Source organism: Brevibacillus aydinogluensis, from assembly GCF_961514395.1.
GTDB classification, from domain to species: Bacteria; Bacillota; Bacilli; order Brevibacillales; family Brevibacillaceae; genus Brevibacillus; species Brevibacillus aydinogluensis.
Window position 1 is genome coordinate 172697 of the sequence record NZ_OY569118.1, and the last position, 57671, is coordinate 230367.

Sequence of the window (57671 nt, forward strand, 5' to 3'; positions counted from 1 at the left end):
TATCTGGCCGTTGCTGAGAAAGACCTGCAAAACGCGCAGCAGGCGTACTCGTTGGTCACGCAGGGGGCGCGCGCGGAGGATCGGGAGCTCACCCGGGCCAGTTACAACCAGGCGGTGGTTTCCAAGGAGCTCGCCGCCAGCACGTTGGCCAAGACGCAGCTGCGCGCGCCCATCAGCGGGACGGTGATCGCCAAGCTGTCCTCCACCGGTTCGCTGGTCAGCGTGGGCACGCCTGTCTACCGTGTGGGCAACATTGACACGCTGAAAGTGGTGCTGCCTGTCCCCGACCGGGAGATTTTTGCCTGGAAGGAGGGAGAGATCGTCACCATGGAGCTGTATGGCCAAACGCGCAACGGCAAGGTGGTGAAAATCTATCCGGCGACCAACCAGGGAACGGGGACGATCGGGGTGGAGGTTCATATCGGCAATCCCAGACATGACTGGTTTGCCGGCCAAGTGGTGAAAGCAAGAAAAACGATCCAGGGCAAGGAAGGCATCTATGTGCCGGTCGAAGCCGTCATCAGCCGCGGCCAGGGAGATGCGCACGTCTTTCTCAATGTCGGCGGAAAGGCAGTAAAAACGGCCGTGTCCATCGGCGAGATCAACGGCAACCGACTGGAGATCGTGAGCGGTCTGAAAGAGGGCGACAAGCTGATCGTCAAAGGCGTGGACCGGTTGTTTGACGGCGATCCAATCGAAGCGGCAGGGGGTCAGCCACAGTGATCGAATACATCGTCCGCAAACGGAAAATCACGCTGATGTTTTTCGTGATGGTCGTGGTTGTTGGCTTTCTCAGTTTTCTTCAGCTCCCCAAGCAGGAGTCGCCGGACATCATCGTCAATATTGCGACCGTGACAACCATCTACCCGGGTGCTTCACCGGAAAAAGTGGAGCAGACCGTCACGAAAAAGCTGGAAGAAAAAATCAACGAACTGCAGGGACTCAGCTACATTTCGTCCCATTCCAGACTGGGTGTGTCGACGATCATCGTGGAGACGAAGAGCGACGTCGACCCCAAGCAGAAATGGGATGAACTGCGCAAGAAAGTGAAAGACGCGGAAGCAGATCTGCCCGCCGACGCACAACAGCCCATCATCAACGACGATCTGAACCGCACGTTTGTGCAGACGATGGCGATTACCGCCGACACGCGGGAACAGCTCTACAGTCTGCGCTCGCTGTTGAAGTCGTGGAAGGATCAGCTGCGTACCATTCCCAATGTGGCCGATGTTACCATCGAAGGACTGCCCGAAGAGGAAGTACGCATTGAGGTGGATACGCAGAAGCTGAGCCAGTACGGCCTTACCTGGGGTCAGGTCATGATGGCCGTGAAAAAGGAGAACGAACGCGTCCCGCTGGGGGATTTGACCACCGACAGCCGGACGTACCAGCTCAAGTTGGCAGAGAATTACGATGTGAATGCGCTGAACAAGGTGATCATCTCGCGCACGCCGGAAGGCTACCCCGTATATCTGAAAGATATCGGTACGGTGAAGCTGACCACAGAAACGGTCAAATCGTATTCGTACTACAACGGGAAACCGTCCGTCTCCCTGAGCATCAACGCCGAGACGGGCAGCGACGTCCCCTCGTTGCAGCGGCGGGTGGACGAGATGATGGCGACGCTGGAAAAATCGCTGCCGGCGTGGGCAAAAAAACACTCCATCTACTCGCAGAACGAACGCGTGGATGAGCTGTTTGGCGACCTGTCGCGGGAGATGTGGATTGCCATCGCCGCCGTTTTGCTCGTATGTACGCTGGGGCTGAACCTGATCACCTCGGTAGTCGTCGCCCTGGCCATTCCCATCTCGCTGGCCGTGGGCTTGCTGTTTTTGCCCTCGCTGGGCATCACGTTAAACATGATCTCCATCGTCTCGCTGATCATCGTGTTGGGCATTTTGGTGGATGACGCCGTGGTCGTCAACGACAACATCGAACGGCGCCTATCGGTTCTGGGCGAAAGGCCGTTGCAGGCAGCCATCAACGGCGCCAACGAAGTGTCCATCTCCATCGTCACGGCCACGTTGGCGACAATTGCCTCATTTGGTCCGCTCATGTTTTTGAACGGCAATGCAGGCCAATTCATCCGTCCCGTGCCGGTGATCATATCGCTGACCATGCTGGCGTCGATGATCATGTCGCTGACGATCATTCCGATTTTCCGCCAATGGTATGAGCAGCGCCGCCGCTCGGGAGTGGAAGACTACCGCAAGCCGGCGGGCTTGTTGGGCAAACAGTTGCAGCAGTTGACCAAATGGTACGCCAAGCGGCTGATGCCGAGGATTTTGAAGCGCCCGCTGTTGGCCGGAATGGTCGGCGTGCTGATCGGCACACTCGCCTACGGATTGATTCCATTCACCCCGGTTCAACTGTTCCCCAACGATGATCGCCAGCAGTTTTTGGTGGACATCCGCCTGCCGGTTGGCAGCAGCATCGACGAGACGGATCGCGTCGTCAGAGGGGTGTCCGACTGGATCATGAAGCAGCCGGGCATCGAATCTGTCGCTTCATACGCCGGCGGCAGCGCACCGAAAATGTTCGGCGGCGACACCAGTGCCGGCGAAGGCATCACGGTCGGGCAGTTGGTCGTCCGTTTTGACAAAGCGAAAGTAAAAATCGACGATATGATGGAACCGTGGCAGGAGAAGTTCAAGAAGCTGTACCCGGAAGCAACCATCCTGCCCAAGCAGTTGGAAGCAGGTCCGCCTGTCGGCAAACCGGTGGTGATCCGGCTGTACGGGGAGGATGTGGCGACGCTGCGCACCCTGTCCGAGCAGGTCAAGAGCAAGGTGGCGAAAATTCCGGGAACGTACGATGTGCAGGACGACTTCGGCATCGACAGCTACACGCTGGAGTTTGTCGTCAACAAGGAACTGATGGAACAAAAGCTGGTCAACTACAACGATCTTTCCCAGACGCTGCGCCTCGTCAGCGAAGGGATTACGGTCAGTCAGTTTGACAACGGGACTGATCTGCTCGACATCAAACTGTTCCTGCAAAAAGGAGAGGAGGACCCGTCCCTGCTTTTCCAACGGCTGACCGTGGCCAACGCCCGGGGCGAACAGATACCGCTGACCCAGTTGGCGGAAGTAAAGCCCACTTTCAGCACGCAGGCGATTCCGCACCGCGACCTGTCCCGCTGCGTCACCGTCTCCAGTGACGTCAGAGGACGCACGGCAACGGAGGTCATGCAGGAGATAAAGCCGATGCTGCAGACATTGCCCCTGCCGGACGGCTATCGCTGGGAGATCGGCGGAGAGACGTCGGAGCAGACGGAAATATTCATCGACATGGGCAAACTGTCTGTCGTGGTGGTGTTCCTCATCCTGATCATGATCGCGATGCAGTTCTATTCGCTCAGCATTCCGGTGCTGGTGTTAAGCACGGTTTACCTCGCGTTTGCGGGCAGCCTGATCGGGCTGTTTGTCACCCAGACCCCGCTCGGCTTCATGACGATGATGGGCGTGATTTCGCTCTCTGGGATCGTCGTCCGCAACGGGATCGTCCTGATCGAATTTATCGAGGAGGCGCGGCGTGACGGCGTGGAACTGAAGCAGGCGGTGATCCAGGCGGGAGAAGCGCGCTTGAGGCCGATTTTGCTGACCTCGTTTACGGCCGTGGCCGGCTTGATGCCGCTTGCCCTCTCCGGAGACGTGCTGTTCCAGCCGCTGGCGGTCACGATTATATTCGGGCTGCTCTTTTCCACCATGCTGACGCTGATCGTCGTACCGTCCTTCTACACGGTGCTGGCGGAGGGCAAACGGAAGCGGCAGGCGAAAAAGGCAGCCAAGCGCCCCGACCTGTTTGGTCCGGAGGCGGAGATGAAGGCGTAACGCACTGACATAACGCGAACACTGCAACAATAGGCAGGTCCCCTCCGTGCCGAGCCGGAAAGCCGGGTGTTTTTAAGCGTGCGCGGAGGGGGTTTTTGCTTCATGCCGTCGTTTTCCAGCTGGTTGCCGTTATGGTATGATGGACCCAAAAGCCCGATCGGGACATGACGACGGGACGCAATCCAGGAAAGGAGTGTCCAGGATGCAACAGCCCCAGCTTCTTCATGAAGAAAAGGTGTTTAAGGACCCCGTGCACCGTTATGTACACGTCCGGGAGAAACTGATCTGGGACTTGATCAACTCGCCGGAATTTCAGCGGTTGCGACGGATCAGGCAACTGGGCACCAGCTTTTTTACCTTCCACGGCGGGGAACACAGCCGGTTTAACCACTCGCTTGGCGTATACGAGATCATGCGGCGCATTCTGGAGACGTTTGAAGGGCGGATTCAACTGTCGTACGAGGAAAAACTGCTCTGCCTGTGCGCTGCGCTGCTGCACGACGTGGGCCACGGACCGTTTTCCCATTCGTTTGAAAAGGTGTTTCGTTACCATCATGAAGATTGGACGCGCGCGATTTTGCTCGGCGACACGCAGATTAACCGGATTCTGCGCCGGATGGGCGACGATTTCCCCAAACGGGTGGCAGAGGTAATCGCCAAAACGTACGACAACAAACTGATCGTCAGCCTCATCTCCAGCCAGATCGACGCAGACCGGATGGATTATTTGCTGCGCGACGCCTACTATACCGGCGTCAATTACGGTAACTTTGAAATTGAACGGATTCTGCGGGTGATGCGCCCCCATGATGAGGGCATCGTGTTTAAATTCAGCGGGATGCACGCCGTCGAGGACTACATCATGTCCCGCTACCAGATGTACTGGCAGGTGTATTTCCACCCGGTAACGCGCAGTGCGGAAGTGGTGCTCCGCAAGATTTTCCAGCGGGCCAAGGAGCTGTTTGCCAAAGGCTACTCGTTCGCGCAGGAGCCGGTGCTGCTGCTGCCGTTCTTGACGGACAAGGTGAACCTGTCCGATTACCTGTCCCTGGACGAATCGGTAATTCTCTTTTACATGCAGATGTGGCGCAAGGAGAGCGATCCCATTTTGAAAGATTTGTGCTCCCGTTTTCTGGACAGGAATCTCTTTAAATACGTCGAATACAATCCGAGAGATTACCGCTTGCTGCAAGAGTTGAAACAGGAGTTTCAAGCGGCGGGAATCGACCCGATGTATTATTTGGAAGTAGACACCACCTCCGATCTTCCGTATGATTTTTATCGTGCCGGCGAGGAAGAGGAACGAATTCCCATCATGCTTCTGATGCCATCCGGAGAACTGGTGGAGCTGTCGCAGAAATCGGAAATTGTGGAGGCGATCAGCGGCAAGCGCCGGTTTGACTACAAGCTGTACTTTCCAATGGATAAGGTGCTGGCTTTGCCGGAGGACGTCTCCGGAAAGTTACGAGAACGTCTGGGAGTGATGGAAGATGCTTAATCGTCACGCCAAAATCATACGCTTGATCGAAATTGCCGGCGAAGTGAGCGGACGAAAAAAGTTGCAAAAGATGGTATACATAGCGAAACAACTGAACATGGACTTCGACGAGCGGTTCGAATTTCACATGTACGGCCCCTATTCCGAGGAACTGACGTTGCGAGTGGACGAGCTGTGCAACATGGGCTTGTTGGACGAGCAGATGGAGAGCAAAGGGGCCATTCAGCTGTATCGGTACACCCTGAACGAAGCGGGCCGCGATTTTCTGCGTTTCCACGAGGTGGATTTTGGCCTTGGCGAGCGGCTGATCCAACGGATGAACGAGGAAAACTCCCGCTTTCTCGAATTGGTCTCCACCATCCTGTATTTCAACAATCTTCCCTATGATGAAATGAAGGCCAAAATTTTTACCTTTAAAAGCAAACAGCGTTATACAGAAGCGGAGATTCAAAAGGGCATGACGTTTATCGAGGAGCTGCGTGCGCTGATGAATGCCGACAGCGACGCACTCGCGCACTGATTTGTAATGGTATTGTCATCATAAAAAATGATAGAGCGGGCATGCAAGTAAAGACCGGCAATGGTGCCGGTCCTTTTTTTGTCTCAAGAGGGAGCGGCATAATGAAGCCACCGTTCCTTGACAACTCCATAAAGGATACACCTGATCTGCCTACATACGCGTCGGGGAAGGACATAAGGAGGTACGGAAATGCAGGATGGCTTCAAACGCCGTTGGAAGTGGATTGTGTCGCTGATTAGCTGCGCGGTCGCGGCGATCGTATTCTGGGCCGGTGCCAGTGCCAATCAGACGAAAGTGGTGTACGTGTTTAGCGAAAGCTGCGGGTACTGCACCACGTTTACGCCTACGTTTGAGCAGGTGATCAGGGAGTTTCCGCAATGGCAGGTGGAGCGGTTGGACGTACACGACAAACGGGACCTGGCCGAAGCGGAACGGCTGGGAGCAGAAGTGACACCTACTGTCTTTGTTGTGCAAGGCGGGGAGGTAGCAGGCAAGCTGGAAGGAGCTGTGTCGGCAACGGCTTTTCGCAGATTTTTGCAGAAACATCTAACAAAACCTCTTTCTGGAAAAAGTAACGGTGAGTAAAATGGTCGTAGGAGAATAGAAGGGACAAAAGGGCGGAAGTGTCAATGGACGACCAGACACACGTGATTGCGCAGATGCGGCGGTATCAGTTCCATGCAAATGGCAATAGAAAAAATGATGATGTTGGAGGAGGCAGCCACTTGAAACGAATGCATGTTTTTCTCGCCAGTCTATTGGGAACCGTGCTTTCATTAAGCGGTCTTTTCACTGCACCCCATCCCTCTGTTGCGCAAGCACAAACGGTGCAGAAAGACTATGAAAACCACCCGAACCGTGCAGCGATCGAATATGTGGTGAAACATAAACTTATGTGGCTTTTCCCGGATGGGAATTTCCGTCCCGAGCAGCCGATTACGCAAGCTGATCTGGTGGCTGGATTGGTGAACGTAAAGGGGTTGACCCAAGGTGTTTCCGTTCCCGGTTTTCCGCAGAATCACTGGGCGAAGGTGTACTATGAGCGGGCGATGAAGGATGGGATTCTCAATAATGTCCCTATTACCCCCAACAAGGTATTAAACAGGGAAGAGGCTGCATATTTGTTGATTAATGCCTTTGAGAGTGTGCGTAGTACACGGAGTCAAAAGGACTCGGAGTATTTTAAGTCGATCCCGCAAGTTCAATTCGCTGTCAACTACGGATTGCTCCCCGAAAAGGCGGGGAAGTTCCCCAACGGAGTATCGACTTCGATGTACGACGGAATATCTAATGTCACTCGTGCGGAACAGGCATACTCATTGGCGTTTTGGCACAGGGATTTTGTTGGTATTCAGGAAGCTGAAGTAATCGCCAATAAGATCCACAGTTCGTTGAAACTCTCTAACGGGATTCTTAGTGGGACTGTATATACATCTCCGAAATATGATGTTCGTCTCTTTATTGGTTATAAAACAGGGGGAGGCAAGGAATACAAAACTGCTGGGAGTTTCTCAGTGGATGTTTCACAAGCAAAAGGAATGCAACTCACCGTAAAGTACAAAGGCGAAGCAGCTTCTTTGGTTCTCAATACGTATACGAAACTTCCCAGAAGTTTAGAGTACGTGAATAGTCGGCGGTGATGGTAGTGAAGAGAAGTAAAAAGACATCTCTGATTTTCATTACCATCCTGTCACTCTTTTTTAATTCTTTTGGTATCTTACCAGAAAACGCCCAGGCAAGCCCCGGAAATCCTGAAAAATACGGGAGATCGCCTGGGTATTTGAACCAAAATAAAGAGGTTCGAGAAAGTTGGGATCATTATGTGAAAGGCTTAGGAGGCCTCACGGGAAACGAAAATATGTACTTAACCGTTGCCGACGTACAAGTCACGGGGGCTGTCAGCGGCAGTGGAAAGGTTTTAAATTACTCCAAAGCCTCTGAATCAGTAAACAACGGCTATCCAATTGTGGATATAGAGGAGGCCAGAGCTTGGGCTGCTATCTTTAATGGCAACCCCGCGTTTATGACAAACGAGAACGGTCTTTATGGGGGATTATTGACCAGTGGTGAGCCTGGTGCCGAACCATACACCGGCTATCTCCTTGCAAAAGTCGCCGAAATGTCCGGGGGAAAGGGCTTGCCATTCACTTTCAGACCCGCCAAAAGTGGAGAACAAGGCTCTTGGGTGGGTGTCGTAAAATTCTTGACCACCCAGCGACCGGATGGTTCGATTCGCACCGATAAAAGCCAGTATCAAGTCGGAGACACCGTCAAGATTGATGCTTACGGGAAGGACTACAGTATTTACAATCGCGGATTAAAAGTCCTCAACTATTATATCTACAATGTCGATACCGGAAAGACGGAATATACGTTTACTTCGTTAATCAAAGAATACCCGATCAGCGGCGAGGGGGACGGAAGCGGTGCAACGATAAACTTCCCGCAACAAACGTGGGTGCCCGCGAAAGCCGGAAACTACGAAGCAAGAATCCTGTTCACCGATACACATGCCCGAAATACCAAAAATGCCCCTGCAGTGGGAGGTCAAGGTGTTGCGTATGCAGCACCTTTTGTTGTTGGCAACCCTCCTTCGCCGGAGCCTCCGGATGATGATGACGATGATGAACCGCCAGCACCCGAGAAGTGCAGCATTTCTTCCACGCAAACCAAGATGGAGATTCGCATTGAGGAAGAAAAAAGCGACCGGGAATTAAAGAACGTTCCCAGCGGCGGGGAAACCATCTATGTCGAACCAGGCAGCCGGATTATCATTACGGCAGCCAAGTCGGGAAGATTCACGGCCAACGGCATTCCCATGCAGAAAGGGGCCGGCAACAACGCCAAGGTTGGTGTGCTGGATGCCCCATTCGATGAAGGACCAATCCAGATCAAGTACGAAAGCGACGATGGGGCTGACTGTTGGGTAAAAACGATGTATGTGCGAAAGAAAGGTGACCGCCTCGATAATTGTCCCATTGTAAAACTGTCGGGAAGTACGGTTAGAAACGGCGAAACCATCGAAGTGATGCCGGGAGAGGAGCTGCACTTCCGTGTCCAGTACACGGATCGGTATGGGGATGTACAACCCTTGGACGTGTATTGGGAAGTAACGCTGCCGGATGGCAAAATTGAGAAAGTGCCGAAGATGACGGATGACAATGGAAAGCTAAAACCGACCAGATCAGACGATCTTACATTGCCCTACACATACGGCAAGAAAGAGATCGTCCCTCTGGAACCAGGAAAGACATACCAACTGAGGCTCGACCTGGAGAGTACAAACTTTGATCCTGCCAGCCGACCGGAATGCGCCTGGTCCATTACGATCAAAGTCCGGGATGTGAGCTGCACAATCTACGAGCAGCACCGGATCAAGTTTTACGCGTACGGGGAACCGCCTGTCGGTTATTCGCCTGGCGGCCAACTGCTGGACGACACACTGCTTGATGACGGGCTGTACTTCCGCCACTTAACGAATACCGGCAGTGAATACGATACCCACTTGGGATTGGCTGCAGACGTGCCGGGCACGTGGTACTTGAAATTCAACGGCCAGCAAACCCCATTGACGGGCAAATTGGCAGCAAAAGAAAAGTTTCACCTGTACTTGCCGCTCGATGTAGAAGCAGGGGATACTGTTACGCTGGTCTTTATTTCCGAGACGGGCTGCATTCGGGAGTTGGAACTGCCCATCTGGTCGGATCGTGTGTGCTACTCACTAACCGCCTCCATCGAACGCACGACGGGACAAGTGGTGTGGAGAAAGGATGTCGAACGCGGTGAAATCCTTGAGTTTAAGCCGGAAGATTGGATCGACGAGTATCACGGCTTCCGCCTCTTTACCAGCGACGAGACACATTTTTCGCTGAGATGGCTTGACCCTGCAACGAACACCTGGGAAAAGGAACGTGACGGCGAATGGCTGTCCTCATCCAAACAAGCGCAGAATCATCATAGAATTGGGTTCCCTCGTGATGACGCAACGGGGTTACCGTTACCCGGATTCTACAGGGTTCAGTTTTATAACCCAAAAAGTGGTACCACCCAATGTGACGGCGAATTCTTTGTTCGCATTGGAGACGCTGGCATTCCCAACGATGGGGAGAACCTGCTGATCATCAAGAGCAGCTTCACGATCACGCCAAACGATCCGCAGGCTCCGGGGACGACCGCAACCATTACGTTTGACGTGAAGAACGCCGGGAAACTGGAACACGATACCAAACTGGCGGTGCGCTGGGAAAGCTCCCCGACGGCCACCATGCTGGACGTGAACAACTTCAAGCCGGGGGAAGTCCGCAAAATTACCGTGCCGACGCAGTATCCGCAGCAGTCGGAGGATTTTATTGCCAACATCAACCCGCATAAAGACAGGCCGGCTGACGAAACGATTTGGCCGGACAACCGCGCTGAGTGGCCGGTCAAGGTGATCGGCGGCGGGGGAGGAACCATTCCCAATCCGCCAGGTGGCGGAGGAAACTTTGACGGCGGCGAGATCGGCCTCAAGATATTCGACAGCGACGGCCGCGAGCTGCAGAAGCTGCAGGCGAATGCGGACGGTGTATGGGAACGGGAGCCGGCCAAGATCCGCGTTGAGATCGACCAAACGAAAATCAACGATGGCTTTGCTCGCGTAAAGCAGGAGATCAACCAAAACATCACCTCGTACAAGTCACAGCTGGAGCAGGCTATCAAGGGTGACGGGATCAAAGGCGTGTCTGTGACGGCGACTCCGGGATGGATCGCGGACGCGAAAAGCATGGCCGTGTACAGCCCGGCCATGCTGGACTTGAAGGTAACCGGTCCCGGCACGCCCCAACAGTGGCAGGTGAGCAGCGCGGGAACCGGCGGCGATTATGTTTACACCGGAACGGTTGTCCCGACGCAAACAACGTGGCGGCAGGTGCTAAACGCGCAGGAATACAAGGTCGAGATCAACGGGTTTGTGATCACGATGGATTACAACATCCGGTTTGACGTGTCGTATGAAAGCTGCACAGAGGACGACGACGGCAACGAAACGTGCGTTCCGCACAGCCTGACCCGAAACATGACGGGGCGTTACACGATCACGGTAAAAGGCGGGGAGCGCGAGTTTGAAGTATTTGAACCAAACGCCAAAGGGCTGCTGCGCCACACCGCAGAATGGACGGAATACCACGGGCGCGACCGATATCCGGACAGTCGTCCCAATGATTTTTACGCTGGTGAGCGCATACTGACCAGTCTTGTCCTGGAAACGCGTCACCGCCATCCGGTCAGCGGCAAATATCCGGAGATTACGGCGGCACAGGCATGGATTTCCGAAACCGGGAGGCGAAACACGCCGCTTCAGTCCACTCTGGAGTTACAGCGGTCGTCACAGACGGCATGGCAGGGGGCGTCCTATATGGTGCCCAAACTGGGCTTGAGGGAAATGGGCGTCGATACGCCCCTGATGGGAGACAAACAGCGCGGCTTTCAAAAGGATGCCAGCTACGCCGTATACTTTCACGTGCATTTTCGGTTTGGAGCGGTGAAGGGCTTTGCCTTTCCGAACAAACAGCAGTTCACCGGGCATGATCAGGCGGATTATCGGGCGCCGTTCCGCATTATCGCCAACGCCTGGGAACGCCAGGGCATTCGCAACCATACCACTCGGTAAATTTACTTGCTCCCCCTTGCTGTCTTTTTCTACCGTATAGGAAGAAACAGGCAAGGGGGTATTTTTATGGGTGGCATGTTGCGCCGGATGGCACATTTGCTGCTGCTGGCTGTTCTGATGTTGAGCAGCGTGGTTCCGTCCGGTTGGGCCAAACAGAGCACTGCGCTTTCCCATGAGGCGGGGGACAAGCCTCGCGGGAGCGAATGGATCACGCTTGCACACCAGGAGGGCGAAGGTGGAGAAGAGACTACAGCGGAGGAAGCAAAGGAAGCGGACCACTCCGATTCAGTGACGGGAGAGGAGGAGTTGGGCGCGGGTGACGTGGGAGAAGAGGGCGAAGAGGCAGAAGAAGTCGAAGACGGGATTCATGAGTCGGACGAGCAGGCGGACCGCAACCTGCAGGAACAGGAAGAGGAGTTTACCCGGCGCTTTTCCGGCAGGAAGAAGCCGTCGGAAGTGGAACTGCGGGCGCTGCCCGCGACGTACGAACTGGAGCCCAATGACACCTTTTCCAAAGCGGATTGGATGTTTGCCGGAAAGGACGCGTATGGCCGGATTGGAAAAAGCGGTGACGTGGATGTGTGGAAAATGAAAGCTCCCACAAACGGGACGATCACGTTTACGCTTTTTGATATTCCCAGCAAGACAGATTATTTTCTGTACGTGTTCGACAGCGAAGGGCGTGAGCTGGGGCGTTCTGACCAACCGCGAAGTGACAGGCAGCGGGTGGAAGACGTCGCTGTCGAAAAAAACAATTGGTACTACGTGAAAGTGGAGGGCAGCCAGGGGGCCTTTAACAAGAAAGTGTACTATCGCCTGAGGGCGGATGCCGTGGCGCAAAATGAAGGCAAGCAGGATGAGTACGAACCAAATGACACGATCAAAAACGCTCGCGAACCGGAGGACCGCGAAAACATCGTGGCCAATTTGCATCACCTTGACGATGTCGATTTCTACCGCGTGACGGTCAACCTGTCTTCCACGATCCGGGCAACGCTCAGCAATATTCCCGAGGGGATGGACCTTGACTTGTACCTGTACAACAAGGAAAACAAGCTGGTTGCCAGATCGGAAAAGGCCAAGAATGCCGACGAGCTGATTGTGTACAACGGCGACCCCGGCACCTATTTCGTAAAAGTATCGGCCAGCCGCAGCTCTGCGCTCAAGCCGCATGCCTACAAGCTGTCGATTACGACTGCGACGATTCCGGTCATTCTGATTCCGGGTATCGGCGGTTCCCGGCTGGAGGTTGAAGAGAACGGGAAAACATCGGAAATATGGCTGGGCCTGTGGGAGATGAGCGTGGGTATCAAAGATCCGCGGCACCGCAAAATCTTGTCGCTGGAACCCGTCAAGAATGGAAGCATAAACGTACAGCCCCGCCAACCAGGGATCAAAGTGTTTCCGGAGCGGGCGGATGGCGGGTTTCGCGCCATCGAATATCTGTCGTATGCTTCACTGGATGTCATCAAGAAAAAAGCGGAGCAGTATGCAAGCATGGTCAAGCATCTGGAGAAAATGGGGTACGAGAAAAACCGGACGCTTTTTGCCATGCCTTACGATTGGCGGTACAGCAACGCCGATAACGCCACTTTTTTAAAACAGAAAATAGACGAGGCTCTAAAGCGATCTGGAGCCAGTCAGGTACAGTTGGTGGCCCACAGCATGGGCGGATTGCTGGTGCGGGAGACGCTTCTGTCCAACGTGTCCTACCAGCAGAAAACAAAGCGTATCATTTACATGGGCACCCCGTTTTTGGGATCGCCCCGTGCATACCAGGCGATCAAATACGGCTACAACTTCGACATCCCTGCACTGCACGAGGAAACGGGGAAAGTCATCTCTGCATACGCTCCGGCTGTATACGAACTGCTTCCTTCCCGAAAGTACTTCGACACGGAAGCGTTTCTCAAAAAAGATGCCGTGCATTCGTACTCCTATAAAGAGTTCTTGCAAGATCGGCAGATCCGCCTGGACTATGACCCGTTGGTCAAACAAGCGGGGGAATTGCATGAAAAGTGGGACAACAAGATCATCTATGTGCCGCAGTATTCGATCATCGGAATAGGGCAAACGACGCTGTTGGGATATGTCATGAACCCGGTATCCCGTCAGTTAGAACCGTTTTTTGACAAAGGTTTTGGAGATGGGACAGTACCCTATGTGAGTGCCACCTATGCCCAAAAAGACATCAAGAAACAGTATTTCATCCTCGAGGAGCATGCCAAGCTGCCGGTTAATCCGTACGTCATCCAGCAGGTGGGCCATCTGCTGATTGGTATCGAGGATGTGCAGAAAGGAATGCGGCGGACTCCCAAGCAAACATCCTCTTACCTGTATTACATCCTGTCCCGCGAAGACGGTGAATTTCCCGAAGTGATCGTCTCCAAGTCCGGCAGGTCCATGCGGATTGATCCTGAGAAAAAAGAGGTGTGGGACGATGTGCGCGTCGAATACCACGGCAATATCGTGGTGATTCACGTGCTGGACGGCCAGCCGCTTCACTTTCAGGAAATGCCGCGTTCCAAGCACAGTTCCTCGGCCAAGTTGCTGATCCGGCGGTTTTCATCAGATGATCAGCAGGAATCGGGACGACTGTTCCGGCTTGTAGAAAACCGAATGGAACACGTGAAAGGAATAGAAATTGATGAGCGCTGACGTCATCCTCTACATCATCATGTGGATCGTTCCCGCCTGGGAATTCGGCGGACCTTTGATCGGTCTGGTAATTTCCGGATACTTGAGCCTTATTTTCGGCATCCGCATCTGGCTGATCATGGCGGTTACCTTTCTTGTGACCTTTTGTTATTTCGAATTGCGTCTCGCCGAGTATACCATGTTCAATTCCTGGGAATTTAACGCACTCATGGCGTTTCACAGTGCCTGGAACGTGGCTCTGCTGATCTGGCTGATTGGTAAAGCGGTGCGAGCAATAAGAGGAAAGCGACCGAGGAACTGACGAGTGGCTGGGCGTCAGGCACACTGTCCTCAGGATGATTCTGCTGAGCGTTGAGCGTAGCTGCAAATGGCCAGACACGCCGAAAAATTGCGCCTCACACTGTTTCCAGGTAGAATATGCTGTAAGAAACAACGGGTCAAAAGAGGGTGGATCACGTGGACATTTTTGACAGCAAATCTGGCGGTTTTACGATCGTGAGCGGAAAAACGAACGTGCACGGCGGTTATGGGCAGGGGGTGCTTGACCTGAGCGCTGTCTCCTCCGTTATCATTGACGGGGACAAGGCTTACATCGACATGGGTGCTATGCATGCAAAAAGCGCCGTGGAAAAAGGCGTCAAGTGGACGACCAACAAGGAAGAGGTGCCCAACGGCAAGCCGTATTGGGTGGTTTGGGTAACGGTTGACCGCAACGATTCGGGGCCGTATTACGCCGGGGTAACCGCCTGCTACATGGAGATTGACCGGGAGGCTCGGCGCGGATACAAAATTTTGGCCGACCATGTCAACCGAATGGACTACTCGATGAAACGGCGCATCATGGTGTCAGAGCTAAACGACACGGAAAAAGCGGCGCTGAAAAAGCTGTTGATGGAACACAACCCGGCGATGTGGGAGAATTCCAGCGAGGAACTGAAGCAGGCGTTGGCGTAAAGTTGGCGTTATAAAGCAGGACGTGCACGTGCACGGTTGAGCCTTTCGTTCGGTCCATCCTGTTGTCTGGTTGGGCGAAGCTCAGCGTGTAGACAAAGTCCGCGGCGCATGGGAGATCGGGCCCGCTCGCTCGCTTGACGCCCAGCACAGAAGCGGATGAAGTCCGCTCCAAAACGAGACGCGGGCAGGGGACAAACATCTGGGTATTTCGAGGAAGTGAGACTTGTGTCCTTGTTGATTCCCGCGTCTTCGTTTTTCCGCTGAGTCGGTCGTCAAAGGAGCTCGCTTGGCCCAACCCTTCATGCGACGCACATTGTCTTCCGCTTCGGTTGATGAACAGGCAGGCCTTTCGGCCTGGAAATCATTTTTTGTGGACGCTAACTCAATGAACCGTTTGTCTTCAGTATGGAAGCTGTAAATCTTGAACGGAATGTGAACAAATTGTGAAATCAATTGTTAGTCGTATTGAAGTCAGGTAAACTTATTTCCATAGCTGTATACATGTACACTAGGTCAGCAAACAGGAAAAGAGCCCGTCTCTCTTTTCCTGTTTGTCTTTTTTTACGAAAACGTTTGCTTCGCTGTGTTTGCTGCTGATCCGTGATGTTGTTGGAGCATTTTTCAGCGCATGTCCTGTCCGCAGATGCGTGAAACTAGGAAAGCACGGCCACACTGTTGACGGAAGGGGCGTTGAAGATGACCGACCGTATACAAGGGGGAGAGCTGCCGGGGAACGACGCTCAGGCAGGTCACGACCATTTCGTGCGGCACGGCGGCGTCCATTTTCGCACGCACGTGTCTCCCCAGGAAATCAACAACTTTGTCCGCAAGTTGCCGGCCGGAAAACGGGAGAGCCTGTTTGAAGTGCTGGATGAGCTTGACCGCGCCGGGCTGATCACCATTTGCAATGACCACGTGTTTGCCGATGGCAACGGCGTCGTGGGGGGCGGCGAAGAAGTGGCCCGCTGACGACAAAGAAGAATCAGCCCCCTGACGGCAAAGAAGGCTGTCCCCGGCAGTTTCGTTCTGCCGTGCAGGACAGCCTTTTTTTGTGCCTACTCGGTCGGTTTCCACCAACTGCCCATGCGCTGCCAGAACGAGGGGGTGTCCGGAGGCGGGAGCGGCGTGGGCGTTTCATGGTTGGGGAGGTGATCGGTGCAGTACTCCTGCGGCTCGGTACCTTTGGCAAAGTAGAACAACTGCGGGTTGGGGCAGTGCTCCGTCGCCAGCTTGCCCGATGCCGGATCGATGTACACCGACACCACCCCTGCCGGCATGTCAAACAAGGCGGGAGGCTGGTCTTTCAGCGCACTTTCCATGAACTGCGCCCAGATTTTTTTGGAGAGGTAGCCTTCGGTGACATCGTCCACTTTTTGGTTTTTGTCGTATCCCACCCAGACGGTGGTGACCAACTGCGGCGTAAATCCGCTGAGCCAGGCGTCGTAATCGGTGGAGCCGGTTTTGCCTGCGACGGGCCTGTTCAATTCGCCCGCCACCCGGTGGCCTGTGCCGCCCGGTTCAAACACGCTCTGCATCAGATTGATCAGCAGTGCCGAGGCCACCGGATCGGCCACTCTGGTTTTCTCCGGTTTTTCCTCGACGAGCACGTTTCCCTGGCTGTCCTCAATCCGGGTGATGGCAATGGGCTTCACCCGCTCCCCTTTGTTGGCGATGGTGACGTAGGCGGTGTTCAATTCAAGCGGGGAGACGAGCGACGTGCCCAGGGCCAGCGAGGGTACAGCCTGCAGCTTGCTGGTGATCCCCAGCTCGCGGGCCTGATCCACCACTTTTTGCGGGGTGAGATGGTCGATTGTCTTGACCGCGTAGATGTTGTCCGAAGTCTTGATCGCCTCCCGCATGTTGATATAGGCATGGGCGTAGCGCTCCCCAAAGTTTTTCGGGATGTAGGTCTTGCCGTTGTCGTAGGTGAACACGGTCGGTTCGCTTTTCATCTGCGTCAGCGGCGTAAAGCCGTTTTGCAGGGCGGCCAGGTACAAGATCGGCTTGAACGCAGAGCCCGGCTGCCGCATGCTCAATGCCCGGTTGTACTGGCTTTTGGTGTAGTCACGTCCGCCCACCATCGCCTTGATGTGGCCGGTGGCCGGGTCCATGGCAACCAGCGCCACCTGCAGATCGGGTTTGTCTTTCGGCAGCACTTTGGCGATGATGTCTTCCGCTTTTTTCTGCATCACCGGGTCCAGGGTCGTGTGGATTTTCAGTCCTCCGTGGATAAAGGTCTCTTCGTCGATGCCGTATTTGTTCTTCACCAGGTTGGCAATGTAATCGCGAAAATAAGGGGCTTGTTCAGCCGCGGCTTCGGTGTTGCGCTCCTTTAGCTTGATCGGTTCGGCATACGCCTGCTCCGCCTGTTCCGGCGTAATGTAGCCGGAGCGGACCATGGCCTGGAGAATCACCTGCTGCCGCGATTTGGCCTTGTCAAAGTCCACGTAGGGAGAGTAGTACGACGGCCCTTTGGGGATGCCGGCCAACAAGGCGCTTTCTGCCAGCGTCAGATCCTTGGCGTCTTTGCCGAAGTACGTTTGCGCGGCGGCCTGGGCGCCGTAAGCGGAATGGCCGTAGTAGATCTGGTTCATGTACATCTCCAGGATTTCGTCCTTGCTGTAATTTAGTTCCAACTGGATGGCCAACAGCGCTTCCTTTATCTTGCGCTCCCAGGTCTTGTCCATCGAGAGATACAGGTTTCGCGCCAATTGCTGCGTGATCGTGCTGGCTCCCTGCCGCTTTTCCATGTGGATCACGTCCACGTAGGCGGCCCGAGCCAGACGCAGCCAGTCGATGCCGTAGTGCTTGTGGAAGGAACGGTCTTCGATGGCGATCGTCGCCTGCACCAGGAAGGGGGAGATGTCCTTCAGCGGGACGACAAACCGGTTCTGGCCGCGGTGCAGCGTATCCAGCACCTCACCGTTGCTGGCGTAAATGGTCGTCGTCTGATTGATCGAGACTGCCGGCAGCGGCTGTGAACGGAGGTAGAGAATCAGCAGCAGGGCGGCAAACGAACAGCACAATAGGCTGAGTATGAATAATTTTATGAATTTCTTCGCCCAACGCAGATAGCGGAGGAGCGGGGCTTCCCGGATTACTTCCATGTCCTCTCTAGTCCTTTCCCCTCATATTTTTTCGAATCGGGACATACTAACCAAACGATAGGGTTACTGTCTAGTATGGGACAAACTCCGGTTGGATAAACTTAACGGCCGCGCCGGGCAGCGCGTCTCGCAAAAATTGCTTGCATTTTGGGAGGCAGCCACTATAATTTTCTTGGCAGATACGAATGGCAGCGGTCTGGACTAATTTGGCAGGGACTGGCCGCTATCTCCTGCCAAACCGGCGTCGGCCGGGGTCTTTTAATACCAATGCGGTTAGTTAAGGAGGGTACATAATCATGAACATGGAACTGTGGTACACCGAAAAACAAACGGAAAATCACGGTATTACGACAAAGATTACCGAGACGTTGTACAGCGAGAAAACCGAATTTCAACAATTGGATATCATCAACACCAAGCAGTTCGGCCGCATGCTCGTTCTCGACGGCATGGTCATGACCACTGATGTGGACGAGTTTGTCTACCACGAAATGATCGCCCACGTTGCCCTCAACACCCACCCGAACCCGAAAAAGGTGCTCGTCGTGGGCGGTGGCGACGGCGGTGCCATTCGCGAAATCGTCAAACACCCCTCCGTGGAAAAAGCCGTATTGGCGGAAATTGACGGTGGCGTGATCGAGGCCAGCAAAAAGTTTTTCCCGGCCATCGCCAGTGAGCTGTCCGGTAATCCAAAAGTGGACGTGCAGGTGATCGACGGCATCAAGCACATTCACGACCACAAAGGCGAGTACGACGTGATCATGGTCGACTCCACCGAGCCGGTCGGACCGGCTGTAGGCCTGTTTGAGAAAGGATTTTACCAAGGCATTTACGACGCGTTGAAACCGGATGGCATCATGGTGGCGCAGACCGAGTCCCCGTGGTTCAACCGCGACTTGATCAAACGCGTGTTCAAGGATATTAAATCGATTTTCCCGATCACCCGTCTGTATACGTGCAGCATCCCGACCTATCCGTCCGGCCTGTGGAGCTTTACGATCGGCTCCAAACAGTACGATCCGCTGGAAGTGGATGCGAGCAAGATCAAGGATTTGAACACCAAGTACTACAATGCGGAGGTTCACTACGCCGCGTTCAAGCTGCCCAACTTCGTGGCCGAGCTGACCCGCGACTAAGGATTGGGAGGAAGAAACAAGATGCGTTTTGACGAAGCGTATTCCGGCAACGTCTTTATCCGCAGCCATGGCAGCTACGAGGAGAGCCAGGCGGTCATCTACGGTATGCCGATGGACTGGACGGTCAGTTTCCGTCCCGGTTCCCGTTTCGGCCCGGCCCGCATCCGCGAGGTCTCGATCGGTCTGGAAGAGTACAGCCCGTATCTGGACAGACTGCTGGAAGACGTAAAGTATTTCGATGCGGGGGATATTCCCCTGCCGTTTGGCAACGTGGAGGGCAGCCTGGATGCGATCCGTACGTTTGTCAGCAAAATTTTGGCGGACGGCAAGTTTCCGATCGGTCTGGGCGGCGAACACCTGGTGACCTGGCCGGTAATTCAGGCTGTGTACGAAAAGTACAAGAGCGACCTGGTCATCTTCCACTTTGACGCCCACACCGACCTGCGCGACCATTACGAGGGGTATGAGTACTCCCACTCCACGCCGATCAAAAAGGCGTGCGATCTGATCGGCGGCAAAAACGTCTATTCGTTTGGCATCCGCAGCGGGATGAAGGAAGAGTTTGAGTGGGCGAAAGAAAACATGCACCTGTACAAGTACGACGTGCTGGAGCCGGTCAAACAGGTGCTGCCGACGATTGGCAACCGCCCGATCTACCTGACGATCGACATCGACGTGCTTGACCCTGCATACGCGCCGGGTACCGGCACGACCGAGGCGGGCGGCATCACCTCCCGCGAACTGCTGGAGACCATCCACTACATGGCGAAAAACGGCGCCAACGTGATCGGCTGTGACCTGGTGGAAGTGGCACCGGTCTACGATCACAGCGAGATGACCCAGATTGTGGCGTCCAAGATCGTGCGCGAGCTGGTTCTGGGCTTTGTAAAATAACAGACGGTACCACAAGCGTCCCCGGTTTCACACTGGGGTCGTTTTTTTGTCGGGTGGGGCGGAAGCACACGTGATGACGGGCGTTTGGGGGTCTATTATAAAACTTTTTTATTTACAAAATTAAAAATATTGCGTATGATGGTGGCAAATCCTTCCACATGCAGTTCAGGGGGCGCATTCCATGAGAGAAGTGTTTGCCAACCGTCAGTTTCGCAAGCTGTTTTTTCCAACCTGTTTTCCGGCTTTGGCCAGGGAATGACCATGATCGGCATTGCCTGGTACTTGGTGGAAACGACCGGATCAGCCGAGCTGCTCGGCTCCACGATGTTTGTCTCGGCTGTGCTGATGTTTGTGGTCGGCCCGTATATCGGCACGTTGATCGACCGTTTTTCCCGCAAACGGATGCTGCTGGCGGAGCATGTGATCGGCTTTGCCGTGCTGGCCGCCCTCGCGATGTGGGGCTTTTTCGGTCCGTATACCAAGTGGATGCTGGTCGCCGTCTACCTGGTGACGACCCTGATGTTTCAGATTCATTACCCGTCGCAGTCGGCGCTTGTCCAGGAAATGTTTGAGCCGCGGCACTACAACGACATCAACAGCCTGCTGGAGATTGAGGGACAGACGTCGTCCGTGCTGGCCGGGGGGATCGCAGGGTTTCTCCTGGAGGCATACGGGCTGCATGTCGTTTTGCTGATTAACGCCTGTACGTATCTGGCAGCCTTCGGTCTCATGGCCACCATGGCCTACACCTTTACCCTGGAGCGGGAAGTCCGGAACAACAGCGGGGTCAACTGGGTGGGCCAACTGCTCCAAAGCTGGCATTACATACGGGAAAAACGGGGCTTTCTCCTGTTTGGCATCGCGGCGTTGATGCCGTTTATTGCGGTGATGGCCGGCAACTTGTTGAAGCCTGTTTACGTGAATCAGACCTTGAAAGCGGACGTGACGGTGTTTTCGCTCGGAGAAACGGCATACGCCATCGGCGCGGTGGCGGCCGGATTCCTGGTTGCTGCCGTGACAAGGAAGTACGGCCAGGTTCCGGCGATGGTTGGCAACACGCTGCTGTTTGCTGTCGTCATGGCAGTCATGGTGGCGCTGCCCTACGGATGGGCCCTGATTGGCGCCTACATGGTGTTCGGCTGGTGCAATGCTTCTGTCCGGCTTATCCGGCAGTCGCTGTACATGACGGTCGTGCCGAAGCCGTTCATGGGACGGGTCATGAGCTTTTTCAATTCACTCGGGATGATGATGCGCTTGCTCCTGATCGGCGTGTTTACGTGGATGATTGACCGGACCGGGGCCGGGATGGGGTACCTAGTGCTCGCCGGACTGCTGCTGCTCGCCGCCGTCGGGATTGTGGGAACGATGCGCCATCTGCTGGATGAGCAGTCCGGTCAGTCGGCGGTTGCAACAAAAGAGCGATGAGCGTACAATGGACGGGTACAAGCAGAACGGGAAGTGAGGACGATCCATGCAAGACGTGCTGATCACCCTGACCGCCAGACAGCGCACGGGAGGAGATTGGGAGGAAACAATCTATCGCTATGCCGGCCGATGCGTGGAAAAGACAGGCGGCTGGTATCTGACGTACAAGGAGCAGCTGGAAGGGGCCGGCGAGGTGAGCACGACGCTGAAGCTGGCAGACGGGACGGTCACCCTGCTGAGACAGGGCGACGTGCAGACGAAACAGCAGTTTCAGCAGGGCATGAGCCACCAGACGACCTACCGCAGTCCCTACGGGCTGTTTTCGATGGAGACCCATACACGCAAGCTGCGCATCCGGCATGAGCAGGGAAGGCCGGTCCAGGTAAGAGTAGCTTACCAGCTGTGGCTGAACAGCCAGTATATCGGCGAGCACGAACTGACGCTGAATGTGGAGTGGCCCTCCGCGACACACTGAACAAATCAAGCGGTCATAACCAACCATTGGCGATAATCTTGTGCAAACTGGTGTACTTGGAGTAAAATGATGCTAGAAAACACAAGCAGCAGAAAGGTTGCAAGCAATCGCCTGCGACCAGGCTGGTACCGTTGGTGGAAAAGAATCACAAAGGTCGGCAAACCGATGCGATTCTTTTTGGGCCAAGCGTGGTATGATAGGAACAGCAGATGCATATGGTAAAAAAGGCTACAGATGAGGCGACATCTGCAGCCTTGTACAATAGCTGCTCCCTTTACGGGATCGGCTCAGAATTTGACCGAAGTGACCTCCGGTTCTCAACTCAAGGGGAGGTCACTTCTTTTTTTGCGTCAAAGCAACAATCGCCACGACGAGACTCAGCAGGCCGACAATAAAGCCGCCGAACTGAATCATCAGGCTCATGGTTTCGTGCGTTATTGCCATGCTCTCACCTCCCCCGTTTCCGACGTGGGAGATGAGCCGACCACCCTTGAGGAGCCGATGTCTATGAGTATAGCATAATTTTCCGCTGCGGAGCATGGATCAACAGAAGGGGGAAATAACGTGCACGGCATGGAGTGATGGGCCAGGCTCGTTCGCTATAGCCGGTCGGGGCGGTTTTTTCGTACAATAAGGGTAATTCACACAAGGAAAGGGGAGGGGCATCGTGGGGTTTGCACTCGCAACCGGTGGCATGGCCGGCCTCGTTCTGGCCGCGTTTCTGGCTTTGGGAGACGGACTGTTTCAAACGTCGACGCTCTCCGTCCTGATTGACGTCAGCTATGCCCCCGGCCTGGAGGGACTGCCGTCCGTGGTCGAGCTGTTGGTCCACCTGTTGGTCAGTGCAATCGTTGCGTTTTTCATGATGTACTTTTATCCCCGAACCAGCGGCGAGCGGAGAATCAAATATCTGTCGTACTGGGTGCTCGCCTTTGCTGCGGCCTATCTGCCATTTAGTCTGCTCAGCGGCGCGGCCGTGTCGTGGGCCGATTTTTTCCTTTGGCTGCTGGGCCATCTGCTTTACACGCTGATCATCGCGGTGCAGGCGGAACGGCAGCGGTGACTGCCGAAAATTCGGCACAGTGATGATTTTTTGGCAGTTTGTTCGAAAGGAGGCTGTTACACTCCATGCCGATGTCGGAAACGGTGGAAATGCTGCAGGCCATCCTGGGAACGATCGATGAGGGAATCCACGTCGTTGATGCGAACGGCATTACCATTTATTACAATCACGTGGCGGCCAGACTGGACGGGCTGACGCCTGACGAAGTGCTGGGTAAGCCGCTGCTGGAGGTGTTTCCCTCGCTGGACCGTCACTCCAGCACACTGCTGAGGGTCATTGCGAGCGGCGAACCGATCTACGACCAGCCGCAGACCTACACCAACTGGAGAGGGATGCGGGTGGAGACGATCAATACGACGCTGCCCGTGCGGGTGGGCAATCGGCTGGTCGGGGCGGTCGAGGTGGCCAAGGATATCCGCAAGCTGAAAGAGCTGTCAGAGCGGCTGCTCGACCTGCAGGCGCAGATCAGCAAGCCGAAGCGGGCCAAGCGGAGCAAGCTGGACGGGGACGGGCTTTCCTTTCAGTTTGCCGATATCCTGACACAAAACGAACAGATGATGCGGTTAAAAGACCGCGCGAGAAAGGCGGCCCGCACTTCATCTCCGGTATTGATCTACGGAGAGACGGGGACGGGGAAGGAACTGTTCGTCCAGTCGATCCACCAGGCGTCGTCCCGCTGCGGCAAGCCGTTTATTGCGCAAAACTGCGCGGCCCTGCCGGCTTCGCTGCTGGAAAGCCTGCTGTTTGGCACGACCAAGGGCAGCTTTACCGGAGCAGACGACAGACCGGGACTGTTTGAACTGGCGGATGGCGGGACGCTGTTTCTCGACGAGTTGAACAGCATGCCGCTGGACCTGCAGGCAAAACTGCTGCGCGTGCTGCAGGACGGGCAAATCCGGCGGATCGGCAGCAGCAGCGCCGTACGTGTCGACGTGCGGGTGATCGCTGCCGTCAATGAACCGCCGCTGGAGTTGGTTCGGCGCGGCGCGCTGCGATTGGACCTGTACTACCGCATCAACGTGGTCTCCTTTGAGCTGCCGCCACTGCGGGAGCGCAGGGAGGACGTGGACCTGCTCGTCCGCCATTTCCTCGACAAATACAATCGCCGTTTTCACATGCAGGTGCAAAACATCAGTCCGGAGGTGGCCGACCTGTTCAGGCAGTACGACTGGCCCGGCAACGTTCGCGAACTGGAGCACGTGATCGAGGCGGCGATGAACATGGTGGAGGGAGCAGTGATTGAACGGGAACACCTGCCGCCGTACTTGGCGGAGCGTTCGCTGGTGAACGGTCCGGGCGAGACCGGACCAGGGGAGATCGGATCGGCCATCCCTCCTATCGAGGCGTGGGCGGCAAAACAGCGCACGCTGCCGGAGGTGCTGCGGGAGGTGGAGGAACGGTGCATTGCCGATGCGCTGAAATCCACTGGCGGCAACGTGCTCAGGGCGGCACGGCTGTTGGGCATCCCCCGGCAGACGCTGCAGTACAAACTCTCGCAGCGGGGAGCAGGCGAACGGTAAGTGCCGAATTTTCGGCAGTCCAAAAACTCCTACAGATGGAAAATCTGCTTGCCAATGCTTTATTTTCTATATTCAAAATCTTTTGATTTGATTGGCACGACTGTTGCATTCCCTTTGTTGTTGAGGAATACACGCGTATCTTCACACAACGCAAAGGGGGATGACAAGGATGACGGTTACAGCCAAACGTGACTGGCGCCAGATCGAAATGTGGAAAGACGTCACCGAAGAACAATGGAACGACTGGATGTGGCAGCTCACCCACACCATTCGGACTGTAGATGAATTGAAACAGGTGATCAACCTGACACCGGAGGAGGAAGAGGGTGTACGCATTTCCAACCAGACCATCCCGCTCAACATCACGCCCTATTACGCCATGCTGATGGACCCGGACGATCCGAAAGATCCGGTCCGCATGCAGTCCGTTCCGCTTTCCTCCGAGATGGTTCGGACCAAATACGACATGGAAGACCCGCTGCACGAGGACACTGATTCACCGGTGCCGGGCCTGACGCACCGGTATCCGGACAGGGTGCTGTTTTTGGTCACCAACCAGTGTTCGATGTACTGTCGTTACTGTACGCGCCGCCGCTTCTCCGGCCAGATCGGCATGGGCGTGCCGAAAAAGCAGCTGGACGCCTGTATCGACTACATCCGCCGTACGCCGGAAGTGCGCGACGTGCTCCTCTCCGGGGGCGACGGTCTGCTGATCAACGACCGCATCCTGGAGTACATTTTGAGCAATTTGCGGGCCATCCCGCACGTGGAGATCATCCGCATCGGCACGCGCGCTCCGGTGGTGTTCCCGCAGCGGATCACGGAAAACCTGTGCAACATCCTGAAAAAATACCATCCCATATGGCTCAACACGCACTTTAACCACCCGAAGGAGATTACCCCGGAAGCGAAGCGGGCCTGCGAAATGCTGGCCAACGCCGGCGTGCCGCTCGGCAACCAGTCGGTTATCCTGGCGGGCATCAACGATTGTCCGAATACGATGAAAAAGCTGGTGCACGAGCTGGTCAAGATTCGCGTACGGCCGTACTACATCTACCAGTGCGACCTGTCCGAGGGGATCGGCCACTTCCGCGCGCCGGTCAGCAAAGGGATCGAGATCATCGAACACCTGCGAGGCCATACCTCCGGCTATGCGGTGCCGACGTTCGTGGTGGACGCGCCGCATGGCGGCGGCAAAATTCCCGTCATGCCCAACTACATCATTTCGCAGTCGGCCGACAAAGTGGTGCTGCGCAACTTTGAGGGCGTGATTACCTCGTATCCCGAGCCGAAAAACTACCACGCCCACGACGAGGAGAATTGCGAGTACTGTCAGGCTGCCAAGGGCAAAGCCGTCGGCATCGCCGCGCTGATGAGAGACGAAGCCGACAACCTGGAGCCGGCTGACCTGCCGCGCAACAAGCGGATTCAGGCGACCAAGATCAAATCGCTGGCAGACATCCGGCAGGAACAAAAAGAAAAGAAATTGCAGAAAGAACAAGAACACAAAGAGGTGTCCGGCAAATAGGCCGGATGGACCGCATAGGCTGACAAGGCCGCCAGGGAAGCCAGGGTTGCTGGCATTCTCTGGCGGCTGTTTGCGTGGAGGAGATTTGCAGGTGACGAATGGGAGCAATCTGTGTTAATATCAGGGCAGACGATTCTGAACGAACGCTCAGTCTGGACAGGCTGCCGCGGTTTGACAAGCGTTTGTGTAGGAATCAACATAATGAGTGAATAGTCATTCATTTTTTCTTGCGATTCTGATAAGATAGAAAAAAACGGACGAACATGAAAAGGGGGAGAAGACCTTGCTGGCCTTGCTCAATCTGATCGCGTTTTTCCTGGTGCTCGCTTACGGTCTGTACCTGGTCTGCCACGTCCTGTACAGCCGGTATCTGTTTATCAAACTGGGCAAAAAGCCGGACGTCAAGGACGACTTCGGCACGCGCCTGAATTTGCTGCTGGAAAACGTCGTCTTTCACAAAAAGCTGTTGAAGGACAAAAAGAGCGGCATCATGCACGTCGTCATGTTTTACGGCTTCATTATCCTGCAGTTTGGTGCCATTGAACTGATCGTGAAAGGTCTGGTGAAGGGCTTTGAACTGCCATTTGGCAGCGCTCACAAGTACTTCAGCCTGATGCAGGAGATCACTGTCTTTCTGATTCTCGCGGCAGTCAGCTACGCGTTCTACCGCCGGTATATCGAAAAGCTGAAGCGGCTGAAGCGCGGATTCAAATCGGGACTGGTGCTGCTGTTTATTTCCACGCTGATGGCAACAGTTTTGTTCTCACTCGCGTTTGAGCAGCTCTGGTTGGGGCACGAACCGTCCGGCTACGCGCCGTTTTCCTCGCTGATCGCGATGGCGTTCGCCGGCATCCCCAATACCGCGGCGGCCGCGCTGTTCTACGTGTTCTGGTGGCTGCACCTGCTGATCCTTTTGGCCTTCGCCGTGTACGTGCCGCAGTCCAAGCACGCTCACCTGATTTTTGCGCCGATCAACGTCTGGTTCAAAAAACTGGACCCGCCCGGCAAACTGTCCAAAATCGACTTTGAAGACGAGACGCAGGAAGTGTTTGGGGTCGGCCGGATTGAGGACTTCACCCAGACGCAGCTGATCGACCTGTACGCCTGTGTGGAGTGCGGTCGCTGCACCAGCATGTGTCCCGCCTCCGGCACCGGCAAGATGCTCTCCCCGATGGAATTGATCACCAAGATGCGGGATCATTTGACGGAAAAAGGAGCGGCGATCACCTCCCGCACGCCGTGGATGCCGAGCTTCGCCTTTACCGGCTCGACCGCCAACCAACTGGCGCTGCAGGCGTCGGAAGTGGCGGCGGCGTCCGAGGGAGCGACCGCAGTCGCCTACGAGAAAAACCTGATCGGCGACGTGATTACCGAGCAGGAGCTGTGGGCCTGCACCACCTGCCGCAACTGTGAGGATCAGTGCCCGGTGATGAACGAGCACGTGGAAAAAATCATCGACATGCGCCGCTACCTGGTGATGACTGAGGGCAGCATGCCGCAAGAGGCGCAGCGGGCGCTGAACAACATCGAGCGGCAGGGCAACCCGTGGGGCATCAACCGCAAGGACCGACTGAAGTGGATCGAAGGGCTGAACGGCCAATACGACGTGCCGACCGTGCAGCAGGTGGAGGAATTCGAGTATCTGTTCTGGGTCGGCTCGATGGGCTCGTTTGACAACCGCAGCCAGAAGATTACGCAGGCGTTTGTCAAGCTGATGCACGAAGCCGGGGTAAGCTTTGCCATTCTCGGCAACGAGGAGAAAAACTCCGGTGACACCGCTCGCCGCATCGGCAACGAGTTTCTGTTCCAGCAGCTCGCCCAGGAGAACATCGCGCTGTTCCAGGCTTACGGCGTGAAGAAGATCGTCACCTGCGACCCGCATGCCTACAACACCTTTAAAAACGAGTACCCCGAGTTCGGCCTGGAGGCGGAGGTGTATCACCACTCCGAGCTGCTCGCCCAGTGGGTCAAGGAAGGACGTCTGAAGCCGACCAAGGAAGTAAAGGAGCGCATCACTTACCACGACTCCTGTTACCTGGGCCGCTACAACGAGATTTACGACAAGCCGCGTGAGATCCTCACGGCGATTCCAGGCGTGGAGATTGTGGAAATGAAGCGGAGCGGCTGCGACAGCATGTGCTGCGGTGCCGGCGGCGGCCTGATGTGGATGGAGGAGCACGAAGGCACCCGCATCAACGTGGCGCGCACCGAGCAGGCGCTGGAAGTAAATCCGACGGCCATCGCCAGCGCGTGTCCGTACTGTTTGACAATGATGAACGACGGCATCAAGATGAAAGAAATGGAGGATCAGGTCAAAACCCGCGACATTGCCGAGATTCTCGCCGATGCCTTGTGATTTTGAAGAGTGTTTTTGGTGTGCTAATCCCTGCCCTGTCTAAGGGTGGGGATTTTTTTGCATAAAACGCAATAATAGGGGGTATCAATCGTTTCTCTTTTTTACCTAGTAAGTGAAAACGACAATGACCGGTCTAAAGTCGTTTATCTACTAGCTAAAGGAGAGAATATGATGGCGTTGATACCAATTCCAACAGAACCTGTTAAAGTTGATGGTGTTCGAGATACTTATGTAGACTTGAATCCAAATACCGATCCCAATGATAAAGTACAAGCTTTCGTTGATGCGTTCAAACGAGTTGCCGAAGATGCTAGCGATGAATGTTATGGCTTGCCTGTTGAGGTAATCCTCGCTATGTGGGGAGGAGAATCAGGATGGGGTGCAAGTAAAACACAACGAAACAATCAAAATTGGTCAAACATGAAATATGTAAGTAGTTCCAATCCACCAGGAAACTATGGCAAAGGAGAAGGCGGATGGGCTGCTTATATCGGTCGCAGTACCCATGCTAACTCCTTTGCGCGGTTCTTTAAAGAAAATAGCCGATACTCTGCGTTAATCAATTATTTGAAAAGCACAAACAACCCCAGTTCAGAAAAATGCATACGATACATCGCGGATGCCGGGTATGGCGGCTCCGACCATGATCAATACTATGATGAAGTAATGGGGTATCTGGAAACACTCCGCAGACGAAGCAATCTGTAGTTTGGAAAGAAGCACCATGTATATGGTGCTTCTTTGTTATAGTCCCGTGTGCAGAGCTAAATGTAGATCGATTTCTTTTTTCACCCAGCCGCCATAATCTTTAACCTGATAGATCTTCCATTCATCCAGATTATGCGGGTTCTGCACACCGACAAAGGCGTCATTTGGATTCTGCGGATCAAGATAAATCACGATATCCTTTCGAGGGAATTCATTTACCCCGCTTTCCGGAATGAAGGGCTTTTGGACAATTCTTATGTACACTTTGTCATATTGACTTGTTCCTTCTTCCAGTTTTTCTTGCAGGAATGGCAGTTTTTGCTCGTCCCCCAATTCCTCGCCGTCTCTTCGATAAGCAAACCTGTACAAATCTTTGGCATTCACAAGAATCCCCATGCAGCGCGAAGGATTCTCGAAAACAAAACGATCATGCCCTCTTTGCACCACAAGCTTTTCCACTTCTTCAGCCTGTGAATCCACTGAATGTGGCGCCGATACCTGCTCATGATTATGTTCTCCCTGGGAAGAAACGGCACTGCACCCGCTTGCGATTCCGAGCAATATGAGGAAAAGAATACATTTTTTCATGTATGCCGCACACCTTTCCATCGCCCTTTGTTTAGATACTATATTGGACGAGTGAAATTCCAATAAGTTTCATATTTTGGAAAACCGTGCATCTATCAAGCGAAAACATTCGAAAAAACCGGATGTTTTACTAACAGGAAATTTACCTAGAGAACAGGGGGGATTCGATGGAAAATCAGTCAATGTTTGATTACTATCGCCAAATGTTAAAACGGATCGCATGGAGATTACAGTATCAAGCAAATAAAGTATATCGCCATGAAAGCGTGCTTGAGGATGTATGGACAAAAGAACACAAGGGATTGGTAGTATCAGATCTATTTGTTAAGGAGTTGCTCAGTAGCCTTCCTGATAGAGGACGTTTTATCCTTCAAAAGGTGGTGATTGAAGGCATACCTGAAAGAGAAGTGGCGAAGCAACTTAATATTTCACAGAAACGAGTAAATGTTTGCAAAACAAAGTATTTACAGCAGCTACGTCAAAAACTCATTTCTGATTGACAGCGGGACTATACGGAACCAACAGCCCCTTGGATTTTGCGCTCCCATACAGCGTCAGAAAGGCAAGCGGGATGCCCGTCCGGCAACGAATGGCTGCCGGACTGACAAGAAAAGTCAGGCGTCCTTTTTTTCGTATTACATTGACTATTCAGACGGGAGACGGCAAAATGAAAGTAAGCAAAAATGAGCGATCGCTCGATCATTTTGTAATGAATGCCATGCAGCGAGGAGGAGCCGAGATGAAAACAGTAATTGCGGGGGCGGCACGCACCCCGTTTGGCAAGTTCGGCGGCGCGCTGAAAGACGTTTCCGCAGTTGATCTGGGGGCCATTGCGATCAAGGAAGCACTCAAGCGGGCCGGCGTGTCCGGCGAGCAGGTGGACGAAGTGATCATGGGCATGGTCGTACAGGCGGGAGCGGGGCAGGTGCCCTCCCGTCAGGCGGCCCGCAAGGCGGGACTGCCGTGGAACGTGGCCAGCCAGACCATCAACAAGGTGTGCGCTTCCGGGATGAGGGCGGTCACCATGGCCGACCAGATCATCCGCGCCGGAGACGGGCAGATCATCGTGGCTGGCGGCATGGAGAGCATGAGCAGTGCGCCGTATGCACTGCCCAACGCGCGGTACGGCCTGCGCATGGGCGATGCGGTTGTGCGCGACCTGATGATGTACGACGGGCTGACCTGCCCGTTTGATCAAGTGCCGATGGCCGTCCACGGTAGCAACGTGGCGGAGGAGTACGGCATCACCCGCGAGGAGCAGGACCGTTGGGCGCTGCGCAGCCAGCAGCGAGCGGCCAGGGCGATGGCGGCCGGTCTGTTCGACGAGGAAATCGTGCCCGTGCCGGTACCGCAGAAAAAGGGCGATCCAATCCTCGTCACCAAAGACGAGGCGCCGCGTCCCGACACCACGCTGGAGGTGCTGGCCAAACTGCCGCCGGTGTACAAAAAGGACGGCACGATTACCGCCGGCAACGCGCCTGGCATCAACGACGGCGCGGCAGCGATGGTGCTGATGGCGGAGGACAAGGCGGCCGAATTGGGGATTCGCCCGCTGGCAGTCATTCTGGGTCACGCGCAGGTGGGCGCGGAGGCGCCGTACATCGCCACCACGCCGGGACTGGCGATCCAAAAGCTGCTGGAAAAGACCGGCACGCGGCTGGACGAGATCGATCTGTTTGAAGTGAACGAGGCATTTGCCGCCGTTATCCTGACCAGCGGCAAGATCGTCGGTTGGGACGAAGAAAAGGTAAACGTCAACGGCGGGGCGATCGCGCTCGGCCATCCGATCGGGGCGAGCGGGGCGCGAATTATCATGCACCTCGTGTACGAACTGCGGCGCCGCGGGGGAGGGTTGGGCGTTGCCGCCATTTGCAGCGGAGCGGCCCAGGGAGACGCGGTTCTGATCAAGGTGTTCTAGTCTCTGCGGGGACCGGTTGCGTTTGGACGGGTGAATAAATGGCATTGTTGCGAGGAAGGGGACGTGTTTATGAACATTCAAACGATCATGGTCGTAGGTGCGGGACAGATGGGCAGCGGCATCGCCCAGGTGGCGGCGCAGGCCGGTTTTCGGGTAATTCTCCACGACATCCGGCAGGAATTTGTGGACCGCGGCCGGCAGACGATTGAGAAAAATCTGGCCCGCAGCGTGGAAAAAGGCAAAATGAGTGCGGAAGACAAAGAGGCGGTGCTGGCCCGCCTGACCCTCTCCGTCGATCTGACGGATGGCCGTGACGCAGACTTTGTGGTGGAAGCGGTTACGGAAAACATGGGCGTGAAAGCGGAGATTTTCCGCCAGCTGGACGAGATCTGCCCGGCGCACACGGTGCTGGCCAGCAACACCTCCTCGCTGCCGATTACGGAAATCGCTGCCGTGACCAAACGGCCGGAAAAAGTAATCGGCATGCATTTCATGAACCCGGTGCCGGTGATGAAGCTGGTCGAGATCATCCGCGGCCTGCAGACGGCGGACGAGGTGTATCAGTTGACGGAGGACCTGGCCAAACAGATGGGCAAAGTACCGGTCAGCGTCAACGACTTTCCCGGATTCGTCTCCAACCGCGTGCTGATGCCGATGATCAACGAGGCGATCTACTGCGTGTACGAAGGCGTGGCCGAGCCGGAAGCAATTGATGAGGTGATGAAGCTGGGCATGAACCATCCGATGGGGCCGTTGACGCTGGCCGACTTCATCGGGCTGGATACCTGCCTGTACATCATGGAAGTGCTGTACGAAGGTTTCGGCGACTCCAAATACAGGCCGTGCCCGCTGCTGCGCAAGTACGTCAAGGCTGGCTGGCTCGGCCGTAAATCGGGACGAGGCTTCTACGTCTACAACTAGAATCTGTACGCGGCAAAGAGGGAGGACGCGATGGATTTCCGATTTAGCGAAGAGCATGAGATGATGCGCCGGATGGTGCAAGATTTTGCCCAAAAGGAGATCGCTCCGTTCGTTCCCGTCATGGAAGAGACGGAACAGTTTCCCCGCCACATCGTGAAAAAAATGGGGGAAACCGGCTTGATGGGCATTCCGGTACCGGAAGAATGGGGCGGAGCTGGCGCTGACTTCATCTCGTACATTCTGGCCATTCACGAGATTTCCAAAGTAAGCGCCACCGTGGGCGTGATTCTCTCCGTGCACACCTCTGTCGGCACCAATCCGATCCTGTATTTCGGAAGCGACGAGCAAAAGCGAAAGTACCTGCCCAAGCTGGCCAGCGGCGAATACCTCGGTGCGTTTGCGCTGACCGAGCCGCAGGCGGGATCGGATGCGGGCAATATCCGCACGACGGCCGTCCGCAAAGGGGATGAATACATCCTCAACGGCAACAAGGTGTTCATCACCAACGGCGGCGAGGCGGACGTATACATCACATTTGCCGTGACCGACCCGTCCCAGGGGCGAAGGGGCATCTCCGCGTTTATCGTGGAAAAGGATACGCCAGGCTTTATCGTCGGCAAAAAGGAAAAGAAGATGGGGCTGTTTGGTTCCAATACGACGGAACTGATTTTCGACAACGCGCGGGTGCCGGCCGAAAACCTGCTCGGGCAGGAAGGCATTGGATTCAAGATTGCCATGGCCAACCTCGACTATGGCCGGATCGGCATCGCCGCGCAGGCGCTGGGCATCGCGGAAGCAGCCGTTCAGTACGCGACCGATTACGCCAAGGAACGGAAGCAATTCGGCCAGCCGATTATCAAGCAGCAGGCGGTCGCCTTCAAGCTGGCCGACATGGCGACGCGGGCGGAAGCGGCGCGGCTGCTGGTCTACCGGGCCGCCTTCCTGCGCAGCCGCGGGCTTGCGTGCGGCATGGAAGCGTCCATGGCCAAAAAGTTTGCCTCCGACGCGGCGATGATAAACGCCACTGAGGCGGTGCAGATCTTCGGCGGATACGGGTACACCCGGGAGTACCCGGTGGAGCGGCTGTTCCGCGACGCCAAGGTGACGCAAATCTACGAGGGCACCACCCAGATTCAGCACATTGTGATCGCCAAACATCTGCTGTCCACTTGAGAAACGGGACGCACGAATAACCATGACGCAGGGGAGTGGGGAACATGAATTTTCATCTGACGGAAGAGCAGGAAATGCTCCGCAAAATGATTCGCGACTTCGCGGAGAACCAGGTGGCGCCGACAGCGGCGGAGCGCGATGAGGAAGAGCGCTTTGACCGGTCCATTTTTGAACAGATGGCGGAGCTGGGGCTGACCGGCATTCCCTGGCCGGAGAAGTACGGCGGCGCGGGAGCCGACTACCTCAGCTACGTGCTCGCCGTGGAGGAGCTGTCCCGCGTGGACGCGTCCATCGGTGTCACGCTGTCCGCCCACGTTTCGCTGGCGAGCTGGCCGATTTACAAGTTCGGCACGGAAGAACAGAAGCAGAAGTACCTGCGGCCGCTGGCGGAAGGCAAAAAGCTGGGCGCTTACTGCCTGACCGAGCCCGGCTCCGGGTCCGACGCTGCCGGGATGCGCACCACTGCCGTGCGCGACGGCGATCACTACGTGCTAAACGGCTCCAAGATTTTTATCACCAACGCGGGCGAGGCGGAGATTTACATCGTCTTTGCCTTGACCAATCCGGAGCTGAAGCACAAGGGAATCACCGCCTTTATCGTGGAAAAAGGCATGCCCGGCTTTACGATGGGCAAAAAGGAAAAGAAGCTGGGGATTCGCTCGTCGCCGACGCTCGCCGTCAACTTTGAGGACGTCCGCGTTCCCGTGGAAAACGTGCTCGGTGAAGAAGGACAGGGCTTCAAGATCGCGATGATGACGCTGGATGGCGGGCGCAACGGCATCGCCGCCCAGGCGCTGGGCATCGCGCAGGGGGCGTTTGATCACGCGCTGGCGTACGCCAAGGAACGGCACCAGTTCGGCAAACCGATCGCGTCGCTGCAGGCGATTCAATTCAAGCTGGCCGACATGGCGACGAAAATCGAGGCGGCTCGACTGCTCACCTACCAGGCGGCATGGCTGGAAGACCAGGGGCTGCCCTACGGCAAGGCATCGGCGATGTCCAAGGTATTTGCCGGCGATATCGCCATGGAAGTGACGACGGAGGCGGTGCAGATCTTTGGCGGCTACGGGTACACCCGCGAGTATCCGGTGGAACGCTTCATGCGCGACGCCAAGATCACTCAGATTTACGAAGGAACCAACGAGATTCAGCGAGTTGTCATCAGCAACTACCTGCTGAAAGAGTAAGATGCAGCACAGTACAGGGCGAGAAGAGGGCTTTTCATGCACGAGATCACACGGCGCATCCTGGCGGGCGACGCGCGCGGGGCAGCCCGCGCCATCACCTGCATCGAAAACGATTATCCGGAGCGGTCGCAGATCCTGCGGGAACTGTTTCCTCACACCGGCCGGGCGAAGCTGATCGGCATTACCGGGACGCCGGGCGCGGGCAAAAGCTCGCTGGTGGACTGTCTGATCAGCTACCTGCGCACATTGGGGTTGAAAATCGGCGTGGTGGCGGTTGATCCGACCAGCCCGTTTACCGGCGGCGCGCTTCTGGGCGACCGCGTGCGGATGCAGAACCACGCGCTGGACAGCGGTGTGTTTATCCGCAGCATGGGGACGCGGGGCAGTCTCGGCGGCCTTTCCCGCAACACGCGGGACGCCGTGCGGGTGCTGGACGCGTACGGCTGTGACGTCATCCTGATCGAGACGGTCGGGGTAGGGCAGTCGGAGCTGGACGTGATGACCATCGCTGATACGACGGTGGTGGTGCTTACTCCCGGCGGAGGCGATTCGGTCCAAGCGTTCAAGGCGGGCATCATGGAGATTGCCGATCTGTTCGTGATCAACAAAGCCGATCTGCCGGGCGTGGAAAAGCTGCGGATCGAAGTGGAACAGATGCTGGATCTGGCCAAGCATGACGCGCCTTGGCGTCCGCCGATCGTCCAGACGGTCTCCACGCGCGGCCAGGGAATGGCTGAGCTGTGGGAGCAGGTGGGACTGCACCAGCGCTTTTTGCAGGAGAGCGGAGAGGGGCAGATACGCCGCTCCCGCCACCTGCAGGAGGAAGTGCTGGACATCGTTCGCGATTCTCTCTACCAGCGGCTGCTGGGCAGCATCGAAGCGGGCCGGTACCGGGACGAACTGGAGCGAGTGGCAGCGCGGGAAGCCGACCCGTACTCCACTGCCGACCGAATTGTCCGCGAGTGGTGGGGACAGACTCCCTGAGCGGAGGAATAAAGAAAGATTGGCGTTAGGCGCTCTCTCGACGTATAATATACGGGATATAATAGAAAGAGAGCGTTGCGGTCTTTCTTTTTCCAAATGTTGCCTGACCAAACGCTCAGTCGGTTGGAGAGGTGTAAGAAATCATGTCTGAAAGACGAAAAACCATACCGTCCCTGGTAAAGGACCCCAAGCTGATCGAAAAGCGGCGGGAGCAGATTATTGAAGCGGCTGTCGATCTGTTCATCAACAAAGGGTTTCACAAGACGACCACGCGGGAGATCGCCCGTGCGTCCGGATTCAGCATCGGCACCCTGTACGAATACATCGAATCCAAGGAAGACGTCCTCTATCTGGTGTGCGACGCCATCCACGCGGAAGTGGAAAGCCGCCTGCGCGAGGCGATCACGTTCAACGGCACCGGCTTGAAAATCCTGAAGCTGGCGCTGAAGAGCTTTTTCCGCGTGATGGACCAAATGAGCGACCGCGTCCTGTTGATCTATCAGGAGTCCAAGTCGCTGCCGAAAGAGACGCTGCGCTACGTGCTGCAGCGCGAGGAAGAAATTACGCAGATTTTCGAGGAGATTCTGCGCAAAGGCATTGCCGACGGGTCCATCGGTATTGACGAGAAGCACGTCAAGCTGATGGCTGACAACATCATGGTGCTGGGTGAAATGTGGGTATTCCGCCGCTGGGCGTTAAAGCGGCACTACACACTGGAGGAGTTCACCGAGAAGCAGACGGCTTTGCTTTTGCGGGAGGTCAGCGTCTCCGAGTAAACGAGTAACTTGATATTCGGGGAGAGTGGAACGATGGAAACGGAAGTGTATCGTCCGCAACACAAGGTTCGCTTTGTCACGGCTGCCAGTCTCTTCGACGGGCACGACGCGTCGATCAACATCATGCGCCGCATCCTGCAGGCATCAGGGGCGGAAGTGATTCACCTGGGGCACAACCGCTCCGTCGATGAGATCGTTACCGCTGCCATCCAGGAAGATGTGCAGGGGATTGCCGTCAGTTCCTACCAAGGCGGTCACGTCGAGTTTTTTAAATACATGGTGGACCTGCTGCGTGAGAGAGGAGCGGGACACATCCGCGTCTTTGGCGGCGGAGGCGGGGTCATCGTTCCACGGGAAATCCGCGAGCTGGAAGCGTACGGCGTCTGCAAGATCTTTTCCCCTGACGACGGCCGCCGCCTCGGGCTGCAGGGGATGATCAACTACATGCTGCGAGAGACCGACTTCCCCACAGTCACGGAATTGACGAGTGAGGTGGAGGAACTGCGTCGGCAGCAGCATCAGGCGATCGGCCGGCTGATTTCCGTAGCGGAGTACGGCGTGGAAAAGCCGGAGTGGAAGGAGCGGCTCACGGACGGACTGCCGGAGCCGGAGCGCACGGTGCCGGTGCTGGGGATCACCGGCACAGGCGGCGCGGGAAAAAGTTCACTGACTGATGAGCTGGTTCGCCGCTTTTTGCGCACCTATGCCGACAAGACCGTCGCGATCCTGTCCGTCGACCCGTCCAAGCAAAAGACGGGCGGAGCACTGCTTGGTGACCGCATCCGCATGAATGCCAACAACACGCCGCGCGTCTACATGCGCAGCTTGGCCACGCGCCGGTCCGGCTCGGAACTGTCGGCCGCCGTCAAGGATGCGATCCGGGTGGCCCGGGCCGCCAACTTTGACCTGATCATCGTGGAAACCAGCGGCATCGGACAGGGAGATGCCCAGGTGAAGGATGTTTGCGACGTTGCGCTGTACGTGATGACCAGCGAATTTGGCGCCCCATCCCAGCTGGAAAAGATCGACATGCTCGACTTTGCCGATCTGGTGGCAATCAACAAGTTCGAACGAAAAGGGTCGGAGGACGCGCTGAGAGAGGTGCGCAAGCAGTACCGGCGCAACCACAACCTGTTTGATGTGCCGGATGAGCAGATTCCCGTGTACGGCACGATCGCCAGCCAGTTCAACGATCCGGGCACCAATGTGCTGTTTGCCGCCCTGATGCGCAAGATCGTGGAAAAAACAGGTGTCGACTGGCCGGTGGAACATCTTGACGCGACGCCGGTCAAGACGCACAAGACGGCACTGATCCCGGCGGAGCGCGTCAACTATCTGCAGGAGATCGCCAACACGGTGCGGGCGTACCGGGGATTCGTCACCGAGCAGTCGGCGATTGCCCGCAAGCTGTATCAACTGCATGGCGCCAAGGAGACGCTGCTGGCGTCGGGCGAACCTGATGCGGCCCAGGTGGTCCGTGTGCTGGATCAGCAGATTGCCCATTTTGAAGGCAAGCTGCATCCCGAGTGCCGCCGCATCCTGGACAACTGGCCGAAGCTCAAGGAACAGTACCGGCAGGATCAATTTGTCACCAAGGTGCGCGACAAGGAGATCGTCACCCGGCTGTACACGGAGTCGCTCTCCGGCACCCGCATCCCGAAAGTGTGCCTGCCTGAATTTGAAGACTGGGGCGAAATTTTGAAATGGTCGCTCAAAGAAAACGTGCCGGGACAATTCCCGTTCACAGCGGGCGTCTTCCCGTTCAAGCGGGAAGGGGAGGACCCGAAGCGGCAGTTTGCCGGGGAAGGCACACCGGAGCGGACCAACCGGCGCTTTCACTTCCTGTCGCAAAACGACGAGGCGAAGCGGCTCAGCACGGCGTTTGACTCGGTAACGCTCTACGGCGAAGACCCTGATTACCGCCCCGACATTTACGGAAAGATCGGCAACAGCGGTGTCAGCGTCTGTACGCTCGACGACATGAAGAAGCTGTACGCCGGGTTTGACCTGTGCGCGCCTACCACCTCCGTATCCATGACCATCAACGGTCCGGCGCCGATCATACTGGCCATGTTCATGAACACAGCGATCGATCAGCAGGTGGAAAAATTCGTGGAGCGGGAAGGGCGACAGCCGACGCCGGACGAGTACGAGCAGATCAAGGCGTACACGCTGTCTACAGTGCGCGGCACGGTGCAGGCGGACATTCTGAAGGAAGACCAGGGACAAAATACCTGCATCTTCTCCACCGAGTTCGCCTTGCGGATGATGGGCGACATCCAGCAGTACTTCATCGACCACAAGGTGCGCAACTACTACTCCGTCTCCATCTCCGGCTACCACATCGCCGAGGCGGGGGCCAACCCGATCACGCAATTGGCGTTTACGCTGGCCAACGGCTTTACCTACGTGGAATACTACCTGAGCCGGGGCATGCATATCGACGACTTTGCGCCCAATCTGTCGTTCTTCTTTTCCAACGGACTGGACCCCGAGTACACGGTGATCGGCCGGGTGGCGCGCCGCATCTGGGCGACGGTGATGAAAAACCGCTACGGCGCCAACGAGCGCAGCCAAAAGTTGAAGTATCACATTCAGACGTCCGGGCGCTCCCTCCACGCGCAGGAGATGGACTTCAACGACATCCGGACCACGCTGCAGGCGCTGATCGCCATCTACGACAACTGCAATTCTCTGCACACCAACGCCTACGACGAAGCGATCACCACGCCGACGGAAAACTCCGTCCGCCGCGCCATGGCGATCCAGATGATCATCAACAAGGAGTTGGGCCTGGCGAAAAACGAGAATCCGTTGCAAGGCTCGTTTATCATCGAGGAACTGACCGATCTGGTGGAGGAAGCGGTGCTGCAGGAATTTGAGCGGTTGAACGCGCGCGGCGGCGTGCTCGGCGCGATGGAGACGCAGTATCAGCGGGGCAAGATCCAGGACGAATCGATGTACTACGAGATGAAAAAGCACAGCGGCGAGCTGCCGATCATCGGGGTGAACACCTTTATCAACCCGAACGCCTCGGAAGAGGACTACGAGATCGAGCTGGCGCGTGCGACGGAAGAGGAGAAAGAACAACAGATCCGCAACCTGCGCGCCTTCCACGAGCGGCATCGCGAGCAGGCGCCGGCTGCACTCAAGCGGCTGCAGGAAGTGGCGATGTCCGGCGGCAATATCTTCGCCGAGCTGATGGAGACGGTGAAGGTGGCTTCGCTGGGACAGATCAGCGCCGCGCTGTACGAAGTGGGCGGACAGTATCGACGGAATATGTAGACGCAATATGTAAAAACGAATGCCCGCTGTGCGAAAGCAGGCTGCTTCCGCAAGGCGGGCCTTTTTTCGTTCCGCTGCCGGGGAGTGTGTCGAAACGGATGCAAGACGGCCGATGTAAATGGGGACATAGCTGTCACCACGTTCGCATCGGCAGTGCGCCGGGAGCCGGGTGGATGAACAGCTGCACGAAGGGCATCGTGTAGGCAAACAGGATCAAGCCAACGGCCACACCGATCCAGATGGACCAGCGTTCCAGAAACAACGGCGGTTTGGGCTGATCAGGGGTGACCTCGCCGATGGGGTATTCGTTGGGCGTTTCCGTTTTCGGCGCAAAGAACCACAGGTATACGGCGATAATCAGAAACAGCACAATTCCCGTGAACAGGATGCCCCCGCCCCACGCCATCGCTTGACGGTAGGGGAACCACATCTGGGCAACAGGATGGTCGTTGTACGTCGTGTAGCTGATTCGCCGCGGCTCGCCCAGGAGCCCGACAGCGTGCATCCCGCCCGACATGAGCGCCATCCCGATCACCCAGGTAAACGCCTGGACGATCCCCAGACGATTCATCGCCGGGGTCAGTGTCCGGCCGCGCAGCACCGGAATCAGCATGTAAGATATTCCGAAAAATGTAAGGATGACGCTGGTGGCCAGGGTAAGGTGAAAGTGGCCGGTTACCCATAACGTGTTGTGAACCACCTGGTTTAACTGATAGCTGGCATTGATAATCCCGCCGATGCCGGCCGGTACAAACAGGACCATGCCAAGAAACGGCGCGAGAAAGCGAACGTCCTTGTACGGCAGCTTGGTGATCCACCCCAGCAGCCCTTTTCCCCCTTGGGAACGGCCGGCCAATTCAAACGTGGCCAAAATGGAAAACGCCGTTAAAAACGAGGGAATGACCACGAAAAAGGTGAGAACGGTCTGCACAAACTTCCAGACCGAGTCAATGCCCGGCTCGTTAAACTGGTGGTGCAGCCCGACCGGTATGGAGTAGAGGATAAACAGAATAAACGTCAACCGAGGCAGCGAATTGCTAAAGATGCGCCCTTTTATCAGCCGAGGGATGTTGACGTACCAGTAAATGTAGGCCGGCAGCAGCCAGAAGTAGACCAGGGCGTGACCGAAATACCAGAACAACGTCCGGCTCAGGCTGACATCCACCCGTTCTGTCCACCCCATTGACCAGGGAATCAGCAGGAACAGCATTTCGATCGCGACGCCGAGGGTGCAGATGACCCATAATATCATCGTCGCGACAGCCATGTAGGCAAACAGCGGGGACGATTCGCCGGGATGAGCGCGCCTCCATCTGCGGAAGGCGGAAAAGATGGTGACGCTGCTGCACCAGCTTCCGACCACGACGGCAGTCAGGCCGACGTAGAACAGCGGAGAGGCTTTGAGCGGTGCGTAAAAGGTGTAGAGCACGGACGCGTCATTTGTGAGGATGGGAATGAGTGCAAGCGCGGTACCCGCCGCCATCAGGACGAAACCCGTCCATCCCCATGCCCGTTCCCGTGGTGTCAGCTCGCCTCCCGTTGTTTTGGCCACGCCCGAAAAGAGAAATCCGATGATGAAAAAGGTGGTGAACACCAGGGCCAGACTTACCCCGTGCAGGGTGAGCAGCTGATAGTAACCGAGTGCCGATGGCAAGCTAATGACGCCCGTCCGCTGCAGGGTCTGCAGCACTCCCGCCAACGCTCCAAGCAGCAGGGCCAGATAGGCAAATCCGATGTGGGCCTGAATAAGCAGTTGGTCATCGCGCTGAAAGCGAAAGTCGCTTTTGCCGACTGTGGCACCGCCGAAGCCGGTGTTTTGCAAGTCACTCATCTTCAACAACTCCACCCGTTTTATTGAACCACCATTTTGGCCATCATGACCTGATGGCCGATGCCGCAGTATTCGTTGCACAAGAGCAAATACTCTCCCGGCTTCTTGAAGGTATAGGTAAATTCCGTGACATGTCCCGGCAGAACCATCATGTTTACGTTGGTTCCCGGTATGGCAACGCCGTGTATGACATCAGGGCTGGTCACGCGAAAATGAACGGTCGATCCTGCGGGAACGGTCGGGGCGGCCGGCAGGAAGTTGAAGGCCTGGGCCACCATGACGACCTGATACTCCTTGTCGCCGACAGGATAGACACCCGGTTTGTCAAACGGCGCCGTGCTCAATACCTGCTCCGGGGCGACCGTCCGCTCGTGACCGGCGGCCGGGTGCAGGTTCATCGCGAATGCCATGATCCCGGTGACGAGAAGAAAGATAATGAGGGTGATGACGCCGAACCACAGCCAGATCTTTTCGTAACGAGGCAAATCAATTCCCAGCACCGCCATTCCTCCTAACCTACTGCCGACTGAGATACAGGTCGAAAATGCTGACCCAGCCGAGAATCATCAGGACGCCCAAGACCATCACCAAAAAAAGCTGCCGGCCAGTTGTCTGTCGTTTTTCATTGTCACCCTCCGCTGCGTGTGAGTTACAATATTAGACATTTCCCACATACTGGGTGGTTATGCACTCCTCTGCGTCCTGTTCTACCACATCACAGTTTGACGCCTCGGGATGCTAGAAAAACCGTTTGAATTCCTTGCATTTTTGTCTAAAATAATGAATACTGTAAGGTAGCCTATTTACCGTTGATCAGAGACCAAGGTCTCGGCCGAACGGCGAGAGCCTTGACGGAACGCCAAGTTTTCCAATGAAAGGACGTGCCCTGGGTGAGTCAATTGCTTGCACATATGGACCGTGAAAAAATGAACGAAATGGCATTGGTTGACATCGCGTACGAGATTTTGCGCGAAACCAATCGGCCGTACAATTTCCGCGAGCTGATGGACGAATTGGCTGCCCTGCGCGGAATGACAGAAGAGCAAAAGATGGCCATTATTGCCCAAGTATATACGGAAATCAACATCGACGGCCGTTTTGTCTGCCTGGGAGACAACACCTGGGGATTGAAGCGGTGGTACCCGACAGACGCCGTGGAAGAAACCCAGGAGGGCGGCAAGAAGAAGAAGGTGCTCCTCGACGACGACTTCGACGATTACGAGATCGAGGAAGACATCGTCGAAGAGTACGAAGAGGACGAAATCGCTATCTTCGAAGACGACGAAGAGTTCCTGGACGATGCGGCGTTGGATGACGAACTGGACCCCGAAATTGACGATGAGGAAGAAATTGTGGAAGACGATGAGCTGTTTGACGACGAAGACGCAGACAGCGAGGATGCGGAAGTTGACGAGGATAACGAGGATTTTTAGATTCTTGACTTCCGCCTAAGAGACAGATAAAATACTCCTTGGGCTTCACATGAAGAAGGATTTAATATGGGAAACTACAAAACAAAAGTGCCCCCTGCCCGAGCTGGATCGGGGTGGGAACCGCTTTTGTTTTTTCTTTTTTGGAGCCGTCTTCATCGTTGTTTATCTGTACAATCATCACGCAACAGGGGAAAGAGGGGACGTAAATCATGACCAAGTACATTTTTGTGACAGGCGGGGTTGTATCCTCGTTGGGAAAAGGAATTACTGCCGCTTCTTTGGGCCGACTGCTGAAAAACAGGGGCCTAAAGGTAACCATCCAAAAATTTGACCCGTACATCAACGTCGACCCGGGTACGATGAGCCCGTATCAGCACGGCGAAGTGTTCGTCACCGATGACGGGGCGGAAACGGACCTGGACCTGGGGCACTACGAGCGCTTCATCGACATCAACCTGAGCGCCAACTCCAACGTGACCACCGGGAAAATCTACTCCGCCGTCATCGCCAAGGAGCGCCGCGGCGACTATCTGGGCGGCACCGTTCAGGTCATTCCGCACATTACCAACGAGATCAAGGAGCGCGTCTTCCGTGCGGGACGTGAAACCGGCGCCGACGTGGTCATCACCGAAATCGGCGGCACCGTGGGCGACATCGAGAGCCTGCCGTTCCTGGAGGCGATCCGCCAGATCAAGAGCGACATCGGTCGCGAAAATGTCATGTACATTCACGTCACCCTGATCCCGTATATAAAGGCTGCCGGCGAGATGAAAACCAAGCCGACACAGCACAGCGTCAAGGAACTGCGCAGTCTGGGTATCCAGCCCAATGTCATCGTCACCCGTACCGAACACCCGCTGTCCCAGGAGATGAAGGACAAGCTGGCGCTGTTCTGTGACATCGACAAAAACGCGGTGATCGAATGCGTGGACGCCGAGACCTTGTACGACGTGCCGCTGCAGCTTCAGGCACAGGGTCTGGACGATTACGTCTGCCGCCACCTGGGGCTCACCTGTCAGGAAGCAGACATGACCGAATGGAAAGCACTGGTCAACAAGATCAAAAATCTGTCTCGCACCACCCGCATCGCCATTGTCGGCAAGTACGTGGAGCTGCACGACGCCTACCTCTCCGTCGCGGAGGCGCTCTATCACGGCGGCTACGCAAACGACAGCAACGTGGAGATCAAGTGGGTGAGCGCCGAAGAAGTGACGCCGGAAAACGTGCATGAACTGCTGGGCGACGTAAACGGCATTCTCGTGCCGGGCGGATTCGGCGACCGCGGCATTGAAGGAAAGATTACCGCCACCCGTTACGCCCGCGAAAACAAGGTGCCGTTTTTGGGCATCTGTCTGGGCATGCAGATCGCCGTCATCGAATTTGCCCGCCATGTGGCCGGTCTGGAGGGCGCTAACAGCTCGGAAATCAATCCGAATACGAAATACCCGGTCATCGACCTTCTGCCGGAACAAAAAGAGATCGAAGACATGGGCGGCACCATGCGGCTTGGTCTGGGACCGACCAAAGTGGAGCCGGGCAGCCTGGCCGAAAAGGCGTACCAGAGCACACTGGTGTACGAACGCCACCGTCACCGCTACGAAGTGAACAACGAGTACCGCGAGCAGTTGGCCAAGTTGGGCATGCGCTTTGTAGGTACTTCCCCGGACGGCCGTCTGGTGGAGATTGTGGAGATTCCGGACCATCCGTGGTTCCTGGCTACGCAGTTCCATCCGGAATTTACCTCCCGTCCAAACCGTCCGCAGCCGCTGTTCCGCGAATTTGTAAAGGCTTCGCTGGCGTACAAGGGCTAAGCGGCGCGGGTCGTACCCAAACAAAAAAGACGCACCTTCGGATCTCCGGTGGTGCGTCTTTTTGGTGCGCCCGGCATGGGCGGTAGCTATAGGGTGAAAGTCCCGAACGGGGGTTGGCTGTACCAACCGTTAGCTTAAGGCAAGGGTGTCCGCCGTGAGGCGGAATCTGAAGGAAGCCGGCGGCAAAGTCCTGACCTGAGGTACACGAACCCAATTTGAGGCTGTTGTACTCGGGCGAGCCTGCCGAACAAGGTGAAGCCCCATACAGCCAAGGAGTGCAGCAGTAAATTGGGCAGGTACATGGGACGAAAGTTACCGTCCTTACCCGGGGAGGTCTGCATGATACGCCTACTACCGTTGGCAACCGTCTCCGCGAGGGGGCGCTGAACATGCAGAAGTCAGCAGAGGCCATAGTACTCCGATAGAGGACGCTCGAAGGAGGAAGGGCCGAACATCAAGTCAACACATGTTCTAATCCCTTTCGATACGGTGCGTCGAAGCAGAATTCCGAAATGGAACTTCCTCTGAATAGTAGGGGTGAAGCCCCGAGGGTACAGAGAAGGGCTGAGCATCGTACGGCAAGCTTAGCAACATGTGTGCGAAGAGAGGAGTATCGTCAGGGGCATGCTGGAGAAAGTGCTGTCACGGGACAACCTCATGGCCGCTCTCAAACGAGTGGAGGCCAACAGAGGTGCTGCGGGAATCGACGGTGTTTCAACCGAACAACTGCGCGACTACCTTCGTCAGCACTGGGCGACCATCCGGTCGCAAATCGAGAAGGGAACCTACAAGCCGTCTCCTGTCCGCAGGGTCGAAATCCCGAAACCTGACGGGGGAATACGATTGCTAGGCATCCCTACCGTGGTAGATCGCTTCATCCAGCAGGCCATCCTGCAGGTATTGACTCCCATATTCGACCCAGAGTTCTCCGACTCCAGCTTCGGGTTCCGTCCAGGCCGCCGTGCTCACAGTGCTGTGCGGAAAGCACAACAGTACATCAACGAAGGATTCCGGTATGTGGTCGACATCGACTTGGAGAAGTTCTTCGACCGGGTCAACCATGATATCCTAATGAGCCGGGTTGCCCGCAAGGTGAAGGACAAGCGCCTTCTTAAACTAATTCGCGCTTATCTGCAATCCGGAGTCATGGTCAACGGAGTGTGTGTCACGACGGAAGAGGGCACGCCGCAAGGTGGCCCCTTAAGTCCGCTGTTGGCCAACATTCTGCTAGACGACCTGGACAAGGAGTTGGAGAAAAGGGGACACCGTTTCTGCCGCTATGCGGACGACTGCAACATCTACGTCCGCTCCAAACGTGCGGGTGAACGTGTAAAGGCAAGTGTGGAGCGATACTTGACCAGGGTTCTCAAACTCAAGGTAAATCAACAGAAAAGTGCGGTGGACCGCCCGTGCAACCGGAAGTTCCTCGGCTTTAGCTTTATTCCGGGAAAGGAAGCGCGGATACGTCTGCATCCCAAATCGATCACCCGGTTAAAAGGACGAATTCGCCAATTAACCAACCCACATCGAAGCATGGCCATGCAGGAGAGGATTCAAAAACTCAACCAATACCTCATGGGATGGATCGGGTATTTTGCGCTGGCCGAGGCGAAAACCCATCTTCTGCGAATAGAGGAATGGATTCGCCGAAGGCTCCGGCTCTGTCTATGGACGCAGTGGAAACGAGTTCGTACGAGGTACCGCGAACTTCGTTCGCTTGGATTTTCTCACAACAGAGCACTGGAAATCGCAAACACCCGAAAGGGGGCGTGGCGGACAACAAAATCCCCGCACATGCACAAAGCCCTTGGTATTGCCTACTGGCAACAACAAGGGCTGATGAGTTTGATACAGCGATATTTCACACTTCGTCAAGCTTGGTGAACCGCCGTATACCGGTCGGTACGTACGGTGGTGTGAGAGGACGGGGGTTAGCCACCCCCTCCTACTCGATTCCAGGATTTTTGGCCCGGGATGGAAACAGGGCGTCAGCGCCGTCCCGTCTGTGATCCGTTCGCCGGACGATTTTCGTCTGATGCCAGTCTTGTCTCACCAATCAGGCGATCGCTAATGGAACAGCGGGGCCAGCCAGGCCACCCAGTGGGCCGCCGGCACGAGCAGGAACTGAGCCAGGATCGTGCCGAAGAAGCGGGACACCATCAGCGACAGGTACGTGTCCCGGATCGTCTCGGTCGGGGCTTGTCCCTGCAGGGCCTTGTCCGTCAGCAGCGCCACCTGCGGATCGATCAGCACGGTCATGATGATGGTGGCAAAGCCGTTGACCAGACCCGAGGACATCAGCACCGTCGCCTTGAAAGCAGGGGCGAGCAGCGACGCGTACAGGACGGACAGGATGCTTGTCGTGTAGATGCCGGTGACGACGCAGTTGAGCAGCAGCAGCCGTTTGGGGATGCCCCGGAAACGAAACCGCGACAGCGCCCGCCAGCGGGGCAAGCGGATGTGATGCCGGACGTGGCGAATGCTGTGGACCGTGACGGATGTCCGCAGCATCTGCGGGATGGAGCCGGCCAGTTCCAGGTGGGCGATCAGCCGCTTTGAGAGCTGGACGCAGGTGGGAAACAGGAGGATGGCCGCCAGCGTGCCCAGCGATGCGGCACCGATGATCATGTGCAGATCGGGGGCCACATCCGCATGAGTGACGGTCGCCCGGTCAATCAGTCCGCCGGTAAACGGACTTTGCATCAGGTTGGCGGTGCGGGAGACGAGCAGAACCATGCCGGTCAGAGACAGCGCGACGGCCAGCCGCGCCGTCTGCACGCCGGCCAGGCGAATGGCGAACGAAAGCGTCTCCGTGGCGTGGATCACAAATGTAAACAGGCAAATCAACCAGACTGTATTCATACGGGTTCAGTCACCTTGCATGTGTCGAAAATGGTTATCCTTCATTATACTTCAAAGGTGCTGCCGGGGAAATTTTCCACTAGCCGTTGCAGGATTTTCCTGATTTTAGGCGAATCAAGGTAATTTAAGTAAAACGGTCTATTGAGCAGGGGGATAGGAAAACCATGCAGGATAAACGGGAGAAAAAAGTGTTGGTTGTGGACGATCAGTACGGCATTCGCATCCTGCTGTACGAGGTGCTTGGCAAGGAAGGCTACAAAACGTTCCAGGCGGCCAACGGCAAAATGGCCCTGGAGATCGTGGAAAAGGAGTCGCCTGATCTGGTGATCCTCGATATGAAAATCCCCGGCATGGACGGCATTGAGATTTTAAAACACATCAAAAAGATCAACCAGGACATCAAGGTCATCATGATGACCGCGTACGGCGAGCTGGACATGATCAAGGAAGCGACACAACTGGGAGCGTTGACTCACTTCACGAAGCCGTTTGACATTGATGAGCTGCGCATGGCTGTGCATCAGCAGTTGGCTTGTTAACGACACCAGGGTCCCGGGACCCGGGCCCCGGACAAGCGTACCTGTTAACACGCAAATTCATGTGGTATAATAGGCCACGTTACAGAGTCTGCTAAGGAGGATATATCAATGCCACTGGTACCTATGACCGCTTTTACTGAAGACGTCAAGAAGCATAAATACGCTGTCGGACAGTTCAACCTCAACAACCTGGAGTTTACGCAAGCGATTACGGAGGCAGCGATCGAAGAGAAATCCCCGGTAATTTTTGGCGTATCCGAAGGCGCGCTGAAGTACATGGGGCTTGAGTTTACCGTTGCGATGGCCAAAGCGGCGGCAGAGCGCGCAGGTGTTCCGGTTGCCCTGCACCTGGACCACGGCAGCAACTTTGACATCGTAATGAAATGTATCCGTGCCGGCTTTTCTTCCGTGATGTTCGACGGGTCTCACCATCCGTATGAAGAGAACATTCGCCTGACCAAAAAGGTTGTCGAGGCTGCCCATGCGGTCGGCGTTTCCGTGGAAGGCGAGCTGGGTACCATCGGCGGGGTAGAGGACGACCTGTCCGTGGATGAAGAAGACGCTACCCTGGCAAATCCGGAAGAAGCAATCCGCTTCTGGGAAGAAACCAAAGTAGACTATCTGGCCATTGCTGTCGGAACGGCACACGGCATGTACAAAGGGGAGCCGAAAATCCGCTTTGACATCATCGAAAAAGTGGCAAACAACATCGGCGCTCCGATCGTGCTGCACGGCGGCTCCGGCGTACCGGATGAAGCGATCAAGAAATCGATCAGCCTGGGCGTCGGCAAAATCAACGTGAATACCGAAAGCCAAGTCGCATGCACCGAAACGGTACGCAAAATCCTCGCTGCCAAGCCGAACGAAATTGACCCGCGCAAATACCTGGGACCGGCCCGCGAGGCGATCAAGGAAGTCGTTAAAGGGAAAATGCGCCTGTTCGGAAGCAGCAACCGTGCGTAACCAAGGAGGTACACATCGTGCGTTTTTTGATAGATACCGCTAACGTCGAAGAAATCCGCGAGATTCACGAGTGGGGCGTGGTGTCCGGCGTGACGACCAACCCGTCCCTCGTTGCGAAGGAAGGGCGCGATTTCATCGAGACGTTGAAAGAGATCATCGACATCGTGGACGGCCCGATCAGTGCGGAAGTGATCAGCACGGACGCCAAGGGCATGATTGAAGAAGGGGAGAAGCTGGCTTCCCTGTCCAAGAACATCGTGATCAAGGTGCCGATGACGGCAGAAGGCCTGAAGGCTGTCAAGCACTTCGCCAAGCGGAAAATTCGCACCAACGTTACGTTGGTATTTACTGCCAACCAGGCGCTGCTGGCCGCACGGGCTGGCGCCACCTACGTTTCCCCGTTCCTGGGCCGTCTGGACGACATCGGCCACGACGGCATGCAATTGATCGAAGACATCGCCGAAATCTTTTCCGTTCACGGTCTGGAGACGGAAATCATCGCTGCCTCTGTCCGCCACCCTGTTCACGTGACGGAAGCGGCACGCCGCGGCGCTCATTTCGCTACAATCCCCTATAAAGTGTTCAAACAACTGATTGCTCATCCGCTGACCGACAGCGGTCTGGAGAAGTTTCTCGCGGACTGGGCAAGCATGAAACAGACGAGTGTGTAAAAGGCCTAAGCACCTTTTCCGTTGGGGAAGGTGCTTCTTTCCCGATTACGCCTGAGGAGAGCTACGCATGGAAAAGCTGATCATCAATGGTGGGAAGCGACTCGAGGGTTCGGTTTCCATCAGTGGAGCCAAAAACAGCGCCGTTGCCCTGATTCCTGCCGCGCTCCTGGCAGACGGGCCGGTCGTAATAGAAAATCTGCCGCATATTCAGGACGTGGAGATTTACTGTGAGCTGCTGAAGGAAATGGGAGCGGATGTCCTGTTCGAGGACGACTGGATGGAAGTGGACGGCCGTCCGATGCAGCTGAAGCTGATGCCCAACGGACGCATCAAGAAGCTGCGGGCTTCCTACTACCTGTGGGGAGCGCTTCTGGCCAAATTCGGCGAGGCCCATGTCGGTTTGCCGGGCGGCTGCGACCTCGGTCCGCGCCCGGTCGATTTGCACATCAAGGGCTTTGAAGCGCTGGGAGCCCGGGTGGAAAACCAAAACGGCGTCATGACCCTTCGCGCCAAAAACGGCCGCCTAAAAGGCGCGCGCATCTACCTGGACCTGGTCAGCGTCGGAGCGACGATCAACATCATGCTGGCTGCGTCCAAGGCGGAGGGTGTGACGATTATTGAAAACGCTGCCCGCGAGCCGGAAATCGTCGACGTCGCCACATTGCTGAACAACATGGGCGCCAAAATCAAGGGGGCCGGCACTGACATCATCCGGATCGAGGGAGTGGAACGCCTGCGGGGCTGCCGTCACACGATCATCCCGGACCGGATCGAGGCGGGCACCTACATGATCGCGGCAGCCGCGACGCGGGGTAGCGTTACCTTGGAAAACGTCATCCCCAAACACCTGGAGTCCGTCACGGCCAAGCTGCGGGAGATCGGGGCGGAAGTGCTGGAAATGGACGACTGCATTCAGGTGAACGGGCGGGAGGTTTACCGCGCCATCGACGTGAAAACCAGCCCGTATCCTGGCTTTCCGACCGATTTGCAGCAGCCGATCACGACCCTGCTGACGCTGGCCACAGGCACCAGCGTCGTGACGGACAACATTTACAGCGCCCGTTTCCGCCACGTGGACGAGCTGCGCCGCATGGGGGCCAACCTGAAAGTGGAAGGGCGTTCGGCGGTCATCGAAGGCACAAGACAGTTGAACGGGGCCAAAGTGGTCGCCTCCGACCTGCGCGCAGGCGCAGCGCTGGTCATTGCCGGGCTGGCCACGCCGGGCACGACGGAGTTGGAAGGATTGGAACACATTGATCGCGGTTACGAAAATCTGGTGAGCAAGCTGCAAAGCCTGGGAGCCGATGTGAAACGGATCGGTCTGCCCCGCATGGAGCGCCATCCGCGGTAACCGCAGCAAATGCCAGGAGAGGAGTCTTCCGATATGGAACGCAGTCTTACACTAGAACTGGTACGTGTTACAGAAGCGGCAGCGCTGGCATCCGCCCGCTGGATGGGCCTCGGCAAAAAAGACGAGGCCGATGACGCGGCAACGACGGCGATGCGCAAGGAGTTTGAAAACGTGCCGATGGACGGGATTGTTGTCATCGGTGAGGGAGAAATGGACGAAGCACCGATGCTGTACATCGGGGAGCAGCTGGGCCAGGGGGTGGCGCCGGCCGTGGACGTAGCCGTCGACCCGCTGGAGGGCACCAACATCGTTGCCAAAGGGACCTGGGGAGCCATCTCGGTCATCGCCATCGCCGACCGCGGCAACCTGCTGCACGCTCCTGACATGTACATGGAGAAAATCGCCGTCGGTCCGAAAGCGGTGGGCAAAGTGGACATCAACGCGCCGATCAAGGATAACCTGAAGGCAGTCGCCCAGGCCCAGGGCAAGGACATCAGCGACCTGGTGGCAATCGTGCTGGATCGCGACCGCCATCAACGGATCATCCACGAGATCAGGGAAGCCGGCGCGCGGATTCGGCTGATTTCCGACGGGGACGTGGCTGCGGCGATCAACACGGCGTTTCCCGACACGGGCGTGGACATCCTGTTCGGGTCCGGAGGGGCTCCTGAAGGCGTGTTGGCAGCGGTCGCCCTCAAATGCCTTGGCGGCGAGGTTCAGGGCAAGCTGCTGCCGCAAAACGAAGAAGAGCTCGAACGCTGCAAGCGAATGGGATTGGCCAATCCGCATCAGGTCCTGTACATGGACGACCTGGTGAAAGGGGATGACGCCATCTTTGCCGCCACCGGCGTTACCGACGGTGAACTGCTCAGGGGCGTGCGTTTCCAAGGCATGCGCGCCACGACCCATTCCGTCGTCATGCGCGCCAAAACGGGAACCGTGCGCTTTATCGAAGGAAACCACCGCTTGGAGCGCAAACCCCGCCTGGTATTGTAAGCCGGCGATCGGACGAGAATAGAGAAAGAGAATACAAAGAGTGGTGGAATCATGTTACTTTCCGAACTAGAAGAAAAGAAGCTGACCGAACTGTACAAGCTGGCAAAGGAATACCAGATTCCGTACTATTCCCAGTTGAAGAAAAAGGAACTGATCTTTGCCATCCTGAAAGCCAGGGCAGAACGGGACGGTCTGATGTTTATGGAAGGGGTGCTGGAAATCCTCCCCGAGGGCTACGGATTCCTGCGCCCCATCAACTACCTCCCCAGCTCGGAGGACATTTACATCTCCCAGTCGCAGATTCGCCGGTTTGATCTGCGGATGGGGGACCTGGTATCCGGCAAGGTGCGGCCGCCCAAGGAAAACGAACGGTATTTTGGGTTGCTGCAGGTGGAAGCCGTAAACGGAGAAGACCCCGAATTAGCCGCCGAACGCCTTCACTTCCCCGCCTTGACACCGTTATACCCTCAAAACAAACTCGTATTGGAAACCGTTCCGGAGCGCATTTCCGCACGCCTGATGGACCTTATCGCCCCTGTCGGGCTTGGCCAGCGCGGCCTGATCGTCGCGCCGCCCAAAGCGGGAAAAACCATGCTCCTCAAAGAGATTGCCAACAGCATTACGGAAAACCGGCCGGACATTCACCTGTTTGTCCTGTTGATCGATGAACGGCCGGAAGAGGTAACCGACATGCAGCGCTCCGTCAAGGGGGAGGTCGTCGCTTCCACGTTTGACGAGCTGCCGGAAAACCACATCAAAGTGGCGGAACTGGTGTTGGAGCGGGCAAAACGATTGGTGGAACACAAAAAGGACGTCGTCATTCTGCTCGACTCCATTACCCGTCTGGCGCGCGCCTACAACCTGGTGATTCCGCCCAGCGGACGGACGCTGTCCGGCGGGATTGACCCGGCCGCGTTTCACCGGCCCAAGCGCTTTTTCGGATCGGCCCGCAATATCGAGGAAGGCGGCAGCCTGACCATCCTGGCGACCGCTCTGGTGGAGACGGGCTCCCGCATGGACGATGTGATTTACGAAGAATTCAAAGGGACAGGCAACATGGAGCTGCACCTGGACCGCAAACTGGCGGAACGCCGCATCTTTCCGGCGATCGACATTCGCCGCTCGGGCACCCGCCGCGAAGAACTGCTGCTTTCCAGAGAAGAGTTGGAGAAGCTGTGGGCGATTCGCAAAAGCATGAACGAAACGCCGGAATTCGTCGATTCGTTCATCAAGCGACTGGCGGAGACCAAGACCAACGAAGAATTTTTGCAGACGTTTGAATCGCATAAAACGCGCGGAAAACAAGCAAACGTGACGGCAGGGTAATTTACTTGCCGTCATTTTTTTTGGGCCCCCGCATACGGTAAAAGCAGAGTTTCTGGAACGTGCGGCGGCTGCTGGGCCCGTGGCGAAGCGGCACCGCAGAAAGGAGGAGCGGCTGTGGAGTTCGCGCAAATGTCCGCTGATTGGGGCGGGAAGCAACAGATCATGCAGGATGTGGCCGGACAGGTGCTGTTTCAAGCGTTTAATCCTTACGCCTCGCTGACCAAACCGGCCCCGGCCAAGCGGAGCGATGTGATGACCTATACGGTTCAGCGGGGCGACACGCTGTCTGGCATTGCTCATCGGTACGGGTTGTCCCTGAAGCAACTGGTGGAACTGAACAGGCTGGCCAACCCCAACCTCGTGGGAATCGGCATGAAGCTGAAACTGAGTCAGGGCGACGTGACCCATACCGTCCGCCGCGGCGAAACCTTGGACGATATTGCCCGCCGGTACGGCGTAAGCAAGGAACTGCTGCAGGAGCGCAATCCGCTGCTTCGACTCATGTCGGACAACCTCTACATTGGACAAACCATCCAGATCCCTGTCACCAACCCGCAATCGGTGACTACCAAGGAGTGGCAGAAGCGGCGCGGCGCCGTACAGGTGGCCAGCCGCCAGTCAAGCCGTTCCCGCGTGCTGGATTGGCCGGTCAAACAGGCGACCGTAACCAGCGGCTTCGGCACACGCTGGGGAAAGATGCACAAGGGCATTGACATGTGGAATCAGGACGAGGGGCGGACCCCCATTCATGCCGCCAAGGAAGGCGTCGTCGTGGAAGCCGGGAGCGGCCGTTCCGGTTATGGTTATTTGGTTGTTCTCGATCACGGAGAAGGACTGCAAACCTACTACGCCCACATGCGCAAGATTCTCGTTTCCCCGGGCCAGTACGTGGAGCGGGGGGAAGTTCTCGGCTACATGGGGCGGACCGGCGATTCCACCGGGTACCATCTGCACTTCGAGGTGCGGCAGGACGACGTGCCGATCAATCCGCTGCGTTACTTGAGCAGGTAACCCTTCACATTTACATTGACATGCCGTTGCGTTACAATGGGCTGAGCGAATAAAGCGAGGCGATTTTTCAATGTATGTGGTATACGCAGACGAAAACGGCAACGTCTACGACCACCCGGGACTGCTCGCGGTGGCGCGTAACGGCGATATCCTGACGGAGATTTTGGAGGACGAACTGATTCCCCTGCCGGAGGGAGCGACGCTGGTCAGTTTGCCCAATACGGTGGCGATCGGCATGGACCCGGACACGGGTGAGATGGTGAAGCTGGACGGGTGCATGGCGGTCGGCGCCCTGATCCCCCAGGGTTATACCCGGCTGCTTCTGCCGGGCTACATCAAGACCGACAAAAACAGCAAGCTCCCTCTGTTCGGCTACACGGCCGTGGTGTGGAAAGACGGCGGCTTCTGGGTGGCCGGTCGGCAGAGCGATGATCCGTACCAATGGAATCCGCTCAACTTTCCGATGGACGAGCTTCGCCAGCGGGTTGAGCAGACACTGGAGCTGTTTCCCAACAACCGGATTTTGCGCCACCTCTCCCACTGTGCGCTGGAATACGAATGCCTGACTGCCTCCAATAACTTTTTCAACCGCTGGGAGGGCAGTCTGCCGGTATCCTACACCTGTAACGCCGGTTGTTACGGCTGTATTTCCGAACAGCCGGAGGACAGCGGTTTCCCGTCTCCGCAGACGCGGATGAACTTCAAGCCGACGGAAGACGAGCTGGTCGAGGTGATGCTCCATCACCTGCGGACGCCGGAGAGCATCATCAGCTTTGGCCAAGGCTGCGAAGGGGAACCGTCCACGATGGCTTCCATTATCATTCCGGCGATGCGCCGCGTCCGTGAACAGACCGACATGGGGTACATCAACATCAACACCAACGCCGGGCTGACCGATCACATCAAAGGCATCGTGGACGCCGGATTGGACCTGATGCGGATCAGCATCATCAGCGCGATTGACGAACACTACAACGCCTACTACCGGCCGCGCCACTACACGCTGGAAAACGTGGCCCGCTCGGCGGAGTACGCCGCATCCAAGGGCGTGTACACGTCGATCAATTACCTCTGTTTCCCGGGCGTTTTTGACCGCGAAGAGGAGATGGAGGCAATGATTAACTTCATCCGCCGGACCGGGATCAAGCTGATCCAGCTGCGCAATCTCAACATCGATCCGGAGAGTTACCTGGCGATGATCCCGCCGGCCAAGGGGGAAGTGTTCGGGATGAAGCAGGCGATCGAGATCTATCAGCAGGAGCTGCCTGATGTCGTGATCGGCTCGTTTACGCACGTGCCCCCGGCTGAGCTGCGCCGCCGGAAAAACATGGCGTAGCGGACAGTCTGTTGCATTTCGCTTCGAACCGTGCTACTATCTTGTATGTGCATTTGTATATAACTCTGTTTCGGCAAACGATTCAGGGCGGAAAAGAGGTGTATGAGGATGAAACAAGGTATTCACCCGGACTATCACATTGTGAAAGTAACATGTGCATGCGGCAATGAATTCGAATCCGGCTCCGTGAAGCAAGCGCTGCGCGTGGAGATTTGCTCCAACTGCCACCCGTTCTTCACCGGCAAACAAAAGTTTGTCGATGCCGGCGGCCGCGTAGACCGTTTCAAACGCAAATACAATCTTTCCTAATCGGGAAGAAGAACCAGGCAGGGATCACTGCCTGGTTTTTGCTTTTTTTGCGCAAAAAACGTTCCGTTTCGCGGCATGTACCCCTACAATAGAGCCAGAAGCCCTGACGAATGACCTTGACGGGGGAGCCCGGAGCGGCATCGTTCGGAAGGGAAAATGATCGTAAAGGGAGACAGACAGGTGGCACAACTGTATTTTCGCTTTGGGGCGATGAATGCTTCCAAATCCATCCAGTTATTGACGGTGGCTCACAACTACGAACAGTCAGGCAAAAAAGTGCTGGTGTTTACCCCGGCCATCGACGACCGGTACGGTGTCGGCAAGGTAGCCTCACGTGTGGGGATCAGCCGGGAAGCGATTCCGATCAGCGACGATACGGACATCTTTGCGATCGTCGCCGGTGAGGAGGGCCGCCCGCACTGCGTCCTGGTGGATGAAGGACAGTTTCTCGGCAAGCAGCATGTGGAACAGTTGGTCAAAATTGTCGATGAACTGGACATCCCGGTGATCGTGTACGGGCTGTTGAAAGACTTCAAAAACCAGTTGTTCCCGGGCAGTGCCCATTTGCTGTGCGAAGCGGACAAGATCGAGGAGATCAAGACCGTGTGTGTGTACTGCAACAAAAAAGCGACCCACATCCTCAAGTTCAAGGACGGTCGACCCGTTTACACCGGAGAGACGATCGAGATCGGCGGAAATGACACGTACAGCAGCGTATGCCGCCGCCACTACTACCACCCGCCGGTTGCATACTGAAGGCGGCCCTCGCTTGAGGGATTCTGCTCGTGAAGGCCTCCCCTGTTTGCCTGTGAATGGCCGTCGCCTGCGATGCGCACAATAAGGCAAACAGGAGGTGGCTTTTTTATGCGATGCCAGTCCTTTTGGAAAAGTACTCTGGGCGTGCTGGCCGCCGTTGTGCTGGCATCTCCCCTGACGGCCGGGTGCGGCCGGACGATGCCCCAGGAGCAAAGCTACGGCGCGCAAAGTTACGATCCACAGCAGCACGCGACCATCAAAAGCGATCGGAATGATGACGCCATTGACCGGGGGGCGTCTCCGCTGGAAGATCGGGACAGCT

Annotated in this window: 47 protein-coding genes and 1 pseudogene (2 of these 48 running past the window's edge); 42 read left to right on the plus strand and 6 right to left on the minus strand. The window is 56.2% G+C overall.

Annotated elements, in window-relative coordinates; translation table 11 throughout:
• The 11 genes from Q7F15_RS00790 to Q7F15_RS00840 form a co-directional block, all read left to right on the plus strand.
• Window positions 1-723: the 3' portion of an efflux RND transporter periplasmic adaptor subunit gene (locus Q7F15_RS00790; RefSeq protein WP_304414900.1), read on the plus strand. Its footprint begins 507 nt before the window's first position; only the last 723 of its 1230 coding nucleotides appear in the window; the start codon falls outside the window, past its left edge; the stop codon is at window positions 721-723.
• Window positions 720-3833, plus strand: a complete 3114-nt coding sequence (locus tag Q7F15_RS00795) for an efflux RND transporter permease subunit (protein ID WP_304414901.1) — start codon at window positions 720-722, stop codon at window positions 3831-3833. The genes Q7F15_RS00790 and Q7F15_RS00795 overlap by 4 nt, the downstream gene beginning before the upstream one ends.
• A gap of 202 nt (window positions 3834-4035) precedes the next feature.
• Window positions 4036-5331 (plus strand): HD domain-containing protein, encoded by a 1296-nt coding sequence (locus Q7F15_RS00800; protein WP_171564018.1) that lies wholly within the window; start codon window positions 4036-4038, stop codon window positions 5329-5331.
• On the plus strand, window positions 5324-5851 hold the full coding sequence (locus Q7F15_RS00805) for a YwgA family protein (protein WP_171564019.1): 528 nt from the start codon (window positions 5324-5326) through the stop codon (window positions 5849-5851). The genes Q7F15_RS00800 and Q7F15_RS00805 overlap by 8 nt, the downstream gene beginning before the upstream one ends.
• Window positions 5852-6040: 189 nt before the next feature.
• Window positions 6041-6436, plus strand: coding sequence for a thioredoxin family protein (locus Q7F15_RS00810; protein ID WP_304414902.1), 396 nt, complete (start codon window positions 6041-6043; stop codon window positions 6434-6436).
• Between the two features lie 44 nt (window positions 6437-6480).
• A complete protein-coding gene (locus tag Q7F15_RS00815) occupies window positions 6481-7491 on the plus strand; it encodes an S-layer homology domain-containing protein (protein ID WP_304414903.1) in 1011 nt (336 codons plus the stop codon).
• Window positions 7491-11498, plus strand: a complete 4008-nt coding sequence (locus Q7F15_RS00820; RefSeq protein ID WP_438286235.1) for an ABC transporter permease — start codon at window positions 7491-7493, stop codon at window positions 11496-11498. The genes Q7F15_RS00815 and Q7F15_RS00820 overlap by 1 nt, the downstream gene beginning before the upstream one ends.
• Window positions 11499-11564: 66 nt before the next feature.
• On the plus strand, window positions 11565-14156 hold the full coding sequence (locus tag Q7F15_RS00825) for a lipase/acyltransferase domain-containing protein (protein WP_304414905.1): 2592 nt from the start codon (window positions 11565-11567) through the stop codon (window positions 14154-14156).
• Entirely contained in the window at window positions 14146-14457 is a 312-nt protein-coding gene (locus Q7F15_RS00830) for a hypothetical protein (protein ID WP_171564026.1), read from the plus strand. Before Q7F15_RS00825 ends, Q7F15_RS00830 begins: the two co-directional genes overlap by 11 nt.
• 155 nt (window positions 14458-14612) lie before the next feature.
• Window positions 14613-15110: a YwhD family protein gene (locus tag Q7F15_RS00835; RefSeq protein WP_212132589.1), complete on the plus strand. Its 498-nt coding sequence runs from the start codon at window positions 14613-14615 to the stop codon at window positions 15108-15110.
• 696 nt (window positions 15111-15806) lie between these two features.
• Window positions 15807-16079 carry a hypothetical protein gene (locus Q7F15_RS00840; RefSeq protein WP_304414906.1) on the plus strand — a complete coding sequence of 91 codons (273 nt, stop codon included), beginning with the start codon at window positions 15807-15809 and terminating at the stop codon, window positions 16077-16079.
• A gap of 86 nt (window positions 16080-16165) precedes the next feature.
• Here the strand turns inward: Q7F15_RS00840 and Q7F15_RS00845 are convergent, their stop codons facing one another.
• Entirely contained in the window at window positions 16166-18217 is a 2052-nt protein-coding gene (locus tag Q7F15_RS00845; RefSeq protein WP_171564031.1) for a transglycosylase domain-containing protein, read from the minus strand.
• Window positions 18218-18519: 302 nt separating this feature from the next.
• Between Q7F15_RS00845 and speE the strand changes: the two genes are divergently transcribed.
• The 4 genes and pseudogenes from speE (at window position 18520) to Q7F15_RS00865 (ending at window position 22147) form a co-directional block, all read left to right on the plus strand.
• On the plus strand, window positions 18520-19353 hold the full coding sequence (speE, locus tag Q7F15_RS00850) for a polyamine aminopropyltransferase (protein WP_171564199.1): 834 nt from the start codon (window positions 18520-18522) through the stop codon (window positions 19351-19353).
• A 21-nt stretch (window positions 19354-19374) separates the two neighbouring features.
• Window positions 19375-20247, plus strand: a complete 873-nt coding sequence (gene speB, locus Q7F15_RS00855; protein ID WP_304414907.1) for an agmatinase — start codon at window positions 19375-19377, stop codon at window positions 20245-20247.
• A 181-nt stretch (window positions 20248-20428) separates the two neighbouring features.
• Window positions 20429-21672 (plus strand): annotated as a pseudogene (locus Q7F15_RS00860) (MFS transporter).
• A gap of 46 nt (window positions 21673-21718) precedes the next feature.
• Complete coding sequence (locus tag Q7F15_RS00865; RefSeq protein WP_171564034.1) at window positions 21719-22147, plus strand: YwiB family protein; 429 nt, start codon at window positions 21719-21721, stop codon at window positions 22145-22147.
• A gap of 333 nt (window positions 22148-22480) precedes the next feature.
• Here the strand turns inward: Q7F15_RS00865 and Q7F15_RS00870 are convergent, their stop codons facing one another.
• The gene (locus Q7F15_RS00870; RefSeq protein WP_230077523.1) at window positions 22481-22591 is read right to left on the minus strand and encodes a putative holin-like toxin; all 111 of its coding nucleotides are present in this window, start codon (window positions 22589-22591) and stop codon (window positions 22481-22483) included.
• Window positions 22592-22814: 223 nt separating this feature from the next.
• Between Q7F15_RS00870 and Q7F15_RS00875 the strand changes: the two genes are divergently transcribed.
• The 5 genes from Q7F15_RS00875 (at window position 22815) to Q7F15_RS00895 (ending at window position 29322) form a co-directional block, all read left to right on the plus strand.
• Entirely contained in the window at window positions 22815-23210 is a 396-nt protein-coding gene (locus tag Q7F15_RS00875) for a hypothetical protein (RefSeq protein WP_304414908.1), read from the plus strand.
• 65 nt (window positions 23211-23275) lie between these two features.
• Window positions 23276-24730, plus strand: coding sequence for a sigma-54 interaction domain-containing protein (locus tag Q7F15_RS00880; protein ID WP_171564036.1), 1455 nt, complete (start codon window positions 23276-23278; stop codon window positions 24728-24730).
• Window positions 24731-24899: 169 nt separating this feature from the next.
• On the plus strand, window positions 24900-26258 hold the full coding sequence (gene kamA / locus Q7F15_RS00885) for a lysine 2,3-aminomutase (protein ID WP_171564037.1): 1359 nt from the start codon (window positions 24900-24902) through the stop codon (window positions 26256-26258).
• 283 nt (window positions 26259-26541) lie between these two features.
• On the plus strand, window positions 26542-28614 hold the full coding sequence (locus Q7F15_RS00890) for a (Fe-S)-binding protein (RefSeq protein ID WP_212132575.1): 2073 nt from the start codon (window positions 26542-26544) through the stop codon (window positions 28612-28614).
• 171 nt (window positions 28615-28785) lie between these two features.
• Complete coding sequence (locus tag Q7F15_RS00895; protein ID WP_171564040.1) at window positions 28786-29322, plus strand: glucosaminidase domain-containing protein; 537 nt, start codon at window positions 28786-28788, stop codon at window positions 29320-29322.
• Window positions 29323-29358: 36 nt separating this feature from the next.
• Here Q7F15_RS00895 and Q7F15_RS00900 read toward each other — a convergent pair whose 3' ends face one another.
• Window positions 29359-29910 carry a hypothetical protein gene (locus Q7F15_RS00900; RefSeq protein ID WP_171564041.1) on the minus strand — a complete coding sequence of 184 codons (552 nt, stop codon included), beginning with the start codon at window positions 29908-29910 and terminating at the stop codon, window positions 29359-29361.
• Between the two features lie 167 nt (window positions 29911-30077).
• Between Q7F15_RS00900 and Q7F15_RS00905 the strand changes: the two genes are divergently transcribed.
• The 8 genes from Q7F15_RS00905 to icmF all read left to right on the plus strand — a co-directional run bounded on the left by Q7F15_RS00905 (window position 30078) and on the right by icmF (window position 40154).
• Window positions 30078-30410 carry a sigma factor-like helix-turn-helix DNA-binding protein gene (locus Q7F15_RS00905; protein WP_171564042.1) on the plus strand — a complete coding sequence of 111 codons (333 nt, stop codon included), beginning with the start codon at window positions 30078-30080 and terminating at the stop codon, window positions 30408-30410.
• Between the two features lie 239 nt (window positions 30411-30649).
• Window positions 30650-31828: an acetyl-CoA C-acetyltransferase gene (locus Q7F15_RS00910; protein WP_171564043.1), complete on the plus strand. Its 1179-nt coding sequence runs from the start codon at window positions 30650-30652 to the stop codon at window positions 31826-31828.
• Between the two features lie 69 nt (window positions 31829-31897).
• Window positions 31898-32749: a 3-hydroxybutyryl-CoA dehydrogenase gene (locus Q7F15_RS00915; RefSeq protein WP_171564044.1), complete on the plus strand. Its 852-nt coding sequence runs from the start codon at window positions 31898-31900 to the stop codon at window positions 32747-32749.
• Between the two features lie 30 nt (window positions 32750-32779).
• Window positions 32780-33922 (plus strand): acyl-CoA dehydrogenase, encoded by a 1143-nt coding sequence (locus Q7F15_RS00920; protein WP_212132573.1) that lies wholly within the window; start codon window positions 32780-32782, stop codon window positions 33920-33922.
• A 44-nt stretch (window positions 33923-33966) separates the two neighbouring features.
• On the plus strand, window positions 33967-35109 hold the full coding sequence (locus tag Q7F15_RS00925; RefSeq protein ID WP_171564046.1) for an acyl-CoA dehydrogenase: 1143 nt from the start codon (window positions 33967-33969) through the stop codon (window positions 35107-35109).
• A 36-nt stretch (window positions 35110-35145) separates the two neighbouring features.
• Complete coding sequence (gene meaB / locus Q7F15_RS00930; RefSeq protein ID WP_171564048.1) at window positions 35146-36093, plus strand: methylmalonyl Co-A mutase-associated GTPase MeaB; 948 nt, start codon at window positions 35146-35148, stop codon at window positions 36091-36093.
• A gap of 143 nt (window positions 36094-36236) precedes the next feature.
• A complete protein-coding gene (locus Q7F15_RS00935) occupies window positions 36237-36869 on the plus strand; it encodes a TetR/AcrR family transcriptional regulator (protein ID WP_171564049.1) in 633 nt (210 codons plus the stop codon).
• 33 nt (window positions 36870-36902) lie between these two features.
• Entirely contained in the window at window positions 36903-40154 is a 3252-nt protein-coding gene (gene icmF / locus Q7F15_RS00940) for a fused isobutyryl-CoA mutase/GTPase IcmF (protein WP_304414909.1), read from the plus strand.
• Between the two features lie 133 nt (window positions 40155-40287).
• Here the strand turns inward: icmF and Q7F15_RS00945 are convergent, their stop codons facing one another.
• Window positions 40288-41985 carry a b(o/a)3-type cytochrome-c oxidase subunit 1 gene (locus Q7F15_RS00945; RefSeq protein WP_304414910.1) on the minus strand — a complete coding sequence of 566 codons (1698 nt, stop codon included), beginning with the start codon at window positions 41983-41985 and terminating at the stop codon, window positions 40288-40290.
• Window positions 41986-42005: 20 nt separating this feature from the next.
• The gene (locus Q7F15_RS00950) at window positions 42006-42476 is read right to left on the minus strand and encodes a cytochrome c oxidase subunit II (RefSeq protein ID WP_171564201.1); all 471 of its coding nucleotides are present in this window, start codon (window positions 42474-42476) and stop codon (window positions 42006-42008) included.
• A gap of 399 nt (window positions 42477-42875) precedes the next feature.
• On the opposite strand from Q7F15_RS00950, the gene rpoE reads away from it, so the two are divergent.
• The 3 genes from rpoE to ltrA all read left to right on the plus strand — a co-directional run bounded on the left by rpoE (window position 42876) and on the right by ltrA (window position 47113).
• Entirely contained in the window at window positions 42876-43418 is a 543-nt protein-coding gene (gene rpoE / locus Q7F15_RS00955) for a DNA-directed RNA polymerase subunit delta (protein WP_171564052.1), read from the plus strand.
• A 209-nt stretch (window positions 43419-43627) separates the two neighbouring features.
• Window positions 43628-45229: a CTP synthase gene (pyrG, locus tag Q7F15_RS00960; RefSeq protein ID WP_171564053.1), complete on the plus strand. Its 1602-nt coding sequence runs from the start codon at window positions 43628-43630 to the stop codon at window positions 45227-45229.
• Between the two features lie 624 nt (window positions 45230-45853).
• Window positions 45854-47113, plus strand: a complete 1260-nt coding sequence (gene ltrA / locus Q7F15_RS00965) for a group II intron reverse transcriptase/maturase (protein ID WP_230077222.1) — start codon at window positions 45854-45856, stop codon at window positions 47111-47113.
• Between the two features lie 183 nt (window positions 47114-47296).
• Here the strand turns inward: ltrA and Q7F15_RS00970 are convergent, their stop codons facing one another.
• Complete coding sequence (locus Q7F15_RS00970; RefSeq protein ID WP_171564055.1) at window positions 47297-48091, minus strand: lipid II flippase Amj family protein; 795 nt, start codon at window positions 48089-48091, stop codon at window positions 47297-47299.
• Between the two features lie 164 nt (window positions 48092-48255).
• On the opposite strand from Q7F15_RS00970, the gene Q7F15_RS00975 reads away from it, so the two are divergent.
• From Q7F15_RS00975 to Q7F15_RS01025, 11 genes are all read left to right on the plus strand, one after another.
• A complete protein-coding gene (locus Q7F15_RS00975; RefSeq protein WP_029100404.1) occupies window positions 48256-48630 on the plus strand; it encodes a response regulator in 375 nt (124 codons plus the stop codon).
• A gap of 108 nt (window positions 48631-48738) precedes the next feature.
• Window positions 48739-49593, plus strand: a complete 855-nt coding sequence (gene fba, locus Q7F15_RS00980) for a class II fructose-1,6-bisphosphate aldolase (RefSeq protein WP_171564056.1) — start codon at window positions 48739-48741, stop codon at window positions 49591-49593.
• Between the two features lie 17 nt (window positions 49594-49610).
• Window positions 49611-50264, plus strand: coding sequence for a fructose-6-phosphate aldolase (gene fsa, locus Q7F15_RS00985; RefSeq protein ID WP_171564057.1), 654 nt, complete (start codon window positions 49611-49613; stop codon window positions 50262-50264).
• A gap of 67 nt (window positions 50265-50331) precedes the next feature.
• Entirely contained in the window at window positions 50332-51615 is a 1284-nt protein-coding gene (murA, locus tag Q7F15_RS00990) for a UDP-N-acetylglucosamine 1-carboxyvinyltransferase (protein WP_171564058.1), read from the plus strand.
• Between the two features lie 33 nt (window positions 51616-51648).
• On the plus strand, window positions 51649-52611 hold the full coding sequence (gene glpX / locus Q7F15_RS00995) for a class II fructose-bisphosphatase (protein ID WP_304414911.1): 963 nt from the start codon (window positions 51649-51651) through the stop codon (window positions 52609-52611).
• Between the two features lie 51 nt (window positions 52612-52662).
• Window positions 52663-53937 (plus strand): transcription termination factor Rho, encoded by a 1275-nt coding sequence (rho, locus tag Q7F15_RS01000; protein WP_171564060.1) that lies wholly within the window; start codon window positions 52663-52665, stop codon window positions 53935-53937.
• 114 nt (window positions 53938-54051) lie between these two features.
• Window positions 54052-54948, plus strand: a complete 897-nt coding sequence (locus tag Q7F15_RS01005; RefSeq protein ID WP_171564061.1) for a peptidoglycan DD-metalloendopeptidase family protein — start codon at window positions 54052-54054, stop codon at window positions 54946-54948.
• Between the two features lie 70 nt (window positions 54949-55018).
• Entirely contained in the window at window positions 55019-56284 is a 1266-nt protein-coding gene (locus Q7F15_RS01010) for a radical SAM family protein (protein WP_171564062.1), read from the plus strand.
• A 108-nt stretch (window positions 56285-56392) separates the two neighbouring features.
• Window positions 56393-56593 (plus strand): 50S ribosomal protein L31, encoded by a 201-nt coding sequence (rpmE, locus tag Q7F15_RS01015; protein ID WP_171564063.1) that lies wholly within the window; start codon window positions 56393-56395, stop codon window positions 56591-56593.
• Window positions 56594-56773: 180 nt separating this feature from the next.
• Window positions 56774-57349, plus strand: coding sequence for a thymidine kinase (locus Q7F15_RS01020; protein ID WP_171564064.1), 576 nt, complete (start codon window positions 56774-56776; stop codon window positions 57347-57349).
• Between the two features lie 108 nt (window positions 57350-57457).
• Window positions 57458-57671, plus strand: partial view of a sporulation protein gene (locus Q7F15_RS01025; RefSeq protein ID WP_171564065.1) — the 5' end (the start) only. 284 nt of this gene lie beyond the right edge of the window; the window shows 214 of its 498 coding nt (coding positions 1-214); its start codon is at window positions 57458-57460; its stop codon lies off the right edge, out of view.

Bases quoted from the DNA above. Each gene is read 5' to 3' on its own strand.
- Q7F15_RS00845 (WP_171564031.1), bottom strand. From the start codon at position 18,217: ATGGAAGTAATCCGGGAAGCCCCGCTCCTCCGCTATCTGCGTTGGGCG.
- Q7F15_RS00870 (WP_230077523.1), bottom strand. From the start codon at position 22,591: ATGGCAATAACGCACGAAACCATGAGCCTGATGATTCAGTTCGGCGGC.
- Q7F15_RS00935 (WP_171564049.1), top strand. From the start codon at position 36,237: ATGTCTGAAAGACGAAAAACCATACCGTCCCTGGTAAAGGACCCCAAG.
- pyrG (WP_171564053.1), top strand. From the start codon at position 43,628: ATGACCAAGTACATTTTTGTGACAGGCGGGGTTGTATCCTCGTTGGGA.
- glpX (WP_304414911.1), top strand. From the start codon at position 51,649: ATGGAACGCAGTCTTACACTAGAACTGGTACGTGTTACAGAAGCGGCA.
- Q7F15_RS00915 (WP_171564044.1), top strand. From the start codon at position 31,898: ATGAACATTCAAACGATCATGGTCGTAGGTGCGGGACAGATGGGCAGC.
- Q7F15_RS00945 (WP_304414910.1), bottom strand. From the start codon at position 41,985: ATGAGTGACTTGCAAAACACCGGCTTCGGCGGTGCCACAGTCGGCAAA.
- Q7F15_RS00900 (WP_171564041.1), bottom strand. From the start codon at position 29,910: ATGAAAAAATGTATTCTTTTCCTCATATTGCTCGGAATCGCAAGCGGG.
- Q7F15_RS00805 (WP_171564019.1), top strand. From the start codon at position 5,324: ATGCTTAATCGTCACGCCAAAATCATACGCTTGATCGAAATTGCCGGC.
- Q7F15_RS00925 (WP_171564046.1), top strand. From the start codon at position 33,967: ATGAATTTTCATCTGACGGAAGAGCAGGAAATGCTCCGCAAAATGATT.
- speB (WP_304414907.1), top strand. From the start codon at position 19,375: ATGCGTTTTGACGAAGCGTATTCCGGCAACGTCTTTATCCGCAGCCAT.
- Q7F15_RS00910 (WP_171564043.1), top strand. From the start codon at position 30,650: ATGAAAACAGTAATTGCGGGGGCGGCACGCACCCCGTTTGGCAAGTTC.
- Q7F15_RS00830 (WP_171564026.1), top strand. From the start codon at position 14,146: ATGAGCGCTGACGTCATCCTCTACATCATCATGTGGATCGTTCCCGCC.
- icmF (WP_304414909.1), top strand. From the start codon at position 36,903: ATGGAAACGGAAGTGTATCGTCCGCAACACAAGGTTCGCTTTGTCACG.
- Q7F15_RS00820 (WP_438286235.1), top strand. From the start codon at position 7,491: ATGGTAGTGAAGAGAAGTAAAAAGACATCTCTGATTTTCATTACCATC.
- Q7F15_RS00975 (WP_029100404.1), top strand. From the start codon at position 48,256: ATGCAGGATAAACGGGAGAAAAAAGTGTTGGTTGTGGACGATCAGTAC.
- murA (WP_171564058.1), top strand. From the start codon at position 50,332: ATGGAAAAGCTGATCATCAATGGTGGGAAGCGACTCGAGGGTTCGGTT.
- Q7F15_RS00800 (WP_171564018.1), top strand. From the start codon at position 4,036: ATGCAACAGCCCCAGCTTCTTCATGAAGAAAAGGTGTTTAAGGACCCC.
- Q7F15_RS00970 (WP_171564055.1), bottom strand. From the start codon at position 48,091: ATGAATACAGTCTGGTTGATTTGCCTGTTTACATTTGTGATCCACGCC.
- rpmE (WP_171564063.1), top strand. From the start codon at position 56,393: ATGAAACAAGGTATTCACCCGGACTATCACATTGTGAAAGTAACATGT.
- Q7F15_RS00920 (WP_212132573.1), top strand. From the start codon at position 32,780: ATGGATTTCCGATTTAGCGAAGAGCATGAGATGATGCGCCGGATGGTG.
- Q7F15_RS00895 (WP_171564040.1), top strand. From the start codon at position 28,786: ATGGCGTTGATACCAATTCCAACAGAACCTGTTAAAGTTGATGGTGTT.
- ltrA (WP_230077222.1), top strand. From the start codon at position 45,854: ATGCTGGAGAAAGTGCTGTCACGGGACAACCTCATGGCCGCTCTCAAA.
- Q7F15_RS01010 (WP_171564062.1), top strand. From the start codon at position 55,019: ATGTATGTGGTATACGCAGACGAAAACGGCAACGTCTACGACCACCCG.
- Q7F15_RS00840 (WP_304414906.1), top strand. From the start codon at position 15,807: ATGACCGACCGTATACAAGGGGGAGAGCTGCCGGGGAACGACGCTCAG.
- rho (WP_171564060.1), top strand. From the start codon at position 52,663: ATGTTACTTTCCGAACTAGAAGAAAAGAAGCTGACCGAACTGTACAAG.
- Q7F15_RS00825 (WP_304414905.1), top strand. From the start codon at position 11,565: ATGGGTGGCATGTTGCGCCGGATGGCACATTTGCTGCTGCTGGCTGTT.
- kamA (WP_171564037.1), top strand. From the start codon at position 24,900: ATGACGGTTACAGCCAAACGTGACTGGCGCCAGATCGAAATGTGGAAA.
- Q7F15_RS00880 (WP_171564036.1), top strand. From the start codon at position 23,276: ATGCCGATGTCGGAAACGGTGGAAATGCTGCAGGCCATCCTGGGAACG.
- Q7F15_RS00810 (WP_304414902.1), top strand. From the start codon at position 6,041: ATGCAGGATGGCTTCAAACGCCGTTGGAAGTGGATTGTGTCGCTGATT.
- Q7F15_RS00865 (WP_171564034.1), top strand. From the start codon at position 21,719: ATGCAAGACGTGCTGATCACCCTGACCGCCAGACAGCGCACGGGAGGA.
- meaB (WP_171564048.1), top strand. From the start codon at position 35,146: ATGCACGAGATCACACGGCGCATCCTGGCGGGCGACGCGCGCGGGGCA.
- Q7F15_RS00905 (WP_171564042.1), top strand. From the start codon at position 30,078: ATGGAAAATCAGTCAATGTTTGATTACTATCGCCAAATGTTAAAACGG.
- fba (WP_171564056.1), top strand. From the start codon at position 48,739: ATGCCACTGGTACCTATGACCGCTTTTACTGAAGACGTCAAGAAGCAT.
- Q7F15_RS00815 (WP_304414903.1), top strand. From the start codon at position 6,481: ATGGACGACCAGACACACGTGATTGCGCAGATGCGGCGGTATCAGTTC.
- speE (WP_171564199.1), top strand. From the start codon at position 18,520: ATGGAACTGTGGTACACCGAAAAACAAACGGAAAATCACGGTATTACG.